The 53,722-nt window shown below is 54.9% G+C and carries 59 protein-coding genes, 3 pseudogenes and 1 riboswitch (1 of these 63 cut by a window edge); of the genes and pseudogenes, 39 read left to right on the forward strand and 23 right to left on the reverse strand.

Annotated elements, in window-relative coordinates; all coding sequences use genetic code 11:
* Positions 1–870: 870 nt before the first annotated feature.
* Both ALB80_RS22925 and ALB80_RS18780 read right to left on the reverse strand, forming a co-directional pair.
* Positions 871–1,140, reverse strand: a complete 270-nt coding sequence (locus ALB80_RS22925) for a helix-turn-helix transcriptional regulator (RefSeq protein WP_083445363.1) — start codon at positions 1,138–1,140, stop codon at positions 871–873.
* Entirely contained in the window at positions 1,077–1,892 is an 816-nt protein-coding gene (locus ALB80_RS18780) for an AraC family transcriptional regulator ligand-binding domain-containing protein (RefSeq protein WP_157054257.1), read from the reverse strand. Before ALB80_RS18780 ends, ALB80_RS22925 begins: the two co-directional genes overlap by 64 nt.
* A 96-nt stretch (positions 1,893–1,988) precedes the next feature.
* Here ALB80_RS18780 and ALB80_RS18785 point away from each other — a divergent pair, with 96 nt between their 5' ends.
* The 4 genes from ALB80_RS18785 (at position 1,989) to ALB80_RS22535 (ending at position 6,046) form a co-directional block, all read left to right on the forward strand.
* Entirely contained in the window at positions 1,989–3,500 is a 1,512-nt protein-coding gene (locus ALB80_RS18785) for a DUF1214 domain-containing protein (RefSeq protein ID WP_216597692.1), read from the forward strand.
* 34 nt (positions 3,501–3,534) lie between these two features.
* Entirely contained in the window at positions 3,535–5,028 is a 1,494-nt protein-coding gene (locus ALB80_RS18790) for a DUF1254 domain-containing protein (RefSeq protein ID WP_050605641.1), read from the forward strand.
* A 254-nt stretch (positions 5,029–5,282) separates the two neighbouring features.
* On the forward strand, positions 5,283–5,564 hold the full coding sequence (locus tag ALB80_RS18795; protein ID WP_050605642.1) for an HlyU family transcriptional regulator: 282 nt from the start codon (positions 5,283–5,285) through the stop codon (positions 5,562–5,564).
* 332 nt (positions 5,565–5,896) lie between these two features.
* Entirely contained in the window at positions 5,897–6,046 is a 150-nt protein-coding gene (locus ALB80_RS22535) for a WGR domain-containing protein (protein ID WP_216597693.1), read from the forward strand.
* Between the two features lie 154 nt (positions 6,047–6,200).
* Here the strand turns inward: ALB80_RS22535 and ALB80_RS18805 are convergent, their stop codons facing one another.
* Complete coding sequence (locus ALB80_RS18805; RefSeq protein ID WP_050605643.1) at positions 6,201–6,446, reverse strand: hypothetical protein; 246 nt, start codon at positions 6,444–6,446, stop codon at positions 6,201–6,203.
* 817 nt (positions 6,447–7,263) lie between these two features.
* Between ALB80_RS18805 and ALB80_RS22930 the strand changes: the two genes are divergently transcribed.
* The 4 genes from ALB80_RS22930 to ALB80_RS22265 all read left to right on the forward strand — a co-directional run bounded on the left by ALB80_RS22930 (position 7,264) and on the right by ALB80_RS22265 (position 9,685).
* Positions 7,264–7,515 (forward strand): helix-turn-helix transcriptional regulator, encoded by a 252-nt coding sequence (locus ALB80_RS22930; RefSeq protein ID WP_050605645.1) that lies wholly within the window; start codon positions 7,264–7,266, stop codon positions 7,513–7,515.
* A 36-nt stretch (positions 7,516–7,551) separates the two neighbouring features.
* A complete protein-coding gene (locus ALB80_RS18820) occupies positions 7,552–8,280 on the forward strand; it encodes an exonuclease domain-containing protein (RefSeq protein WP_050605646.1) in 729 nt (242 codons plus the stop codon).
* A 354-nt stretch (positions 8,281–8,634) separates the two neighbouring features.
* Positions 8,635–9,135 carry a hypothetical protein gene (locus ALB80_RS18825; RefSeq protein ID WP_157054258.1) on the forward strand — a complete coding sequence of 167 codons (501 nt, stop codon included), beginning with the start codon at positions 8,635–8,637 and terminating at the stop codon, positions 9,133–9,135.
* Between the two features lie 100 nt (positions 9,136–9,235).
* Complete coding sequence (locus tag ALB80_RS22265; RefSeq protein WP_157054259.1) at positions 9,236–9,685, forward strand: hypothetical protein; 450 nt, start codon at positions 9,236–9,238, stop codon at positions 9,683–9,685.
* Here ALB80_RS22265 and ALB80_RS18835 read toward each other — a convergent pair.
* A complete protein-coding gene (locus ALB80_RS18835; protein ID WP_050605649.1) occupies positions 9,624–10,439 on the reverse strand; it encodes a hypothetical protein in 816 nt (271 codons plus the stop codon). The two genes, ALB80_RS22265 and ALB80_RS18835, sit on opposite strands and share 62 nt — an antisense overlap.
* A 449-nt stretch (positions 10,440–10,888) precedes the next feature.
* Between ALB80_RS18835 and ALB80_RS18840 the strand changes: the two genes are divergently transcribed.
* A complete protein-coding gene (locus ALB80_RS18840) occupies positions 10,889–11,455 on the forward strand; it encodes a hypothetical protein (RefSeq protein WP_157054260.1) in 567 nt (188 codons plus the stop codon).
* A gap of 488 nt (positions 11,456–11,943) precedes the next feature.
* Here ALB80_RS18840 and ALB80_RS18845 read toward each other — a convergent pair whose 3' ends face one another.
* On the reverse strand, positions 11,944–12,258 hold the full coding sequence (locus ALB80_RS18845; RefSeq protein ID WP_050605651.1) for a hypothetical protein: 315 nt from the start codon (positions 12,256–12,258) through the stop codon (positions 11,944–11,946).
* Between the two features lie 491 nt (positions 12,259–12,749).
* On the opposite strand from ALB80_RS18845, the gene ALB80_RS18850 reads away from it, so the two are divergent.
* Both ALB80_RS18850 and trpS read left to right on the forward strand, forming a co-directional pair.
* A complete protein-coding gene (locus ALB80_RS18850) occupies positions 12,750–13,166 on the forward strand; it encodes a hypothetical protein (RefSeq protein ID WP_050605652.1) in 417 nt (138 codons plus the stop codon).
* A gap of 386 nt (positions 13,167–13,552) precedes the next feature.
* Positions 13,553–14,554 (forward strand): tryptophan--tRNA ligase, encoded by a 1,002-nt coding sequence (gene trpS / locus ALB80_RS18855; RefSeq protein WP_050605737.1) that lies wholly within the window; start codon positions 13,553–13,555, stop codon positions 14,552–14,554.
* Between the two features lie 310 nt (positions 14,555–14,864).
* Here trpS and ALB80_RS18860 read toward each other — a convergent pair whose 3' ends face one another.
* Entirely contained in the window at positions 14,865–15,221 is a 357-nt protein-coding gene (locus ALB80_RS18860; RefSeq protein ID WP_050605653.1) for a VOC family protein, read from the reverse strand.
* Positions 15,222–15,261: 40 nt separating this feature from the next.
* On the reverse strand, positions 15,262–15,699 hold the full coding sequence (locus ALB80_RS18865) for a VOC family protein (RefSeq protein ID WP_050605654.1): 438 nt from the start codon (positions 15,697–15,699) through the stop codon (positions 15,262–15,264).
* Between the two features lie 106 nt (positions 15,700–15,805).
* Between ALB80_RS18865 and ALB80_RS18870 the strand changes: the two genes are divergently transcribed.
* The 3 genes and pseudogenes from ALB80_RS18870 to ALB80_RS18875 form a co-directional block, all read left to right on the forward strand.
* Positions 15,806–16,510 carry a YafY family protein gene (locus ALB80_RS18870; protein ID WP_050605655.1) on the forward strand — a complete coding sequence of 235 codons (705 nt, stop codon included), beginning with the start codon at positions 15,806–15,808 and terminating at the stop codon, positions 16,508–16,510.
* Positions 16,511–17,026: 516 nt separating this feature from the next.
* Positions 17,027–17,092 (forward strand): annotated as a pseudogene (locus tag ALB80_RS22935) (hypothetical protein); the annotation flags it as partial.
* Between the two features lie 32 nt (positions 17,093–17,124).
* Positions 17,125–17,934, forward strand: a pseudogene (locus ALB80_RS18875) (transposase); the annotation flags it as partial.
* Positions 17,935–18,140: 206 nt separating this feature from the next.
* On the opposite strand, the gene ALB80_RS18880 reads toward ALB80_RS18875, so the two are convergent.
* Positions 18,141–18,713 (reverse strand): hypothetical protein, encoded by a 573-nt coding sequence (locus ALB80_RS18880; RefSeq protein WP_157054263.1) that lies wholly within the window; start codon positions 18,711–18,713, stop codon positions 18,141–18,143.
* 324 nt (positions 18,714–19,037) lie between these two features.
* A complete protein-coding gene (locus tag ALB80_RS18885; protein WP_050605658.1) occupies positions 19,038–21,257 on the reverse strand; it encodes a hypothetical protein in 2,220 nt (739 codons plus the stop codon).
* Positions 21,258–21,521: 264 nt separating this feature from the next.
* Between ALB80_RS18885 and ALB80_RS18890 the strand changes: the two genes are divergently transcribed.
* Genes ALB80_RS18890 through ALB80_RS18900 form a run of 3 tightly spaced genes read left to right on the forward strand, consistent with a single transcriptional unit; the run spans position 21,522 to position 25,212 of the window.
* Positions 21,522–21,749: a helix-turn-helix domain-containing protein gene (locus ALB80_RS18890; protein WP_050605659.1), complete on the forward strand. Its 228-nt coding sequence runs from the start codon at positions 21,522–21,524 to the stop codon at positions 21,747–21,749.
* A 32-nt stretch (positions 21,750–21,781) separates the two neighbouring features.
* The gene (locus ALB80_RS18895) at positions 21,782–23,887 is read left to right on the forward strand and encodes a tyrosine-type recombinase/integrase (RefSeq protein WP_050605738.1); all 2,106 of its coding nucleotides are present in this window, start codon (positions 21,782–21,784) and stop codon (positions 23,885–23,887) included.
* Positions 23,884–25,212 (forward strand): site-specific integrase, encoded by a 1,329-nt coding sequence (locus tag ALB80_RS18900; RefSeq protein WP_050605660.1) that lies wholly within the window; start codon positions 23,884–23,886, stop codon positions 25,210–25,212. The genes ALB80_RS18895 and ALB80_RS18900 overlap by 4 nt, the downstream gene beginning before the upstream one ends.
* A 265-nt stretch (positions 25,213–25,477) precedes the next feature.
* Here ALB80_RS18900 and ALB80_RS18905 read toward each other — a convergent pair whose 3' ends face one another.
* Positions 25,478–26,059 (reverse strand): TetR/AcrR family transcriptional regulator, encoded by a 582-nt coding sequence (locus ALB80_RS18905; protein ID WP_172677920.1) that lies wholly within the window; start codon positions 26,057–26,059, stop codon positions 25,478–25,480.
* Between the two features lie 87 nt (positions 26,060–26,146).
* Between ALB80_RS18905 and ALB80_RS18910 the strand changes: the two genes are divergently transcribed.
* Complete coding sequence (locus ALB80_RS18910) at positions 26,147–26,620, forward strand: cupin domain-containing protein (protein WP_050605739.1); 474 nt, start codon at positions 26,147–26,149, stop codon at positions 26,618–26,620.
* 105 nt (positions 26,621–26,725) lie between these two features.
* Entirely contained in the window at positions 26,726–27,556 is an 831-nt protein-coding gene (locus tag ALB80_RS18915; RefSeq protein ID WP_050605662.1) for a class I SAM-dependent methyltransferase, read from the forward strand.
* Between the two features lie 447 nt (positions 27,557–28,003).
* On the opposite strand, the gene ALB80_RS18925 is transcribed toward ALB80_RS18915, so the two are convergent.
* Genes ALB80_RS18925 through nthA form a run of 3 tightly spaced genes read right to left on the reverse strand, consistent with a single transcriptional unit; the run spans position 28,004 to position 29,620 of the window.
* On the reverse strand, positions 28,004–28,333 hold the full coding sequence (locus tag ALB80_RS18925; protein ID WP_083445368.1) for a nitrile hydratase accessory protein: 330 nt from the start codon (positions 28,331–28,333) through the stop codon (positions 28,004–28,006).
* The gene (gene nthB / locus ALB80_RS18930; RefSeq protein ID WP_050605665.1) at positions 28,320–28,979 is read right to left on the reverse strand and encodes a nitrile hydratase subunit beta; all 660 of its coding nucleotides are present in this window, start codon (positions 28,977–28,979) and stop codon (positions 28,320–28,322) included. Before nthB ends, ALB80_RS18925 begins: the two co-directional genes overlap by 14 nt.
* Complete coding sequence (gene nthA / locus ALB80_RS18935) at positions 28,979–29,620, reverse strand: nitrile hydratase subunit alpha (protein WP_050605666.1); 642 nt, start codon at positions 29,618–29,620, stop codon at positions 28,979–28,981. The genes nthB and nthA overlap by 1 nt, the downstream gene beginning before the upstream one ends.
* Before the next feature lie 366 nt (positions 29,621–29,986).
* Between nthA and ALB80_RS18940 the strand changes: the two genes are divergently transcribed.
* Together ALB80_RS18940 and ALB80_RS18945 are read left to right on the forward strand one after the other, a co-directional pair.
* On the forward strand, positions 29,987–30,472 hold the full coding sequence (locus tag ALB80_RS18940; protein ID WP_050605667.1) for a GNAT family N-acetyltransferase: 486 nt from the start codon (positions 29,987–29,989) through the stop codon (positions 30,470–30,472).
* Positions 30,473–30,491: 19 nt separating this feature from the next.
* Positions 30,492–31,073, forward strand: coding sequence for a GNAT family N-acetyltransferase (locus tag ALB80_RS18945; protein ID WP_050605668.1), 582 nt, complete (start codon positions 30,492–30,494; stop codon positions 31,071–31,073).
* Positions 31,074–31,901: 828 nt separating this feature from the next.
* Here the strand turns inward: ALB80_RS18945 and ALB80_RS22270 are convergent.
* Positions 31,902–32,051: a hypothetical protein gene (locus ALB80_RS22270; protein WP_157054264.1), complete on the reverse strand. Its 150-nt coding sequence runs from the start codon at positions 32,049–32,051 to the stop codon at positions 31,902–31,904.
* A gap of 331 nt (positions 32,052–32,382) precedes the next feature.
* Between ALB80_RS22270 and ALB80_RS18960 the strand changes: the two genes are divergently transcribed.
* The 3 genes from ALB80_RS18960 to ALB80_RS18975 all read left to right on the forward strand — a co-directional run bounded on the left by ALB80_RS18960 (position 32,383) and on the right by ALB80_RS18975 (position 34,217).
* Entirely contained in the window at positions 32,383–32,562 is a 180-nt protein-coding gene (locus ALB80_RS18960; RefSeq protein WP_050605671.1) for a hypothetical protein, read from the forward strand.
* A 528-nt stretch (positions 32,563–33,090) separates the two neighbouring features.
* Positions 33,091–33,285, forward strand: coding sequence for a hypothetical protein (locus ALB80_RS18970; protein WP_050605673.1), 195 nt, complete (start codon positions 33,091–33,093; stop codon positions 33,283–33,285).
* Positions 33,286–33,650: 365 nt separating this feature from the next.
* Positions 33,651–34,217 carry a hypothetical protein gene (locus ALB80_RS18975; protein ID WP_157054265.1) on the forward strand — a complete coding sequence of 189 codons (567 nt, stop codon included), beginning with the start codon at positions 33,651–33,653 and terminating at the stop codon, positions 34,215–34,217.
* Positions 34,218–34,576: 359 nt separating this feature from the next.
* Here the strand turns inward: ALB80_RS18975 and ALB80_RS18980 are convergent, their stop codons facing one another.
* The gene (locus tag ALB80_RS18980; RefSeq protein ID WP_050605675.1) at positions 34,577–34,846 is read right to left on the reverse strand and encodes a hypothetical protein; all 270 of its coding nucleotides are present in this window, start codon (positions 34,844–34,846) and stop codon (positions 34,577–34,579) included.
* Positions 34,847–35,003: 157 nt separating this feature from the next.
* Positions 35,004–35,501: a murein L,D-transpeptidase family protein gene (locus tag ALB80_RS18985; protein ID WP_050605676.1), complete on the reverse strand. Its 498-nt coding sequence runs from the start codon at positions 35,499–35,501 to the stop codon at positions 35,004–35,006.
* A 384-nt stretch (positions 35,502–35,885) separates the two neighbouring features.
* On the opposite strand from ALB80_RS18985, the pseudogene ALB80_RS22750 reads away from it, so the two are divergent.
* A pseudogene (locus ALB80_RS22750) lies at positions 35,886–36,118 on the forward strand (GDCCVxC domain-containing (seleno)protein).
* Positions 36,119–36,333: 215 nt separating this feature from the next.
* Here the strand turns inward: ALB80_RS22750 and mntR are convergent.
* Positions 36,334–36,786, reverse strand: a complete 453-nt coding sequence (gene mntR, locus ALB80_RS18995; RefSeq protein WP_050605678.1) for a manganese-binding transcriptional regulator MntR — start codon at positions 36,784–36,786, stop codon at positions 36,334–36,336.
* A gap of 116 nt (positions 36,787–36,902) precedes the next feature.
* On the opposite strand from mntR, the gene ALB80_RS19000 reads away from it, so the two are divergent.
* The 4 genes from ALB80_RS19000 to phnE are packed head-to-tail and all read left to right on the forward strand — an operon-like array spanning position 36,903 to position 41,126.
* Positions 36,903–38,756, forward strand: a complete 1,854-nt coding sequence (locus ALB80_RS19000; protein ID WP_050605679.1) for a cytochrome c peroxidase — start codon at positions 36,903–36,905, stop codon at positions 38,754–38,756.
* Positions 38,756–39,616 (forward strand): phosphate/phosphite/phosphonate ABC transporter substrate-binding protein, encoded by an 861-nt coding sequence (locus ALB80_RS19005; protein ID WP_050605680.1) that lies wholly within the window; start codon positions 38,756–38,758, stop codon positions 39,614–39,616. The genes ALB80_RS19000 and ALB80_RS19005 overlap by 1 nt, the downstream gene beginning before the upstream one ends.
* On the forward strand, positions 39,613–40,383 hold the full coding sequence (locus tag ALB80_RS19010) for a phosphonate ABC transporter ATP-binding protein (RefSeq protein WP_050605681.1): 771 nt from the start codon (positions 39,613–39,615) through the stop codon (positions 40,381–40,383). The genes ALB80_RS19005 and ALB80_RS19010 overlap by 4 nt, the downstream gene beginning before the upstream one ends.
* Complete coding sequence (phnE, locus tag ALB80_RS19015; protein ID WP_050605682.1) at positions 40,383–41,126, forward strand: phosphonate ABC transporter, permease protein PhnE; 744 nt, start codon at positions 40,383–40,385, stop codon at positions 41,124–41,126. Before ALB80_RS19010 ends, phnE begins: the two co-directional genes overlap by 1 nt.
* Positions 41,127–41,324: 198 nt before the next feature.
* Here the strand turns inward: phnE and ALB80_RS19020 are convergent, their stop codons facing one another.
* Both ALB80_RS19020 and ALB80_RS19025 read right to left on the reverse strand, forming a co-directional pair.
* Entirely contained in the window at positions 41,325–42,086 is a 762-nt protein-coding gene (locus tag ALB80_RS19020; protein WP_050605683.1) for a transglutaminase family protein, read from the reverse strand.
* A 97-nt stretch (positions 42,087–42,183) separates the two neighbouring features.
* Positions 42,184–42,612: a helix-turn-helix domain-containing protein gene (locus tag ALB80_RS19025; protein WP_050605684.1), complete on the reverse strand. Its 429-nt coding sequence runs from the start codon at positions 42,610–42,612 to the stop codon at positions 42,184–42,186.
* 177 nt (positions 42,613–42,789) lie between these two features.
* Here ALB80_RS19025 and ALB80_RS19030 point away from each other — a divergent pair, with 177 nt between their 5' ends.
* The 7 genes from ALB80_RS19030 (at position 42,790) to ALB80_RS22450 (ending at position 47,224) form a co-directional block, all read left to right on the forward strand.
* Positions 42,790–43,389: an SCO family protein gene (locus tag ALB80_RS19030; RefSeq protein ID WP_371256005.1), complete on the forward strand. Its 600-nt coding sequence runs from the start codon at positions 42,790–42,792 to the stop codon at positions 43,387–43,389.
* Positions 43,390–43,394: 5 nt separating this feature from the next.
* Positions 43,395–43,817 (forward strand): disulfide bond formation protein B, encoded by a 423-nt coding sequence (locus ALB80_RS19035; RefSeq protein WP_050605685.1) that lies wholly within the window; start codon positions 43,395–43,397, stop codon positions 43,815–43,817.
* On the forward strand, positions 43,814–44,473 hold the full coding sequence (locus ALB80_RS19040; RefSeq protein WP_050605686.1) for a DsbA family protein: 660 nt from the start codon (positions 43,814–43,816) through the stop codon (positions 44,471–44,473). Before ALB80_RS19035 ends, ALB80_RS19040 begins: the two co-directional genes overlap by 4 nt.
* An 18-nt stretch (positions 44,474–44,491) precedes the next feature.
* Positions 44,492–44,971, forward strand: coding sequence for a copper chaperone PCu(A)C (locus tag ALB80_RS19045; RefSeq protein ID WP_050605687.1), 480 nt, complete (start codon positions 44,492–44,494; stop codon positions 44,969–44,971).
* Positions 44,971–45,597, forward strand: a complete 627-nt coding sequence (locus ALB80_RS19050) for an SCO family protein (protein WP_050605688.1) — start codon at positions 44,971–44,973, stop codon at positions 45,595–45,597. The genes ALB80_RS19045 and ALB80_RS19050 overlap by 1 nt, the downstream gene beginning before the upstream one ends.
* Positions 45,594–46,961: a M23 family metallopeptidase gene (locus ALB80_RS19055; protein WP_050605689.1), complete on the forward strand. Its 1,368-nt coding sequence runs from the start codon at positions 45,594–45,596 to the stop codon at positions 46,959–46,961. Before ALB80_RS19050 ends, ALB80_RS19055 begins: the two co-directional genes overlap by 4 nt.
* A gap of 98 nt (positions 46,962–47,059) precedes the next feature.
* Positions 47,060–47,224: a hypothetical protein gene (locus ALB80_RS22450; RefSeq protein ID WP_050605690.1), complete on the forward strand. Its 165-nt coding sequence runs from the start codon at positions 47,060–47,062 to the stop codon at positions 47,222–47,224.
* A gap of 51 nt (positions 47,225–47,275) precedes the next feature.
* Here the strand turns inward: ALB80_RS22450 and ALB80_RS19065 are convergent, their stop codons facing one another.
* Positions 47,276–49,609 (reverse strand): cation-translocating P-type ATPase, encoded by a 2,334-nt coding sequence (locus ALB80_RS19065; RefSeq protein WP_083445369.1) that lies wholly within the window; start codon positions 49,607–49,609, stop codon positions 47,276–47,278.
* A 188-nt stretch (positions 49,610–49,797) separates the two neighbouring features.
* Here ALB80_RS19065 and ALB80_RS19070 point away from each other — a divergent pair, with 188 nt between their 5' ends.
* Entirely contained in the window at positions 49,798–50,070 is a 273-nt protein-coding gene (locus ALB80_RS19070; RefSeq protein ID WP_050605691.1) for a hypothetical protein, read from the forward strand.
* Between the two features lie 41 nt (positions 50,071–50,111).
* On the opposite strand, the gene ALB80_RS19075 is transcribed toward ALB80_RS19070, so the two are convergent.
* Positions 50,112–50,774, reverse strand: coding sequence for a L,D-transpeptidase (locus ALB80_RS19075; RefSeq protein ID WP_050605692.1), 663 nt, complete (start codon positions 50,772–50,774; stop codon positions 50,112–50,114).
* A 215-nt stretch (positions 50,775–50,989) separates the two neighbouring features.
* A riboswitch (cobalamin riboswitch) is annotated at positions 50,990–51,203 on the forward strand.
* Between the two features lie 75 nt (positions 51,204–51,278).
* On the opposite strand from ALB80_RS19075, the gene ALB80_RS19080 reads away from it, so the two are divergent.
* Positions 51,279–51,962, forward strand: coding sequence for an energy-coupling factor ABC transporter permease (locus tag ALB80_RS19080; RefSeq protein WP_050605693.1), 684 nt, complete (start codon positions 51,279–51,281; stop codon positions 51,960–51,962).
* Between the two features lie 104 nt (positions 51,963–52,066).
* Here the strand turns inward: ALB80_RS19080 and ALB80_RS19085 are convergent, their stop codons facing one another.
* Both ALB80_RS19085 and ALB80_RS19090 read right to left on the reverse strand, forming a co-directional pair.
* Entirely contained in the window at positions 52,067–52,690 is a 624-nt protein-coding gene (locus tag ALB80_RS19085; protein WP_253276925.1) for a transglutaminase-like cysteine peptidase, read from the reverse strand.
* 347 nt (positions 52,691–53,037) lie between these two features.
* Entirely contained in the window at positions 53,038–53,457 is a 420-nt protein-coding gene (locus tag ALB80_RS19090) for a MerR family transcriptional regulator (protein WP_050605695.1), read from the reverse strand.
* Between the two features lie 145 nt (positions 53,458–53,602).
* Here ALB80_RS19090 and ALB80_RS19095 point away from each other — a divergent pair, with 145 nt between their 5' ends.
* A protein-coding gene (locus tag ALB80_RS19095; RefSeq protein ID WP_050605741.1) for a hypothetical protein crosses the window boundary here: on the forward strand, positions 53,603–53,722 show its beginning. It continues 204 nt past the right edge of the window; only the first 120 of its 324 coding nucleotides appear in the window; the start codon lies at positions 53,603–53,605; the stop codon falls past the right edge of the window.

Here is a 53,722-nt window from a genome sequence, read left to right on the forward strand (position 1 = left end):
AACGCAGTCAAATATCGCGATGTGAATTCATTTCAAGTGTGAAAGCGTTTTCCGCAAACAGCTCCTCGAAAAGCACAGGGGAGCGTCAGTGAACGCCTATAGCCTGAAAAAACTCGTAAGCTCTTCTTTCAAAATACAAAGCTTTTGTGGGAGTTTTGATCCAAATTCATGATGGTTTCGTACACATCATACCCCTAACTGCTACCCACGGTCGTCTTCCATCCCTTTAACGACCGTGGGTTTTTTCGTTAATTTCTTTGGTTCGTGTCTGGAAAAGACTAAAGGCTGCGCCGAAAACAGAACTACATATGCTCGTCTATGCATGTACAGAAGTATTATTCATCACGTGGGTTCTTTTTAAGTAACTGCTTGGAATAGATCCAAAAAATGGACCAACAGATATAAGCCACTAACCAATTTTGAGAAGGTGCTCGGGAAACTCGCGATCAAAGCTCTCTACCTCGAGGGGTGTTCGCATTGCACGCTCTGACTTTTGAAGCAGTTGGAACTATCAAATATTCAAATTGGATACATAAATAAATCAAGCATCGAAATATCAGAATGCTTCCCGTAGTGAGTGCGGGCATCATTTTGATTACCTAGCACTTTCCTACAGCCCCGCGTTGATCCTATCCCAGGGTAATCGACGCGGGGCATCTGATAAAACCACCTCCGCAAGCAAATACTCTGTAACTTTGTCATTGTTCCAACGCACACTGTTTCTGGATCCTAAAAGAAAACGTAAAAAGTGATCGAACTAGGTTAGCTTCCCGCCCTACTCGGGCTGGACGCGGTTACTCGTCGCATCCAACCTTAACTTAAATTTGTGAGCAATGCAGACGCCAACGGCTTGCTTTTGCAGACGACCATTCAAGTATGACTGGAGTTCATCTTGCGATAGTCAGAGGGCGTCAGCCCCGTCACCTTCCTGAATGCGCGGCTGAAGTTGTTTGCGGTTTCATATCCTAGCATGGAGGAGATACCGGAGACTGTCTCGCGCGTATCTGTGAGGAGTTCCTCGGCCCTTGCTACCCTAACATCGTTGACGATTTCGCGAAAACGAACCCCTTCGCTTGCTAACTTCCGTTGTAGTGTGCGAACGCCAAGATCGAGCGAACGCGCGGTGGCATCAATCGACATTTCCTCCCGATGAAGTTGTTGCCAAACCACCTCTTCGACTTGTCCTCGAAGTGTTTGGGGGGGCCGCCCAATCGTTCACGAGAAATATCTCCGACAGTTGTCGAGCCGCCGCTAAGTTTTTTGGGCGTGGCTTCGGCTCGCAAAGTCGATGCATCAAACTCAACCCCAAGCCGGGTGGCGTTCCAGATTACAGGACAAGCGTAGGTGTCTTCTGCCTCGACAAATCCAGGAACCTTCGGGAAGTCCAAGAGCACGGCCGATGGCTTCCAGTCGTTTCCTAAATACGCGCGGAATATGCTCAGAAAAACCCCAACGGCCGAGAAACCGATGTCCGGATACGCGAAATGCCAGCGAAGTCCAAAACGATAACAGTAACGCGCGCTATTGCCCGAAGTTTCAAGCCACGCGCGATCCGTGGACGAATGAAATGGCATGACGGCAGAAGCTCGTTTTAGCGCCGCCCCCAGCGTTGGAGCAGAAAGAACGTAACTCCCCCAGGCGCCGTAATCAGCAACGGTAAGATACGGTGACCACAGCAATCCGATGTTTTGTTGTCCCGCGGATCGTGCGGCTTCGTGCACAAAGGTCGCCAAGGCATGCTCCGAGATGTAACCGCCTCTTTCCTCAAGGAAGTGAACAGGAAGATCGGCCGATTCAAAAGCACGCAACAGGCGCCTTTCCCCAGCGGCCTCAAGCACAAACTGGGGCATCGCGCCCAAGGCCTTGGCCGAAATCATCGGTGGTAAGTTCAATCCGTCAACCCGCTTGTTCGCCCGCGTGTCGTGAAATGATACGCATCGGCTGAACGGATGTGCAAGCTTTCCCTAAACAGCAGGGAGCATTACAATATGAAAATACTTCGGCCATTACACGGCGGTTTTTCGATGCATTTTTGGGGAATGGTGCTCGGCGCAGGTATTTCTGCTTCACCAGTTTTCTCCCAGTCCTTCAACGACACGGGCGACATCCTTGCTCGATCAGCCGAGGTCGAGGACATCGAGTACAAGATCATGGTGCAGCGCGCCACTCAGACGGCCATCTGGGGAATGCCCGCCGCTGGTATGATCGATTTTCTGAAGGGCATTCGCCGCGACCTCGGTGGCGACTACAACGACATCATTTATCTCAACAAGCCATTCGATTCCAAACATGGGTTTCTTACGGCTAACGATGTTACGGCCTATGCTTGGGCTTCAATGACCTCCGAACCCGGTCCCCTTGTCATTGAAGTGCCCGCAGCTACCGACAAGGTGAACTACTTCGGTACAATCGTGAATGCTTGGGATGTTCCTATCGTGGACGTTGGTCCCGATGGTTTCGATGAAGGTGCCGGCGGCAAGTACCTCATGCTACCCCCAGGCTACGAAGGGGATATGTCCCTAGAGGAATTAACTGAGGCGGGATACCTTCCCTTTGAAACAGATACCTACGAGTATGGTTTTTCGTTCCGGCCAAAACTGACGAATGGCGGAACGGACGCCGATGCGGCCGACTACGCTCAGACGATCAAAGTGTACTACCTGTCTGAGGCCGACAATCCACCGCCCAACAACTATCTCGAAGCGTCAGAAGTGCCGTACGACTCGCTTCCTTACTACAACGAGACCTTTTTTCAGGACTTGAACGATTACGTTCAAAACAACCCGATACGTCCACAAGACAAGGTTATGGTGAATTTTCTGAAAGATCTCGGGATCGAGAAGGGAAAGCCTTTCGAGCCAAGTGAACTTCAGATGCAGGCAATGAACGAGGGCTTGCTACTCGCATATGCCTCGATGCAGAATTACTTTGTGACGCCTGGGAAAGCCATGATCCCACTTTGGGTCGACGATAGCGGCGAGATGAGGAGCCAGTGGCTGATTTGGGACTTCGCCGAAGGTCAACCGGAGGCTGGTTTCCCGTATGAGACTGAGACCGAAGTCCTTGTGGATGCACGTGCGGGCGGCAGTTATTTCTGGATTACATACCTGCCGAAACAACTGGGCGGAGGTACATTTTATCTGACGGGCCTTCGCGACAGCGACGGAGAAATGTACGATCACAATCAGACCTATAGAATGAACGTCCCAGCGGACACACCTGCCGACGATTTCTGGTCCGTGATTGTTTATTCGATGGAGACCAAGAGCTTCATTCGGAATGTTGATCCTGTCGGTTTGTCCGAGCGCGACACCGATGCGATGCAGGCTAATGAAGACGGCTCCTACGACATTTATTTTGGCCCAGAGGCTCCGGACGGAAAGGAAAGCAACTGGATACCAACCACAGAGCCGTACTTCCTTTTGTTCCGTCTATATGGGCCGCAAGACGAATGGCTGGAGAGTGGCTGGATGCTGGGCGATCTAGAAAAAGTAAACTGATCAAAACAAACAGAAATTCCCAATGAAGCGAACAATGAAAACAAAGTCGTTAGCTGTGCTGACTGCCCTGGTACTCGCATCGCATTCTTCAGCCCAAGAATTCAAAGCCGACGTGCCTGAGAATGTTCTTACACCGGACAAGGTCGAGACCCAGACGCTTGGTGATCTGGAATTCTTCGATGGCATGCCATCACCTGAGACGGTGGCGAAAGTCTTCGACAACCTTGATCTGATCAGAGCAACGACGGCTTTCCTGGACGGCATGAAGATCGCTTCGCTTCGGGCTATGTTTCAGGGATACGAAGACTTGGGCGTCAATCCCAATGACGTCGTGATTGCAGAAGACCTGCTGGATGCGCGGTCCATCTGGCTGACGCCCAATACAACCACAATCTACATTGGTTCGAATGTCGATATCTCGGATGGCCCGATGGTGATTGAGGTTCCGGCAGGCCTGCTTGGGTTGCTTGATGACGCCGCGTTTGACTATGTGACGGATATCGGGGCGCTTGGCGCGGATAAAGGAGAAGGTGGCAAGTATCTACTTTTGCACAACGACGATGAAACGCCGGTGCCCGAGGGCTACTTCGAACTACGCACAAAGACATATGAGCACTGGTTGTTGCTAAGACGCTCGCCAGACGCAGACGAAGATACGGCTGGCCCTGTTGCCGAGATCAAGGCGGGTCTGAATATCTATCCGCTTAGTGAAGCGGACAATCCTCCCGCGGAAACTTTCCTGAATATCTCCGGTGTTCAACACAACACTGTTCACGCGAACAACGAAGACTTCTTTGAAGAGATCCACGTCGCGCTCGAAAACAATCCAATTGGTGCGTTCAGTCCGGAAATTGTAGGAACGTTTGCTTCCATAGGGATCAGGAAGGGCGAGCCCTTCGAACCCGATGCCCGTATGCAGACCATTTTCAAGGAGGCAGCAGCGATAGCAAACGCCACGGCACGAGCGATTACGTATGCCTCGCGCGATCCGGGAGTTTTCTTTTTTGAAGACCGGCAATGGAACTCACCGTTTCAACGTCAGAGCTATCTGTTTCTTGAGGACGGTGCACGCATACTCGATGACCGTTCATACTTTTTCTATATGGCGACGGGCATAACGCCTGCAATGACCTCGCCACCGGTCGGTACGGGGTCTGTCTATGCGATGACGGCGCGAGACAACAACGGACAGTACCTGGATGGCTCAAAAACCTACAAGGTAACTCTCCCGGCACCCGTTCCCGCGAAAAACTTTGCGTCGTTTATGTTGTATAGCGGACAGACACGGTCGATCCTTGAAACTGACCAGCAATCCGGTGGTATCGACTCTAATCGACCGGGGATAAAGCCGAATGAGGATGGGAGTACCAGCATCTATTTTGGCCCGGAAGCCCCAGAAGGTTGGGAGAACAACTGGGCGCAAACCATGCCCGGGCAAAGCTTCAACGTGATGATGCGCCTCTACGGACCGCTCGAGCCTTGGTTCGACAAGGCCTGGCGTCCTGGTGATCTGGAACTGGTAGAATAAAGCGACAGCTGCGACTATCGGGCGACGCTACTTTTTGGCGTCGTCTGGCATTTTCTTCGGTGTCCGTTTTGGGCCGTTCCGTACAAGGGAGAGTGGTGCGGAGGACCGGGCTTTCGCCGTGGATCGGGACCTTCAGTTCATGCGCGGAGCGCACTTTCGGGTCGACGGACGGTGATCTAATCTCACGACCCGCTTCACCCCAGTTCTTGGCGGCGTTAATCTCCGGTCCGAGCAACATTGAAAGGAGGCGCCCCATGTCCCTCTTCTCCAAACTCTTCGGTGGCGGCGAAGAGTCTGAACCGGAGCCAGTCTTGTACAAAGGGTTCGAGATTTTCCCTGACCTGATGCCCGAGGGCGGCAAATACCGTTTGCTGGCCCGTATCGAAAAGACCATCGACGGAGATCGTAAGACCCATTCGGTGGTCCGGGCGGATGTGTTTGAAAGCCGGGATCAGGCCGAAAGCTTCAGTATCGCCAAGGCGAAGCAGGTAATTGACGAACAGGGCGAACGCCTCTTCAGCTCCGGAATCCAGTAAGTTGATATCCGTTGGGCGATCGGTGGATGCCATGAGTGGCTTCTTGCGCGCCACCCCTGACTTGGTCCAAGCGTGCAAGTCTGACAAAACGGTTTGGATCCGATCCTGAGGATCGGACAGTTTTCCGATGAACGCATCGGTTAACCAAGTGGGAAGCTCGGCCGGCGAGTGTCGCGTATCTAATCGAATGTATTTATCGAAAATTTCAGAAGTGAATATGCGGTGGGTTGGTAAAGTCGACATCAAGGGGCATTCAGGTTCTGAATCCTTTTTGAGGAATTGATCTCTCAAAGTCATTGGGCAGAAGGACTGTAGCAAAGGATAGTAATGGCATGGAGCTGACTGCAGCCACACCTGTCCACCTGATCCACGTGGATCCTGACGTCAACATGGCACGGTTCTATGGAATTGAACTGCAACCGACGCTGTTTGGTGAAGTGTCTGTCCTTCGGACCTGGGGGCGTATTGGCACAAACGGGTAAGCTATGAGGGTGACGTATGATGACGAAGCTCAGGCTAGTGAAGCGCTCCGAGAACTTGAGACACAAAAGCTCCGTCGAGGGTAGGTTCCCGTCGGCGGTTAGTACCACCCGCCAGCGATCGTAGATCTTTCATCTCTCAACCCGGTTGAGAGATCTATTCTTTGGCCACCCGGCCAGAATGGACATGATCACCAAGATTTTCCAGCTCGTCCTGACAGGCTTCGGAAATTCCCTCTGGCAAATTGTATGCTTCAATATCCGCTTCGATCTTTCTCAAGTCAGATTCCAGTTCCATGGATTGGAAATCATCGACTTCTCGAAGGCGGTAAATCAATCGTTCAATGAGCAAACGATGGGCCAGCATCCGGCCCAGCAGTTCACGAATTACTGGTTCTTGCATGCATCAGTTCTCCTCAATCCGCACAGTAGGCACGATCGGAATTCCGGGGTCAATTGTGGAGCTTAGCTTGAGGGGAACCTGCGAAGATGGGCGCTTGACGTTCTGTTCGAAGCGAGAAAGCGCGATGCGACTTTACCCCCATGCAAATCCCGAGCCAGCCGACACGTGATCTGCATGGATGGCGAGGTGGACCCGGCTAGATACCGGGAACACCCCAGACTTCGTACACGTTATGCTCGGTATGCCGTGTAGACTAATCGGTCACCGACAATAAGGAATGGCAGCTCGCGGGAGCCGGTGGCGATTTCGCAAACAAGCGCCGCGCCGGCCAGGAAGGCGGTGCGTCTGTCAGGAAACGGCGTGCGCTCTGGTGTTCCGACGCAGTTGGGCATTCCTGGAGGTACATGCTTGAAGGTGATGTTTGCGACCCAGCCGTTGGGGCGCTCGTCGATGTATAATCCGAGTAGGTTATTGCGTGTGGCAAATGGCGGATCGCTCGCCTCAGGTTGGGGCCCTGTCAAGCGACCGGTGGCGTAGAGTGCCCGAAGAACAAAATTCATCACACCGAAATCGTCTCCGGGTTTTTCTGTGTATGGGATCATATCGAAGCCTTTGTCTTTTGTGTTTGATTGAGGGAATGTCTCCCGGTGTGAGAATGACCTGGGAACAAATTGAAAGCGTCAAAGCGGGTTTGTTGAACTTTTTTGAAAAAGTTCGATCAGCCGATCTTTGACTGTCTCATCCGGAGCAAACCTGTCCCGGAGATATTGCCGTAAGTCATTGACTTTGGTACATTCATTCTGCGGGAGGTTCACAAATGAGGCCTGATGAATTGATTGAGAAACTTACGGAACTCCGTCCCGGTCTGAAGGATCACCTCGACCGGAATGCACCCAAGAGAAACCTGGCGCTTACATGTCGCGCAGCGCGCAAGACAGCCGGGATGACACGAGAGCAGGTGGCGGAGCGCTCTGGTCTGTCGCTGGCTGACATTGATGGCCTGGAGGCACCATCAGGGAGCTTTCCGGAAAGGTCGACCGTGACGCGCTTTATGGCCGTGTGCCGATAGTGGTGATCATGTTCAAAGGTTACAGGGTTGTACCCCATGTCTGATTTGCACGCCGAAAAATTCATGGAAAAGATGGCGAAACCAGGGACGGAAGAGGAATCTTTCTTTGCAAGACGCCGGGCACTTGGCCTGGGTGTTGGGGTTGACGCAGAAGGGAAGCCTGCCGGGTCGAAAAGCCTCATCTTCATCGATTTTGAGGCCTCGTCCCTGAGCCCGGAGAGCTGGCCGATCGAAGTGGGTATCGCGCAACTCAAAGAGCGGCGCGTGGTGGTCGAGAGTAAACTGGTCCAGCCACACGGAACCTGGCCCCTCGACGATTGGTCGGACAAAAGCGCTGCTGTGCACAACATTCCCTTCTCCGAACTGGAGACTGCGATGCCCGCCGATGAGGTTGCGCACTGGCTGATTGAGCGTGTTGGAGACCACATTCTTGTGAGTGATTGCCCCGAGTTCGATCAGCGTTGGCTCGACCGGCTGTTAAGTACAGTCAACGAGCCCGTGAAACCGGAGATCCAGGCCTTCGACCGGATTGCGTGGATTGCGTTTTCGCGGGAAGAGGGCGTTCTCGCGCCTGGTCGAATTGGCCGGGTGTATAAGACCAAGACCAATCGAAGCACGACCCATCGCGCCGGTGCGGATGCAGCCGATTTAGCGTATGCCTTCCGATCCGGATTGCCGAAGACGGCATCGCCGGATTTTCTGGCCCCGATGTCCGACGAGGACTTGCACCTTTGGGAAGGTGGCGATGAGGAAACCGGAGTATGAGACGCGGTTCGTAGCTTACCATCTCCCGCCGCGTGGACAGGGTTTGTTGATCGCTTTCAAAGCGGACGCAATTCTCATGGGGCTTTGCCCGCTTGAATGAATGAGTTGCTGGAACATCGAAAGCTCAGAGAAACTGAAACCGCCCCGAGTGTCTAAGCGACGCCGATTTCTCACTAACTTTTTTTAAATTGAAACTGCGTCACTGACCTGTGCTTTCTGCACGAACTCAAACGGGTGATAAATTGTCCCTCGTCGCTCTCATTTGGTCCGCGTGTCTGCGATGGCACCCGGACAAAATGAGCCGATCGAGGTTCAATGAAATCTGGTTGCCTTCAACACAAGAAGGAAGCCATCATGCCCAACACTCCCGCCCGCGAACGTTTCTCCACTGGTGATCTTGTCGCGTTTGATTTTCCCTTTTGCGATGGCGGCGCGAAGACCCGCGTCTGCCTGATTGTCGCTGAAGATACCGATCTGAACGAGGTTGTTGTCGCTTATGGGACAACGAACCTGCATCTCAATCTTGATCGAAGACACGCTGTGATCCTGAATATGCAATCGGATTGGTCGGCGGCGGGCCTCCATCGGGCAACCCGGTTCCAGGTGGATCGCCGCATTCGCGTTTCGATGAATGATACGCGGTTCAAGCAGAACCGATCCCTGGGGACGGCCAAGGTTGGTCGGTTGCTACCAAGCAAGGTCCAGCAACTGATGACATGTTACAGCCGTTTGAAACCGGTGTCTCGTGTTCAGGAGCGACTGGGTATCCACCCGAAACCACAGGTGCACAATGGCCGCCGCTCGTTTCTCGGTCGTCGGCCCGTACGGCACAATGCGGGTTCTGCCGCCGCCTGATGTCAGGCTTCCCGGAACGTGGTGGGCACCAAGGGAGCCAACTCAAGTCCTCACTCGGGTGTTCCGGCTAACGCCTGCACACACTCAACAGGAACAAGAAATGAAGAAAAGCAAAGAGACTCAAACAGATGGGTGCGCGCCCAATAATCGTGCGGATGCTGGCGGAGATGAAAGCTACAGGAAAGGAGTAGAAGATCTGATCGAGCGCGACCGCCAAATGACCGAGGCGCGTGCAGAAAAACTTCGGATTCTGCACGATATAGTCAAAGACACGTTCGATGCCGTGGTCCTGTTCGGGCAGCACTATAGTGGAAGGCTCGATACGATTTGCTCATTCTCGGTGTTTCACGAGGACCTGGACGCCCGAGCCACCGTGAAGGCCTTCGTGAAGGACGCGCTGCCCCGAATTGGCGTTGCGATTATTTGGGAGGGCAGGGATGTCATGGACATTCCGCTCCGCAAGGATCGGGCGACGGCGCATGAGAAGGTCAGGATGTGGGAAATCCTGAAACCATGTGCGCACCCATTGAATTCTGGAGATAGCTGGTAACCTGCCTGTTCATCGACACAGCTTTGCGGTTTCGGACAAGGTCACAATAATCCCTGATGTCCTCCGCAGTTGGACGCGGGCGGTCAGGAAGATGGCTTTTGCAGTGGCTCTCGGACACCCGGCTGTATTGCTGCTCGGATGTCGTCCAATTCGGAATATCAAAGGCGCCGCCCGGAGCAATCGTCTCGGGGTCGCATTCGGAAATCTCATCCAACGTCCCGGTCATTAACACGGTGACCGCGTAAGGTAAGTTGGGCGTTAGTTCACGTTCCGATGTCATGGTTTTGCCGTTGATGTTCATCACGGTCAGGGTCTCTGACGTCAGGTAGGCTTGTCCCGTCAAGAGCTGGTGGTGGTAGAGCTGAGACATTCTCTGAACGGCGTCGCCCGTGCTGCACGACAACGCGCCTTGCATACAGTTTTCGAAGTCCTTCAGCATTGATCGAAAACTAATTGGCAGGTCGTCTGCCTCGATCCGCAGAAAGCGCGCGCCAGTCCAGACAACCACGGCGTCAAACACGAAGCGGCTCAGCTCAAATGGTGCATCCGTAAACACGTAGGAGACGGCCCGGATGGATGTGTTGGTGTCCGGCCACTCGGCAAAGAGCTGCATCAGCATGGTGCGCCATTGCAATTGTTGTGTCCGAGCAGATGATGATCTCGGGAGGCCGTCCCACGAATAGCAAAGCATGGCGTGGCCGTTTTGCGCCTGCTGGATGAGGTTGGTCAGTTCGGTGTCTTTGGAAGGGGTCATAGGGGTCTCTTGTGTTGATGCGTAAAACGAGCCTCCAAATCCAGGCAAAGCGGATCGGGCAAGGCTGCTGTGGAAGCAACGTGGGAACAAGTTCGCGAATTGTGAAATCGCTGACCCGAGAAATCTGGTGAAGAGGGCAGGGTAGACGGATCCGGGAAAATTGGCAGCGTCGGCTTCCACCCGTTTCACGATCTTCGATGTGTCACATCTGTGTTATTGGAACAGTGTTGAGTACTTGCCTCACGCTACTGCGCGCCGCATCCTGGAGAGGTGGGTCGGGGTTCAGAGGGTAGGATTCCTGACGCATGAAATCTTTTTCAAAAAAACCCGCCAAACCGGCTTTGCAAAACCCGAGACCGACCGAACCTTATGTTCGCACTGGGCGATCAAGGGGATCGGGCGGGTGCGGAAACCGGGCGGCGTCCCAAAAACAACAAAAGGGCAACCTGATGAGCGAGCACTATATAAACAAATCGATCCTGCTGGACGAAGCGGAACTGGCCGCGGGCTTCGCATGTGAGCCGGAAGACTTCGACGCGCTTGTAGACATGGCGGAATACGGGGTTCGTGTCGAGCTCGGAGACAGTGAATATCCGAGGTTGGAAGTTCTTGGCGTCTGCTCCGAGCGTTTCGACCGGGCGGATATTCAGAACCAGGACTATCGTGCAGAATGGGTGGAGACAGGCAAGGGCTGGAACAAGACATTGTCCTGCCTCTTCCGAAAGCTGGGTGGCATAAATGAAGATCTGAGTGCGCGCTTTCTCAGGTCAGAAGACACAGGGGTGTTGGTTTCCAGCATTATTGAAGACCTCAAGCGGGATGTAGAGCAGCAGGACTTTTTCAACGCGAGGCGGCGTATTTCTTCTCTGGAAAACCTGAAAGACGCCGGATTGCCCTGTTTCCGAAGCGGTGGGGGCCTGACATCAGGCGGGGGTGATGACGCCCACGATTGCCGTGGCCGCAATCGTGGTCCTGGAAAGCGTATCATTGTTGAAGTTGCCTATGTGTGGGGATAGCCGCGAGCGCGACGGCTCCAAGGGAGCGGCCGCTTGAGGGTATCGTGATCCCTCCGTGGACAGGGGCGGGGTGCAAACCCTTGGGTCAGGATTGGAATGGCCGCCAAGCTCTGCAGCCACCTGCCGTTGACGACTCATTTGGTCTGATGGCACGCTGGTGCAGCCTGAGTAGGGCGACCGGGTCGGTTGTCCGGGTGGCGAGAGGTCGTCGTCGCGTGCGTGGTTAGGTGAGTGGGCTACGCGCGGTGACCCCGGCTGGTGGAGGTGGATCTGCTCGAAACCACCTCCACTTTGCAACCGGCAAGGGTCACGCGGCTTGTGGCCATTTTACACCGCTATCCTCGTCTGTGTTTTGTCCCTTCTTTTTCTGACGGGCAGAGGGCCTTACGGACATTTTCCAACGTCTGGGCAAACACCCATCCCCGCCCGGGCGGGAGGCGGCAGGTCCTGTTGTCGCCTCCACCCCTTCACCGCCGCTGCGCCGAAACCTACTCCAGCCTGTCCGGGCATGCGAACGGGACAAACGTGCTTGCCATACCTTCGCTCATTGTCATCACCGTCAGCATGTTGGCCATTTCACGTTCAGCGGCGCTTCGGGGGCAGACGGCGATGTTCCCGGTGCAGCCTGATGAAACAAATGCGGTATTGTCCGCGATGAACTCTTCACCAATGCCATTGGGATCGACACTGGCATAAGCCCAATCCCAGGCACGTTGATAAAGGACGCATTTCTGCTCGGTCCATGTCAGGGCGTTCATGTCGTCGGCCAGGGCCGCACCGGAAAGCGGCCCCAACAGCGACATACACGTGAATACCCTTGTGAAGATCATCGGCGGAAGACCTGAACTAAAAAACGGCGGAAATGCCCGGGTACAAGAAAATCGGTGCGCGTGCGAGAACGAAACCCCTGTCGCGAAAATTTAACCCGATTTCAGCGATGATGTTACACCGCTCCGGATAGGATGCGGGTCGCACCTGCTGGCCTCTTGCAGGGCCTGTGAACCCAATGTGCGGGGGACGATCCCGCCGATCATAGACCGCTTCAATAATTGCCTGATCATGACCTGCCGAGCGTTCCCATGTGGCGTTGCAGCTCTTTTGGTTGAGAGCCGCAACGCCAAAGGCAACGGCTTTTTCAATTCGAAACCTACAACCCCAACCGCATTCGAGGAGCGGTTGCACTTGGACCTGTGGCATCCCGCCCCAGGCAATAAAGGGAGAACACTATGTTCTATTCCCCCAAGACCGAAACCGGTCTGCTCCAGTGCATCGCCAGCGCAGTGGAGGTCGGTCAATGAGCGTTTTCGAAGATCCCCTTCATAAGGCGCTTTATACAGCGCTAAACGCTACAGACACCGCCAAGAATGCTGTGTTTGATATAACTTCGGGTTCCGATTGTCCGGAGATGCTGCACGCGGTCGCGGAACGTTTCTTCGAATCCGAAGACAGCGAACTGATCGCTTTAAATGTGATAGAAGATGTCGGATTACTGATGAGGATGCTGCACGACGCTGCCGCAGCTGAGACACAGTCGGGATACGTAGCGGATGAGCATTGCATGTCCGGTGGTGGTTACGAGGTCACGCATCTTTCGGATCTGGGCCAGCAATTCGAAACCGCGCGGGAGGCAGTCGCGGCACTGTATGCCGCGCTTTATGAAGTGAACCTTCATTTGCGGGCCGACCGTCTGTCAGTATCGCTGCGCACGTGAACATAGAGGGGCGGCGGTGTCGCCCCTTCCTTGATCCGTCAGTGGTGTCGGTCGTCAGACGGATTTGGCCTTTGCGTCACAACACCGATCCTGCAGGGCACTGCTGAATTCTCCAGTTTTCACTGTCGAAAGTCAGATTCCTTCGGTCCAATGTCGTGCCAAGGAGAGAGGCAGCTATGAACCCTCTCCACCATTTGATTGACGAGTAATCTTGCAGACGATAACCAGTGTTCCATGGAAAACACTTCGATCATCGCAATGACTTGGTGGCTGGCCTCCTGACAGGGTGGCCGGATGACCAAACGTATTCCGAGGCCGCCGCATGGGCGGTCTTTTGTTTTCCGAGCTTCCCGATGCGCCGCCTCCCGTTTCATGAGAAGACGCAAATGAACAGACCAACCATTCTGACAGGTGACCGCACCACGGGGCCGCTTCACATCGGGCACTATGCAGGCTCGCTGGCAAACCGGCTGCGCTATCAGGACAGCCATGAACAATTTCTGCTGTTGGCGGATACCCAAGCCCTGACAGACAACGCCCATGACCCGCAGAAGGTACGGCGCAGCGTGATGGAGGTCGCGCTGGATTATTTGGCCGTGGGCATTGATCCCTGTCGCACCACCATTTGCCTCCAATCGCATCTGCCGGCGTTGGCGGAGCTGTCGATGCTCTACCTGAACTTCGTTACGGTCGCGCGGCTCGAACGGAACCCGACGATCAAGGACGAAATTCGTGTGCGCAGGTTCGGACGGGATATTCCCGCCGGATTTCTGTGCTATCCGGCGGCACAGGCGGCGGACATCACGGCCTTCAAGGCGACAGTCGTGCCGGTTGGCGAGGATCAGGCCCCACTGATCGAGCAAACGAACGAGATCGTGCGGCGCATCAACGCAACCGCAGGCTGCGCCGTGTTGCCCGAGGCGCGGGCGATCATCCCCAGGGAGGGCCGGTTGCCCGGTATCGACGGCAAGGCCAAGATGTCGAAATCCGGTGGCAACGCCATTGCTCTGTCCGCGTCGACCGAGGAGATCCGAAATGCTGTCAGGGCGATGTTCACCGATCCGAACCACCTGCGTGTCGAAGACCCGGGCTGCATCGAGGGCAATGTCGTCTTTACCTATCTCGACGCCTTCGATCCGGACCAGGACGGGCTTGCCGAGCTCAAGGCACAGTATCAGAGAGGCGGTCTTGGCGATAGCAAGATCAAGGCACGTCTGGAAGCTATCCTTCAGGAGCTCATCGCCCCAATTCGCAAGCGTAGGGCACAGCTCTCCGAGGACCGGGGATACATACTTGATGTGATCAAAGAAGGTACGGAACGGGCGCGAGAGCGCACCGAGGCGACAAGGCGGGATGTGGTTAGTGCCTTGGGTCTGTTCCAATTGTAGGTGAGCAAAGGCGGGCAAGCCGGATGCGGGCCCGTTTCGCCCGCGCTCCCGACCTTCGCCCGTCATCAATTCATGCAACTACAGCGAATTTCGGTTCTGTTGTACCGCATTGCAGAGCAGTGCAACTTCGGCCAATGGCCGGAATGGGCCGGATCAAGGGGCATTTGTTTTAAGGCGATACTTCCGGAACGGTGATCCATCGTATGTCATCTCGCCCGCAAACACAGCGCCCATGCGCTTCATTCCCGCCCCAAAAGGAAGAGTTTCAAAACCTTCTCCCTTCAATTCGAAAATGCGTTTGCGATCTGCCTCAAGCGGAGAGGCAAATCTTGTTGCTGTCCAGATCCCTGACGTAAGCCGAGAAGCGCGGTCCACGTTGGTTCGGTTCGCCTTCGCTCGTGCCACCAAGTTCGATGGCCAATGCGTGCAGCCTTTCGACCTCCTCAGCCGACCCGACGCTGAAGCCGACCATGGTTCCGTTTCCATTGGTGGCAGGGTTTTCGTCGAACGGGATGGCGACTGCAAAGGCAAAGCCAGGTCCAAGCCAGTATGTCATTCTGTCGGTGGGCGAGACGCGATCCACACCCGTTTGACCAAAAAGCTGGTCGTAAAAGTGTGTTGCGGCAGCCATGTCGTTGGTGCCGACGACGAAGTAGTTCATTTGCATGGTGCGATTTCCTTTTAGTTTGTGCTGAGTATTGTGAGCGTCACTGACCGGTCAGTCTGAAGAACTCGATTAGCTGACCGTTGGGGTCGGTGATCTTGAGCAGGTGGATACCCGGCTCTTCGATGATTTCCGGCGCGGTCACACCGGCAGAGGTGGCGCGGGCGTGCAAGACCTCCAGATCGGTGGATTGCAGGTAGGGAACTGCGCCCGAGCCTGCCTCGGACCCTGGGGCGTACTTGTCCCGTGAAACGATTGCGAACCAGCCACCTGCCACGTTAAACGCCACGAATTCAGGTAAACCGATTGTCGGGTCACTATCGAATAGGGCGCGGTAGAAGGCCTCCGATTCCTCCATGTCGTCGGTCGTTACGTAGGCGCCCATGGCCATGATCGGCGCAGTTCCCCGCTGCTGAGACGACTCCGCAACGAGTGCTGTTGGCAGAACCGCGGTGAGAGTTAGAGCAATGAAACGTCTCATATTCTGATCTCCTTTGTTGATGCCCTTCCTGCTTGTACCGCGCCTATGCTGACAGCGTGTTGTCAGCATGGTGTCAGTATGTTCTGTTTCGTAGAAAGGAGGTCACATGAGACGCGGCGACAGGCTATTTGAAGTCATAGAGATCCTGAGACGTGTCAAAGGCCCGATCTCAGCCCAGTCCATTGGTGAAGAACTGGGCGTGACGAAACGCACGGTGTATCGCGATATTGCTGCGTTGATCGCTCAGGGCGTGCCAATCAATGGCGAGGCCGGGGTCGGCTATGTATTGGAGCCCGGCTTTCATATGCCACCACTGATGCTGACCCCGGACGAGATCGAGGCCGTTACGCTTGGTGTGCTGTGGGTCCAGACCCGAGGCGAACCCGAGCTTGCGCTGGCGGCTGAGAAGCTGATCACCAAGCTGAAAGCTGTCGCACCTGACAAGTACCGGACGTCATTTCTGCAGCCAGCTGTCAGCGTCGCGCCCGTCGCTCAACCGGATGAAGTACTCGGCGCCGCGGTCATTCGTCTGGCCATTCGGTGCCGCAAGAAGATAGCCTTGAAGTATTCGGACAACTCGGGCCAAAAGACCCTTCGTGTGATCTGGCCGATACTGCTGGGTTATCGGGACACCAGCCGCATCATCGCCGCATGGTGCGAGATGCGAGAAGGCTTTCGTTACTTTCGGACAGAACGGATCATTGAGGCGGAGGTCCTCGAAGACAGTATTCCTCGGCGAATGGACCTGCTTCGCGCGGAGTGGCGTAATGCAATGGATGCAGAACGAAAGCGCTATGAAGAAGGGGCATAAGACAGGGCTTGCCGAAAGGCCGCTTTGGTGAAGCTGCAGATCAGAGGAGCGCTGCTTAAGTAACGGCAGGTTTGGGCCGCCCTTGCAGCTTCGAGGGTCAGAATTTTCGTGAATTCCACGCCGCCTCGGAGGTCAGGAGAGAGCCCGTTCGGCTCCTCAATGGCGTCTTCCGGGGAACGGTGCGGACAGTGGATGCTCGCCGCGCCATCTCTTGTTCCCCCGTCTCGGCCAAAGTAGTGGCCCAATTTTAGGGGGCAAAGACAGGGGAACAAACGTCAAATCACGCATGTTCGTCCATTGGACCTCTTAGTTTGCGACACATCCTGTCTTAGATAAGAGCGCCATCTGTCGCGAAATCCCTGATGAGGTGAATAGCGGCCAACATAGACATCTGAAGGAATCTGCTGCAAATTCCTGTTTTAGTCGAGCAAAGGTTTGCCGCTCGCAGTAAGGATGCGAACTATGGGTGCTGAGACCGAAAGCAATACTGCTGATGCCTGTCGCATTTTAAAGGCGATGTCCCTCGAGGGAAGGTTTGAGATACTTTGTCTCTTAACCCAGGGTGAAAAATCAGTACTTGAAATCCAAGAAGCACTCTTAATGCGCCAAGGGGCGGTATCACAACACCTTGGTCCCCCAAATACATCTCGCCGGTCGATCCCGCTGCTCGTTGGACAGGAGCGGATGGAGGTGCCGCATACTTTGCCTATTCTACCAACTACTTGGTGGATTTGGACAATGCGATCATCGTGGATGTCGAACCGACGGCCCCGATCAGGCCCGCTGAAGCGCGGGCCGCAAGGGACATGATTGACCGGGTGCAGGATCGGTTTGGGATCAAACCCGATAAGCTTGTGGGTGATACAGGCTATGGATCAGCCGAGATGTTGGGCTGGCTGGTGGAGGATCGTCAAATTGAACCCCACATTCCGGTCTGGGACAAATCCAAACGAACCGACGGAACATTCTCACGTGAGGATTTTGCATATGATCCAGCGACCGATAGCTACTCTTGCCCAGGAGGCCAATCGCTTCAGACGTACCGAAGGAAGTTCTCAAAGCCGCGTGTTGCGAACGGCGGAAAAGACGGGTTCATCAAATACCGCGCATCCAAACTGGATTGCGACGCATGCCCCTTGAAGCCGATGTGCTGCCCAACCCAACCCGCGCGAAATTTGCTCCGCTCGGTTCATGAAGCCGCGCGCGATGTCGCCCGCGATATCCGCAAGACAGACGCCTACATGACCTCGTTTATCCAGCGACGAAAGGTCGAGATGCTATTTGCGCACCTCAAAAGATACATCGGCCTGCGGATGATGCGGCTTCGCGGACCCAAAGGTGCAACAGAACAGTTCCAACTAGCAGCAACCGCCCAAAACCTCCGCAAACTGGCCAAATTGGTGCCAACACCAGCGCCTGCGTGAAGGGAAACGCGGCTGGCCTGCTTCATGATCAACATCAAGCCCGCCAAAACACCGACTTTTTCAACACTATCTCCGCAGTGTAGATGTTTGGTAGACTTCACTGAATGACAGCTGCCAACCCAAAGCACCACATGCGGCATTATGCGTGAATGCGCGCAATCGTCGGCTTTTTCATGGGTGCTTTGGGTGACCAAAAGCGATTTTGCTCAGAAACGGCCGTAATCTCGACCGGTTCCGATATAGGTATCGTCAAAATCCGGCAAGCTGATCTCTGGCCGGAGCGCTGAGAGACATTTTATTGCATTTTCAAAGGACAGCTCTGACCACTCAGCGACATGTGAACAATCATATTTAACCAATTTTATCTCGTAGCCTTTTTTGCGATGTGCAACAAAGATGTAGTCTATTTCATAATCCTCATCTACGAGCTGATCCGCAAGGCTTCGAACCTGTTCGTCTTCGTCCTTGTTGGGCGCTTCGGGTTCAAAAGCTTCAATCATCAACTCAATAGAGTGCACCATGTCATCGAAGGCGAGCGGTTTGGGAAAGACTTTGGGCCAGTCAGTGGACGACATCGTCGCATAGGCTGCGATCCAACCTTCCGGTTGGCGGGCGGTCACGAAAACCCGCTGCATATGATAGCCCAATCGGTCCGAAAGTCTCTTTAGCTTCGCCGTTTCCTTGGGATCAGTGGGTGGGCCAAAGACTTCTGGGGTCGCATTAGTTTTGTATTTGGAAAACATACTTTTCTCTCTACAACATCCATAGACCGGGTGCATTTATTGTGTCGCGATTGACCATCGTCACGTTTTCCATCATCCGTTTTGAAATTCGCCCGAAGCGCCTCGCGGGCAATCCGTTTTGCCTACTAAATCTATACACTTAAAGTGCCCCAATATGTTGACCAAAATACGACCGGTTATTGACCGCACGAAAGCCTGCACCAAAATGTGCGCTAGCTTTCCTTGACGTGCCCCCGCTTCTGAAAGCGATCCTTCACATAGCACTAATTCAACAGAAGCAATGGTCCGCTCTGCCGACATCTGAACATAGCGTCCCGCAGTTTCGAAGCGCGGACCAGCGACCCTTTTGCTGCGCATGCGTCAAAGGCCGTTTTTCGACATGCACCGGAAGTGTTTGAGTTCGCCCCAGATGCGTTCAGCTGTCTCCTTTGTTGGATTACCTTGGGCCAGAAAAACCACAACTTCCGTTCGCGCGTACCGGGCCGCGCGCTTTATCTTGGCAAAAACAAGGCTCGGGCAGGCCTGATTGGTTGCTGTCAAGAAACTACGCAATTTGGGCGTCTGATTGCCGCGTTTCAGGAATGTACGCGCGGCTTCCACACTCGAAAACACCCTCGGCGCACCATCGGTCAAACCTTGGGGTGACATCCGGATCGCGCCGTTCTCAAGCAAGCCATCTGTAATTGCTGCGTCGAGACGGTTTGGGGTCAGCGCCTGCCAGGGCACCAGTCTGTCCACCGGGATACCCGGGATCGGGATGTTGCAGCCGATGATTACCTTTTTCGTATGTTTCGCCCGCGCCAGACGCAGCCTTTCGATCAATTGGCGCGACGACAGCTCACGGCTTTGCAGCTGCAGGCGACGCACGCGGGGATCCGGGTGGCACGGCACCAGAACGGCTTTTGAGGTTCCGTCCGTCATTTCGTAGGGGGTCAGTTCTTCGGGCATGCGCGTCTGGCCCATTGTGTCCGGGGTCAGCAGGTCTAACGGGTTTCCGGGCGTATCTCCCCAGAGTGCGCGCGCCTGATCTTCGAGCGCAGAAACCGGGAGTTCTTCCCGCCCGATCACGATGACGGTTGAGCAATTCTGGTAACGATTGGACCCCAGGGCCCGGCCACCGAACCAGAGCCACTGCGCGCCGTGCAGCTTGGTACTCAGCATGAACTTCGAAACTTCAGCCTCGGACATGCCCTCGAATCCATGACCTGCATCCTCGAAGAAGGCCCGCACGACCTTTCGTGTAGCGCCAACAAGGACGCCAGCGTTTTTGTCCAGGCGATCCATCAGAACCTCCCGTGCGATGATCCGCCGCCAGCTCTCACGCAAGCCGGAATTCTTCAGCAGGCTGCCCTTTGTCATTCTGCGATCATGCAGCTGCGTCACAAGGGCATTTGGGCGCAGCGTGACGTCATGAAGCTTGCGGATATCACATGCAAGCGCGGACAGGATGGTGGTGTCAGCATCAGCATCGAGAACCAGCATGGGTTCCTTATGCCTGAGCGGTTTTCGACGCAGCACGCGGATGAAGAAAGCATCGCCCTCGACAATCAGCCTCAAACGCTCAGTCGTACGTAGGCCCGCGGCCTTTGCATCGGCCAGCACCCGCCAGAGTGCAGCGTACCCGGAAACATACCGGTGGTTCTGTTCCGCTTTTCCAAGCAACCTGGCCTGCTGCACCTCATTCTGGTCGGGAGACAGGTCGGGGCAGGGGGCTTGCCCCATCCATTCCAAGTCACTCAAGCGCAGATAGTCCTCGCTGGAGAAGGGCAAAGTCAACGGCGACGCATTGTCCATCAAAGCCGCAACAACCTGTTTCGCGGCCTCCAGCAAGCTGGCGTGCTGCGCGGCCATTGCGGCGGGGAAATGCATGCGTGGATTTGTGAACGCGGCCGCTGATACATCCTGGATCATCAGGAATTGCGGCCAGAAGGTTTCATCGACGATCCGCAGATCGCACTTTTCAGCCGGATCGGGCAGGGACAGATAAGCGGTTGCGAGAAAACGGTATCTGGCTCCAACGCGAAACTGCTTGAGATAGGCACATTCCTTAAAATGCGGGCAGAGCTTTGCGGTCCCATCAGTCTCTTCGCGTCGGCAGAAACTCTGCTGTGCCGAGAGACCAAGGCGGCCCGCCCGCTCCACCAGCTCAGCTCGCGCGCACATGTTTCCGCGCCCATCCGGGTGCGGTGCCGAACGCCCCCGGATCGCTTTGGCATCCAAACCTAACGCGCGGGCGTCGGACGCGGCCTCTTCGGCCAACGCGAGGGTTGGCAGGTGAAAGGACACATGCTGGTCCGTGCTGCGTTTTTCCTTTTCAGCCAGAAGCAGTCTTGCAAGCCGGCTTTTGCCTGCGCCGGGACTGGCACGGCAGACGACTGTCGGGACTTTTGCGTTGTCCTGACCCGATGACGCCAAGACCTCGTCTGCCGCTTCCAGGGCAACACGCAGATCTCGATCTGCGTCTGCCAAAGAGGTGAAATTCGTCACTGGCGCCGGTGTTTCACTGTCGAACGCGCCTTGCCCGGTGAAACGCCCTGTTGCGTCTCTCGGACTGTCCCCTTTGGTATCTGTGATGGTCATCGCCGCTCTCCGTGTTGTCGTCGCTGGCGATGACCTGGGTCTGCACCGGAAATCCGGGAAATTGAGATCTGGTTTGGAAGATTTGGGGCGGACCGGAAATAAGACATCTATTACCGGCGTGACCCAAAAGGTGTTGAACTGGCGGTGGTTCGACCCCGGGTCGATGGCATCGAAATCCGGGTGATCAACGGCAAAAACTTTCCTTCGAAATTTCCGTGAGGCGCCGTTTGGACCCAATTCCTCCTCATAAACAGGAGGTAAAGGATGCAGGCTCCAAAATACTACTCGGTGAATGAAATCGCCGAAATCTTCCGGCGCGATCCCCACACGATCCGGGACTGGATCAATCATGGCTGCCCGACGCCACACGGGGTGATCAAGTTGCAAGCGGCAAAACTGGGGAAATCCTGGACCATCAAAGACGAATGGCTCGCGATTTTCGAGCTTCGCGTCCGGCCTGACCAGGGAAGGCCGGATCTCGAACTCGAATGACCGGTCACCAACCAAATGACGGAGCCAGGATCATGACCCTTGCACAGGAACTAAAAGCATATCTCAAAACCAGCGGAGAGTCCCAACGCGCGCTTTCGCTGCGCGCAGGGCTGAACGCGAAAGCTGTCTCTGACATCCTGAACATCCCCGGACTCACGCCGCGCCACACCACGCTTGTGGCGCTGTCCGAGGCAACCGGTCGTGATTTTCTGAGCCTTGGGAAAGAACCGCCGCGAACCTATGCCGACCTTATCGCCGATGGTCAGACCAAAGGCGACACCAGCCGCGTCTCAAAGCTGAAATGGCTCTGCCGCAACGCGAGCTGGACACCAGAATTGAAAGTGGCCTGCAAGCAGGATGTCATCGACTTTTTCGATCGCAACGGTCCTGCAAGCGTCAAACTGACAAAAGGCAGTTTCGCAACCTATCGATCCGCGTTGGTGAAAGCCGTGGCGGGTGGTCAATCGCGCCAGCGACAACGGCGGATCGATGATATCGGGGGGATCTATGGGGATGTGTATAAAGCCATCCAGGCCAGCGACTTGCCCGCGTCGTCCAAAGTCGCGTCGGGACCGTTCCTGGTCTTCCTGCATGACGCGAATATCGACCCAAGCTCGATTTCCACTGACACCCTGGCAGACTATTACCGTTACCGGGTTGACGTGTCGTCCAAAGGAGAGGTGAGTTGCAAAAAGCATGTGTGCGAGATCGCAACCTTGCTGGACAAGCTGTCAGGCCATGCAGATCTTTCGGGCTTCGGTTTCGTCGCGGCGGACCATCCGTTTGAGGATGGTCGCGACAAGTTTGGTGTCAGTGCAGCGCTGATCGCGCCATTGCTGGCGGAATTTGAAACCCGCGTCGCACCCTGGGTGACAGGGATAGTGTCACGCGATGGGTTGTCCCGGTCAGACTTCATTGCATCCCTTGATGCGCTGGAAGCGCCGGTTTCCGACAAGAAAGCCCGGCTGCGCAATGCAAAGACAGATCGCCTGAAGAGATCGGGAACAACAGTCCGGGATACAGCGCCTGTCGTGGCTGCGGATGCCGGGTTTCTGATTGGAAGGGACTGCTGGAGCGCGTCGACGCTGGATCGGCGCCGTGGCTATGTCAAATCCATGGCCAAGGCCATCATCGCGGCGACGGATGTGGTTCCTGAAACACTCGAAGAACTGACCGATCCGGAGTTTCTCGAAGTAGGTGCTGAGGCGCTCGCGGAGAGCAACAAGGGCGATTATCCCAGCGGTTATGTCGCCAGTGTTCTAAAATCCATGCACAAGATCGCGGCCGGATATATCTGCCGGTCTCCAGAAGACCTGAAACACATCACAGATCTCATCAAACTGCATGATACTGGCATTTCCGGGATCGCACCGCGCAACAAGGCGAAACTCCAGCAGTTTACCGAGACCCGGGTCACCGGGACGATCCGGCTGTCGGGATCGATCATCGCCGCGGTAAACGATGAAGTTGATCGCCGCCGGAAGGCGCACAAGGCAAGGTCGGGTACCTTACCGGCAAAGATCGAAATCATGGATGCGGAGTTGATCCGCGACGTGATGGTCGCGCTGGCGCATGACATCCTGATGAGCCGGGCGCCGCGCAGCGACAATGTCCTGCGCGCAAGGCTGGACTGGATGTCCTGGCATGGCGATGTGGCCCGCCTGACAGTGCCTGCCGCCGAGGTTAAAATGCGCGGGAAAGGGGATGCGGATCTCCCGATCCTGCTCAGCGAAAGCACGAGCCGATTGCTTCGGACGTATCTGGAGGACCTTCGTCCCCGCATTCTGAAATCAGGCGACAAACAGAATCCGTATCTGTTTCCAAGCCAGGGGAAAGAGGCAAACGGCGCACATTACGGTGTTTTGCTCAAGCGCGTGACCCGGCTCCTCGCAAAGCATGTCGGTGTTCAGATCCACCCCCATCTCTATCGCCATCTGATTGGATGGATCTGGCTGAAAGATTGCCCGGATCATCTGCCGAAAGTTCAGCGCCTGCTGGGGCACAAGACCCTGCAAACTACGCTCGATTACTATGCCGAGCTGGATGAAGACCTGCTGCTGGATGAATGGCAGGAAAAACTGAACGAGAAATCCGCGGGGAACTCATCAAAACGCAACATCAAAAGGAGGTTTGCATGACCCTCAACGCTCATCTGCGATTGCTCGCTGACATCCGCAGGGCATCTCCCAGCGACCCAGTCCCCGGACGGGCTGAACTTTCGGAACATCTGTCGCAACGGCAAGCTGAAACAGGCGCCACGGCCCTGTCCGAGTTTGCCTATGTTCAGCAGATGGCCAATGCCAAATGGGGGCGGGGGCGGACCGCGCATTTTGCGCAGGTCCTGCGCCAACATAGAGTGTCGCAGAAACCACCCCGGAGGACCGCATGGGGTGAGGCCGAAGCGTTGCTTCAAGAGCTTCCCAAACATTGGCATTCCCCGATCGCCGGGCAGATATCGCTGTCCAAACAGGGAAAGCGCGTGTTGGGTCAGACGCTTTGGAGCGCGGCCCACACTCTGAACGTCATCCGGGCTTTGAAGAGATGGGCCGCTTATTGTTCGGTGCATGGGTGTTCAATGGTGCCGACGGGCTCTTCTCTGGACGCATTTGGACGCCACCTGTTTGCTGATCGGGAAGATGGGCAAACTGTGGGGGCACGGACGGTTGCTGATTACCAGTCGCGCATTCTGAGCGGGATTGGCCTGGTTCAGCCCGGATTTGCTTCCACCGCCTGTAACTTCGTTGTTGCCGACTGGCGCAACAGGGCAGATCAGGAAGGTGCGGTGACCAAAACTGGCGCGCAACTCGTTGGCGCCACGGCAATCTGGGATCTTGGTTTCCGACATATCGACAACGCGCGGTCAGCCCCGATGCGGGGATTGGATGCCGCAAGGCAGTACCGGAATGGATTGATCCTGGCCATCGGAACGGCCTTGCCGCAGCGGGCCCGGGCTTTGTCCTGCCTGTCCTTCGGCAGCAGTCTCTCCCTTCGCGATGACGACACCGTCGGCATCCGCATTCCGGCGTCGATGCTGAAACTGCCGGAAGAGCGAAAACAGGGTGCCCCGTATGAACGCAGCCTGCATAATCGGCGTTTGGCGCAAGCTCTGCAGGAGTATCGTCAGTTGTTTCGCCCAATATTCGATGACGGATGCGCGGTGTTTCCATCCATCAAATCCCGGAACACCGGGATCAGTGAAAAACAGATCGGCCGATTGACCGGCAACATGACCGAAAAGGCATTCGGAACCCGCATATCCATCCATCGGTTGCGCGACAACGTAGCGACGCAGGCCAGCGAAACCATGACAGCAACAGGCCGCGCCGCCGCCGCGCTGCTCGGTCACAAGTCCCAGTCAACCGTGGCCCGTCACTATGATCATTCGGAGGGCATTCAGGCGGCAGAGGAGTTTGGTGCGCTATTGTCTTCCTACCAAGGAGCGGGCGTTGATCTTGACCTTTGATACGGCATTCAAAAAAATTCGACGCCCCGCGGTGACCTGTTTTGCTCCGGGATACTGACCTTTTTTGTATCGGGCGTGACGCAAGAGCAGGGAGACAGACGCGGGGTGGTTGAAACCAGAATAGCCAATCCGGGCGGTCGCGGGGGCGTGAGCGAACTGGAATAATGCGGACATCGCTGTCGTTCGCTGCATTGCAACACGTTCAGCTGAGCATCTGCACAGCTGAAAAGCGCCCATCTAACCGAAATTGCGTTGCTGGTGCGTTTCACACTTTCGGCAGGTACTGGTTAAGCAGAGCGTCCACGAGACCTTCTTGTAGCCGGCAGCCCTTTTGCTGATCTACGCGCAGTATATCTTCCAATATCACAAACTGCTCTATGCCTGTTGTCATGGCCAAACGTAGTGTCAGATCTTCGTAATCGCTCAGTTTCATCGAGCTGCAAACGGGTTCAAGGGCCTCTCCAAATGCCGCGACCCTTCTCGCTCCACGCATTTTGACAGTGCCGTCTTGCAGTGATGCCTTAAGCGATTCAGCCAGAAACTGGCGAAAGAAAGCCTCATGTTTGCGGGAGAAATCCAGATAGTAGCGCGCAACCGCGTGCACACGGTTGCGTACATCCTCAAGTCCTTCCAGCAATTCTGCGGTCGGCATCACCTCTATGTCGAGGGTCGCGTCGAGGGCCAACACGCCGGGATCGGAGAAGTACCGGTATACCGTTGCCCGACCGGTTTTCGCGCGCTCTGCGACTTTGGCAAGCGTCACATTTTCCCCCTCTGCCATAAGCTCACGTGCCGCCGCCAGCAACGCCTCTCTAGTCCTGTTCTTTTGATTGGTTCGAGGGGCCACATCGATGTTCCTTAATGGTACACTTGTCTCATGAATAGATATGTGTATCATAAAGCTACATTCATCGAAGTAAAGGGAGTCGTTGAAATGGCGCAATCTCGCCCTCGCACATATCACCTTCTTGGGAACCTGCTGAAATTCCACGCATTTCCAGCCGAAACCGGAGATCGCTGTACAATCGTTGAAATCAAGACCGCCCCGGGTGCCGGCGCGCCCCCCAATCATCACGCTGGCGAAGATGAGAGTTTCTATGTGCTCGAAGGCGAGTTTGAGTTCTTCCTAAACGGCGAGACAAAAAAGGTAAGCAGCGGCGATTTCGTGAAAGTCCCCGATGGCGCGGTGCACGCGTTTACTTGTATTGGGCAAACTCCAGGTCGCTTGCTATGCATCAACGCTCCGGGAGCTATGCATGATACATTCTTCACCGAAGCGGGCGAAGCAATGCCGGACGGCACAACGGATATTCCTGCACCCGATGGGCCACCCGACATTCCGGCGATCATGGCGGTGGCGGAAAAGGCCGGCATGACGATCCTGGCCCCTGAAGACGCGCCCGCTTGAAGCAACCTAAGCCACGCGCTCAAGCGCGCTCAAGTCTGGGCGGTAAGCTGACATATTATCCCTGCTGATATATCCTGCCATCATCACTATTGGGGAGGCTATGTCATGACGAACCTGCAAGAGGTCGCCCAACACTATCATTCAGGACATCTGCTTAAACGCATCTCTGACGGCTGCGCGGCGCTGGGTCTGACACCACCGATTGCGCACGACGCACTCGCTCCGGTGGACGAATTTCATATTGGTGGCCGTCGTGCAACCGAACAGTTTGTTAAGTCGTTACAGCTTTCCAAGTGTAGTCGCGTTCTGGACCTCGGCTGTGGTCTGGGAGGCCCAGCCCGCTTTGTCGCTGCAACGACAGGAGCTCAGGTCACCGGCATCGACCTGACGCCCGAATTTGTAGAAACCGGGCGCGCTTTGACCGAGTGGACGGGATTGAATGACAAGATTGAATTGGTTGTAGGCAGCGTGCTCGAATTGCCTTTTGAGGACGCATCAATGGACGCGGCCTACATGATCCACGTCGGCATGAATATCGCCGATAAAACTGGGATCGCGCGAGAAGCAGCGCGGGTTCTCAAGCCTGGCGGCATCTTTGCGATCTACGATGTGATGCAGGTCGGAAGCGGACAAATGGATTACCCGGCGCCGTGGGCATCATCTCGTGAACTAAGCGCGTTGGACCCGCCCGAAACCTATGAGGCGGCCTTAAAATCGGTGGGGTTTGAGGTTGGGGAACGCATTGACCGTACAGCGTTTGCTAAACAGTTCTTCGCTGATCTTGCTGCCGCACAAAGCCTGGCCGACGGTCCCCCGCCACTCGGGCTACATCTCATCATGGGCGATGACACCGCGCTGAAAGTGCGTCACATGGTGCAAAACATTGAGAGTGGTTTGATCGCGCCGATTGAGTTGCACGCACGGCTGCATAGCTAGCAGCGGCCCTCGAGCAGTTCGTGTCTTTTTGAAGTGGCCACTCTGGGCTCTTCCGACACCTTCGCCGCTCGATGCACGAATGCGTGCTGTCGGCAATCACTACCATCCACACAATCGTCCGCGAACAGGGAAGACGCGCAACACAGCCGCCTTTTGCTCACGCCGCCTTTGCTGATGCAGCAATTGCTCGCAGGTGCGGCGACCTGATCGCTACGTCGCAGCAGGTATCGCCAGACCGGCCATTCAAGGCCAGCATGGTGCCAGAAAATCAAACCACCCTTTCGCTGCGGCCAGCGCTGACTATCGAGGAGCGGGCCGAAGCGGCCGTCGCTCTATGTCGCGCCAATGTCTGCTTTCGCGAATCTTACTGAAAAACTGTCTTCGTGACCGATGTCAGGAAGACAAAACGTTCAGGTCACGTGATTTGGGTCAAAATGCCTCCACTTCTCATAGCTCAACTGGACTTCCATGTGGTGTGTTGCGATATGCCGCTTCCCAGTCGGCGCGGCGTTGCTGGCGAGACTCAGCGGAAATACCTGCGTAATTCTCTAAAAGAGTTTCCAGTGCGTTCAGTACCGCGCCATAATATGTGTCCAGAGTGTCTGGTGCGTTATCGCGCTCTGCGACTTTCAATGCGGCACCTAATGCCTCCGCCCAATCCGTGTTTGTCAAATGTCCCGACTGCACCATGGAATTTGCCAGCGCCAATGCCTGTGCCTGCCATGCTTCGTCAAAGACCGGCTCTGGTGGGGAAAATGGATCATCAGGTTGGAACAAGATAACTTTCCCATAAATCAAGTGTGACTTCATCACGAGGATTGGCCTCATCGCCCCAAAAATCGGTTGCGCGAAACACAACGGAGTAAAGGTGTTCGCAGGCTTCAATTCCTTGCGCACCCTTTGCAGGAAGCGCATGTGCCCCGTGGTGACTGATCACGCGTCCCTGCGCGCCGCGTGCATATCGCGGAAGTCGGGTGTGATTTTCATTGATGCGCTGCCGCGTAAGGACGGTTTGGCCAACCGTAAATTTCGGCACCTGCGTTGTCTGTCGTTCAAAGCTGAAGTCGCTTTCCGCTTCCTCCGCCAGCACATCCGCGACAGATTTGGCCTTTGGGGGTGCCGTCGCGACTTTCATATGCCCGCGTTTGATGTCCTCGATCGTGATCGCACCATCGTCGAGCATGAACATGAAGTAATTGGCGCACCATTTATTGAAGTAGGCAAAAGACAGGTAATCCTCCGGCACCATGCGTTCGATTCCGTGGCGAAACCAGTCGATCGTGATGCCCGGCGCAATCGGACTGCTTGAAAGGCCCCACATCCGCTTTTCCCAATCCTTCAGATCGCGGAAGTCAGAATCCACTTTATCCAAGGGTATCGGCCCAAAACCCTGCACCCCACCAAGATCGTGTATTCCATCCATTACAGTGCTTCAGTGTTCAGATCGCGTTCGGTTCCAATCATGGAGTTCCGGGTCACGATTGATGCTAGCTGTTCTTCGTCCCATCCTTCTGTTCCACTTGGACGTTGCGGAATGACGATGTACCGCAACTCTGCCGTACTGTCCCAAACACGGACCGCCACATTTTCAGGGATGACCGCACCGAATTCCTTTAGGACAGCGCGTGGTTCCCGCACAGTCCGGGCACGGTACTCACTGGACTTATACCAAGCCGGGGACATGCCCAATATCGCGAACGGATAACAGGAACAAAGCGTGCAAACGATAACGTGATGTTGATCGTCTGTATTCTCAATCGCTTTCAGGTGACCCGTGGCAGCGCCCTGAAAGCCGAAGTCCTTGATCGCCTCGGCCGCGTTATCCAGCAGCCTTTCCCGAAATGCTGGATCAAGCCATGACCGCGCCACAACTCGCGCGCCGCGCTTTGGGCCTATGTGCTCGGAGTAGGCCTCGACCCATGCGTCGATACTTTCCGGTGCGACGAGACCGCGCTCGACAGCAAGGCTTTCGAGTGTCTTGACGCGCAAAGCGGGATCAGATGGCAGGTGAGAATGCAACTCACGGTGCAACTTTGCGGCCCTATCGCTGTCGAATGTCGGCATAGCATTCTCCTTGAGAGCTATCGTCACATAACTACTTTCTGTCGGTCAACGGATTTTGTGGCGTCATCGCCGAGGTCACGAAAGCCGCCATTCGCACGAAACGCAGCATCGGTCAAAGTGGGCTCGGAGCCAGATTTCGCCGCCACCCTTGCGAACATCAGCTCTTGAGGTTCCAACTGCCGCGCGCTTGGAGAAACGCCTCAAGATCAAAGATTTGGCCAGCCGCGTCGAGGGCTGGCCTCGTTCCACCGAAACTCTTGTCCTCGCTGCTATGGCATTCGGCGGCAGAGAGTCCATACCTCCGGAATGCTGCGAGGATACGAACGGCAGCTTTGCAACTCAATGCATCACGAATAGTGTAGGCGCATGAACGAATTCCGAAACGCCAAACCTTCCGACGCAGCTCGGTGCTTTGAGATCGAAACTGCTGCCTATGAAGGCGACGAAGCAGCAACCTTCGAAAAGATTTTCAGGAGGATCGAGGTCTATCCCGATGGTTTCCTCGTTCTTGAGGAAAAAGGCGAGATTGTTGGCTTTATAAATTGCGGATGTGCCCATGAAGTCGAAATGTCTGATGAGGAATTTAAGGAGCTTGTCGGACATGACCCCGACGCACCAAACGTCGTAATAATGTCCGTTGTTGTTGATCCCGCGCATCAGGGCAAGGGTCTGTCACGGTCATTGATGGTCGAATTCGTGGAGCGCATGAAAAGGATGGGTAAGTCGACAATCCACCTCATGTGCAAAGAGCATTACATCCCACTCTACGAGGGGTTTGGATACAGTTATTTTCAGCCATCGACTTCCGACCATGGAGGAATGACTTGGCATGAGATGTCTATGACACTTTAAACTCATTGGAGTGAGAGAAGTGATACCACTTGAAAAGCCTTTGCGATTAGCCGTTGAAGCTGATGCCCATGCACTTGCGGACTTGGTGAACTTTGCAGGCGAAGGCCTGCCGCTCCATGTCTGGACCGGGTTGGCACAAGATGGCGAGGATGCCTGGGCGGTCGGTCGCGCGCGACAGGCTGAAAAGGCACGAGAGGGGCAAGTGGTCGTAGTTGACTTTGGCAACGGGGCGGTTGCCGGTCTTACAGGCTATGGGATCGGATCTGAACCAGAAGTAATTGGAGATGACTTCCCAGCCTTGTTCCGTCCCTTGCAGGAGCTGGAAAACAAAGCGTTGGACAGCTGGTATGTCAATGTTCTGGCTTGCTACCCAGAGACCCGTGGTCAGGGACTTGGTTCAAAATTACTTGAAGTCGCCGACGAGATAGCCCGCGACGCAGGATACAACACAATGAGTGTTATTGTCGCCGATGAAAACGTGGGAGCCAGACGTTTATACGAGCGAAAGGGATACTCTGAGTTGGACAAAGCCCCATGCGTCAAAGACGGCTGGGCGACCGAAACAAAAAACTGGGTTCTCCTCGTCAAGTCGCTGTCCTGATATCGGGCGTAACCGGTCTTTCTGAGCGGAGGCCGCTCTCGCTTTTCGGCTGAAGGGGTGTTGGCGCTCACAATCAATCATATTTGCTGTGCCCCTCGAGAGCTGCAGTTGGTCTGAGAGCAACGAAGGTCGGGAATGTCCGCATCTTGTGAATTCATGATTTCAAATTTGCTGCGCGATGCATGAACGGCGGTAGTTTTATTTGCAAGGCAGCATGAAATCTAACGCCATTGCAGAAAAACCTCCGCTGCGTGCGCTCGCAGCGAGAAATCCGAATCCACAGGTTGGGCTCTTCCAATACTTTCGTTGCGAGCTGCGCCAACGGCTGCTAGGCCGCCGATATGGGTTTCACATGTTGGCAAGAGACCTCTGACGGGACAACGTTTTGCCGCCCCGCCGGTCGCCCCAAATCGCCGGTATTTCCGCAAATTCCGCACACTGTCGAAAACGGGGGGACATCACCCGCACGGGGTGATCGGTGCCCTTTATCAACAAAATCCGTTGACCGCCGCAACTTCCTCAACGCGCCAGGCCAAGTCGGGGCAAGGTTCAACACCAGAGTTTTTGCGAAGTAAACGATCGGCGGTTTGAAGACGCAGGACAACTCCACCTGCGGCGGCATTCTAACGATCAAAGGCACTCACGAGATGGCGAACTTTGCTGCGAGTGACACAGGCGAGATTGTATTCGAAGCATTTCCAAACTTGCCTGATGAGATGCTTGGGGCTGAGATCGAGTATCTCTGTAGCGTCCTTGCCGACGGCGCCGCCAAGGGTGAAGAGGGTGGCTCAAGTGATAAAAGCACGAACGCTGAGCAACGCTCTCGAACTACAAAGATCCGTTTTTCTGATCTGTGGCAGAAAACTCGGCAACCGGACGTCGATGCCGCTCCAGTGAGGGCCCATCTTTTTCCAGACGTCGGCGCTCAGCCTCTACACCGGCCCGCGCTTCTGAGACCCATTTCGCTCGATCGTTCATTTATCTAACCCGTGTTTGAACTTTCTGTCGCCGTCCATCCCGACTTCGATCCCGCGATGCCGAGGATCGGCGTAGAACACTATAGCTTCTGAACTCGGACATGCCATCTTTTCCATGAACTCGCCCGCCCATATTTCGTGTTCCTCTTCGGTGAGGCCATCTGGTGACAGTTTGCCCTTGAGCGCTGCTTTCAAGCACTTACTGACAACGCTGTTCTCTTTGTGCTCCCATGTCATGCCGCTATAATAAATAGAAATATCTTGGTGACGCCTTACGGGCGTGGTGCAACAAGGGAATTATGCGCACGTGCATTTTTGAAGAATAGAGTCAGATGACGGCATTAGAAATCGCACTGAACATCGCAGGCGCCGGCATTACCATCGCCGGGTTCGTCTATGTGCGTCATCTGCTCGAGACCGCTGGACGGGGTCGCATCAAAGACCCTGATCTCGTATCCGAGTTCCGCGAAACAGCACCGTATCATTTGCTGAATGAACTGGTGTCTTGCTAATGAACCTCTTCATTGTTTTTGCACCTTCGAGCTCGAGCCTCTCCGGTCTTGGCCGACTGAAGTCGGTCTGGCTTGGCTTGAGCGGCGTTAGGTTTTTGTAAAGACCTGACTGGCTTACACGCCTGCGAATTGGGATCCATCTGACAGGGGTTCTAGATCTGAAGAGATCCATGATCTACTCGGCTCTACCATACCTATTGCCTGGTTGGCGTGCCGATGTCGTTAGAGAGTGGTTGCTGGACATCGCTCAGGAAAATACACTGATTTCAGACTTGCCGGAGTTCGATCAACGTTGGCTTGATCGACTCCTCGGGCGACCGGTCCCACGGATCCAGGATTTCGAACAAACCTGAACAGAAATGCGCGGCCTGCTTATCTGCTAAGGAAGCATCATCAGATACTCTTGTCTCAAGGAGGTAAGGGGGAGGATTTTTTGAACCTCACCCGCGACGGTTCAAAAAATCCTCCCCCTTACCCCTAATTGATTTCTCTCAGGCGAAAGCACAAGGGATAACTTAAGGAAAAGAAATGAAAAAAATTGAATGGATATCCGATCTGCAACAGTCGCCTACGATGCCCACCCCCAATCACGAGTTACCAGATGAACCGTCTGAGATGACCAATCTAATCGATTCCGCGTTGGACGCGCTACTCAAGATCGGTGAGGCCTTTTCAGAAAGCGAACTCGCCCAAGTGGGTGAAAATGGAAGTTTCCCAGTCTAATGCTGAGCGTTGACGCATTTCGGGTCAATCGCATTAGGACAACCCCACTGATGATCTGATGTGTCTGTGATCCAGGTTCGAGGTTACACCCGATGCTCGGATCGCGGGGATAGAGACGCGCAAACTGATTATTCATCGGACCCCGTTTTGTGAGGTCCTGTGATTTGTCAGTTAGTTTTCCTTTTTCTTGCAATCTTCCAGTTGCGCCATCTGTGCGATGTGGCCGCCAACAAGACCACGTTCAAAAAAGTTGGAATTCTTTCCGAAATCGATTTCCGGAAAATCAAAACACACCAACTTTCTTCCTGTAGCAAAGAGCATGTCTTTGCATTCACCCTAACCACTTGTATACACGGAGTAAATCGATGGGTAACCCAAGCACGTCAAAGTTCGTTTTGTTCGATGAGGCACAACTGAACATCCAATCGGGCGCAACGCTCGATGAAATTACAAGCGCCCTGTATGATCTAATCTATGATGAGATCGCTCCCTATGACGATTTGGGCGATGAATCGATCGGCCTCGAATGGATCGCGTCGGAACGTCTCGATACGTCAAAGCATCTGGGCTGGGGTTCGCATCCTGAATCGTCCGAAGACAACGATGATTGGACAGCTTCGTTCACCAAAATTCTTGCCGATTGCACCAGTCTGCCAGCACCCCTCATAGACGCTTATGTGAAATCAGGCAAAAAAGCCGAAATCGGATATTGGCTGCGACATAACCTGGAGACTGGCGCAAGTTTCCGCCAGGGCCTCAGCAGACCTCACGAAGACACTTTGATGTCACTTGAGCGCGCCCGTGTTCCGGGGTTTGTTCCCAGCAGTTGTTACTATGATAGCAGGTCCGAAGATCCATGTGACGCACGTCCGAAGGATTTCGGCGATGGGCGACGTATCCTCGTCGAAATGAAAGTGAATTGGAGTTGGTGAATCCTGACCTCAAAGCATCGCCGTAAGTGCAGTATCAGTGGCGCTCCTGAAACCGCCGGCGAGAATGTACTCGGCTAGTTCTTCCTACGCCTCAATACTATGGAGCTGGGGTCATTCGACCCCGGTTTTAGGAGGCCGCCTGAGATAGAAACTTGCGCCGAAACATTGGGCGACCTACATGGGGAATATACTCTTTATATTTAACATAAATTCACTTATCTGTTGTCGCTCACACCATGTTGCAACCAAGTAGAATTGTCCTTCGGTCCGCAAAGAAATGTCCCAGTTGTCGCGAAAAGGCGGTGCAGCCTGGCCGGGTGGAGACCTCAAACATCGCAGCCTTGGCTGGCTGCACGCTCCTATTTCGCCGCTTTCGCGAGCATTGAATTCCAGCCGCTATTGCGCCGACCTGTTGGAGTGTAGCGGGTGGCCTGAGTGCCGAGGCGCCGCTTCTTCGGTGGTGCTTTATCCTGCTCTTGCTTGATGTGTTCCAGCACTGCGCTCAGTCGCTTGTTCCCTGTGATCGAAGCGTGGCTCACACGTTGATCCTTGTCGTAGGTAGAGAAGGGCAGTGGAACACTCTTTGACCGGAATTCCAGCGTTCCATCCTGGAATTCGTAGCCGTCCATATGTTAACCGGCGAGGCCGCGGGTGTGGTCGTTTTCTTCAAGCGTGATCCGGTTGCCGTCAAAACGCAATATGGTGATAACCAATTATGCCATCAACGTGGGGCTAAGTCAGTTTGCGTAATCCCCCTCAAGCGTTGTCCATTTGGAACCTGTCTTGTTAGGCATATATATCGATTGGCGTACCGTCTTTAACCATTGCGTAGATCTCTTCAATTTCCTGATCTGCGACTGCGATGCACCCTGCCGTCCAGTCGCGCTTGTCCGTGGGATCAATCCCAGGGCGCGGGCCACCATGAATGAAGATATCACCGCCCGGAGAACGGCCCCGAGCTCGGGCAAAGGCGGAATCCGCCTCGTTCGGATAAGAGATTCCGATTGAAAGATGGAAAAGGCTTTCGGGATTGCGACGGTCAATCATATAGGAGCCTTCCGGTGTTCGCCCGTCTCCTTCGAATTGCTTGTGACCTTCGGGGGCAAACCCGAGTCCAATCGGAAAAGTTCGCAAAACACGCTCATCACCATCGAGGACAAGTATGCGCTGTCCCTTGTATAGCCGCAGTCGCGTCACTTCCGGCCCATTGTAAGTACGGAACTTGCTTGCACAGCCAGACAAAAAGGCGGCTATTAAGCCAGAGAGAAATAGACGTCGTTTCATAGGAACTGCTCGGCTTGTTTTTTGTTGTTAGTCAACAGAATACCACCAAAAGTCAGTTGAGCAAAGATGTACCGAACCCGCTAGGATGAGTGCCGGAAGCCAAGTGATCAGTTTTGGCAACCACGCCAGCAGTGCGATGAGTAACATTTCGATTTCAATAAGTGGTGCGGCACCCCCTTAAATGTACGCGATATTTACACTCGGTAGCGCCGCCATCTTGATAAAAAACAGGGCAAAGCCGAAGGGAAGTGTCAGAAATGACGTTCGCGGCGCTAGAGCAATTAGGCTAGCCCACCATATCTGCGAAGAATACTTGGATCCAACGTGATCGGAGAATTCCAACTGTCCGAAGATCGGCGGCAAAATCGGTAGAAAGACAAGGAAGTGCTCGATGGCACTTTGATCTGCCCTGAATACGGACGTGTCGAAATTGAAGTAATGCAAACAGACCTTTATCAGTGGTTTTTTAATGCAAATCATGCAAGGCACTTTTGAAGCCGTTAGAAGGCGATTGCTGTGTTTTCTGTTCCTACGCAACCGTTCCGTGTCCGCCTGTTCAGTTGGGGGATAGCTGCTGTAGTCAGGTTTTCGCCGCTAGAAATCTCGATTCCCAATAGTAGTAGATGAGCTAGATCGGTTACTAACTTGGCTACTTGGGTAAAGGGTTTATTCGCAATGTCCGCACCAGTATCAGATTTCAGGTACGACCTAATTTCGCGCCGGGCTGCCCACCCTCCGATAGTGTCACGGTCTAGCTGCAGATTAAGGTAAACTCTATGTATCTGAAATTGGCTCTACTAAATTTCACGAACATAATTGAAGTTTTTAGTTTCTATTTTGTTTCATCAGTGCGCCTAACGAACCCTTTGAAAACCTCGAGAGTTTCTTCGCTTACATGATGTTCAATACCTTCAGCGTCATGTTCTGCGACTTCCGGTGAAACACCCAAAGCGATCAGGAATTCCACGACAATACGGTGACGCCTTCTACAAGCATCCGCCAATTGACGCCCGGCATCGGTCAGTTGAAGTGACCGATAGGGTACTTGCTCAATGAAACCCTCACGTTTCAAACGAGCCAGGTTCTTAGAGACCGTAGGTTGGGTTACGCCAAGTCGCTCTGCTATTTCGACCGGGCGCGCCGAGCCATTCTGGTGGATTAACTCCGCGATAAGTTCAACGTAGTCTTCAACCATTTCGCTCTGATGAGCCTGTCGCACAGCCTCAAATCCACTCGCCTGAGTGTCAATGCTACGATCTGAATTTTGCGGTGATGTTTCGGTCATCGGCTCACGATTACCTCGCTGATCTTGTCTCCAGTTTATGCACCTGAAAGCCGAGCTTGACAATGAGCATGCCTTCATCGATAAATTAGACAAGGCTAACTTTAATAGATAGAGCTATGAAACACCTGATTGCGTCCACACTTCTTTGCGCAATGCCAGTAATCGCGGATGCCACGGCGATTGAAGAATCTCCATGGGCACCACGCGCTGCCGCGTATCGACTGACCTTGTTTATGGGAAATCTGACCCCGGTTCCCTGGGATGAAATTGAGAGAAGTTGGACTTTGCCTGCATTTGGCAGTGACTTTCAGGTCGCTCCATTGTCACGATTAACCGTCAATGAGGCGCATGCGATCAGCCAAGCCATGCAGGCCGAAGACCGCCAGGCACTGTTTGAAGCAAGCACAATTGCGATAGCTGAGGGAATTCTGCGCCATCTGGATTCCGCAAAGATCGCGCTTGGTCAGCCTGAAGCGGCACGCGAGGTCGCGCAAGCGGCTGCGCTGTTCCGCGCATTCGAGGATGGTATCAAGGCAGCAGATGCGCCAGCCGCACGCGATCTGGGCCGAGCATGGCTGGTTCTAAACTCTACCCTTGGCAACGCAGGAGTACTGGGCAATGCGGAACAGGATGTGGATACCGACCGGTTTGCCGAAGCGCAGGCAATTGTCGTCAACTATATTGCGGCAAACTACCTGCCCTCCTCGTATGCAAAACGGGACAGGTTGACCCCGGTCCCCGAAACGGTTGTGCTCACGGGGGCAGATGTTGCCCTGCCGTCCACTTTGCCGCCAGGATCCAACATCGCTGATCAGCGTGAATTGCCGCGTCTGGTGCTACAGTTCGAAGAGGCTGGCGAGGATGAAGCCAATCTACCGCTGGTGGCTTATGGCGACATGCTGTTCGACAGCCCCGAAATCTTCGGCGGCCCGGCGCGCGAGTTGGGCATCGCCTGCTCGACCTGCCACAACCGCTCCGACGTGAACCGCGATTTCTTCATTCCGGGCCTGTCATCTCATCCGGGCGGGATGGATGTGGACGGTTCGTTCTTCAATCCAATGTTCAATGACCGCACCGATGATCATCTGGACACGCCTTCCATGCGCGGCATCCGCTTTACCGCACCCTATGGCCGCGACGGGCGCGAACCCAGCCTGCGCCGGTTCATCCGAAATGTGATTGTGACCGAATTCGCGGGAAAGGAACCAACGCCGTTCCAACTGGATGCGCTGGAAGCCTATGTCAAACAGTTCGACTTTCTTCCCAACCCAAAGATAGATCGGGCCGGCAAGCTGACCGATCTGGCGTCAGACGCCGCCAAGCGCGGGGAGGTGCTGTTCAACTCAAAGTTTGCCGGACTTGGTGACAAATCCTGCGCTTCGTGTCACACGCCTGACCGTCAGTTCCGCGATGGTCTGACCTACGACATCGGCAGCGCTGAACCACCATTCCCCGGCGGCACGGCTACCGCGTTCGAAACCCCGACGCTGCGCAACGTCAATTTCACTGCACCTTACATGCATGACGGATCGCTGCCGACGCTGGCCAGCGTTGTTGACTGGTTCAATGACACCAAAAATTTGGGGTTGGACGAAGCACAGCGCGCAGATCTGACGGCCTATGTCGAAGCTGTTGGAGACGGTGAAGACCCCTATCAAGTATTCGAGGGTCGCAACAGCGTATTCCGCTTGTCCTGGGAGGAGCTGACGACATTCGCCAGCACGCTCGATACCCTGCTGCCGATGCAGGATGCCGAAAACATAGCGGTTCTGATCGACACGGTAGCTCCTGATCTGGCCGCTGATGCCAGTGTCATGGTCAATCAGAACGCCAAGCCCGAAATCTACGAATTCGCCGCGATCCTGCTTGCGGTTGGCGATGCCAGCGCCGAAGGAAACTGGACCGAAGCCACCCGCCAGTGGGAACTGTTCAAGGCCATGCAGGCCGAAATTGACGAGAGGATGTTCTGATGTTGTCGCGCCGCAATTTTCTGGTCGCTGCAGCCGCATCTGCAGCCCTGCCCGTAATGGCTGCAACTGATCAGGGGCTGAAACTGGCCTTCATCCCTCAGGAGAACCCCGAAAAGCTGTTGGGTGACATCAACGTCATCACCAGCTGGCTTTCAGAGCAGATGGGCGTTCCGGTCACGGGGTTTGTCACGTTCGACCACGCTGCTGCCGTCGAGGCGTTGCGCAACGGTGATGCCGATATCTCGTTCATGGGAGCATTGCCCTTTGTGTTAGCCGAGGACCAGATCGGCGCCGTACCGCTCTTATCCGAGGTTTATCGCGGGCAACCCAGCTATTCGGGCCGTGTCTTCGTGCGACGTGACAGCGGTATCGAAACGTTGGCCGATCTCCGGGGACGTGACATTGCCTTTTCCGATCCGGTCTCGGAATCCGGTTACATCTATCCGCTTGATCTGTTTGTGCGCGCCGGGCTGTTCTCGGGCACGGGCGATGCTGACAGTTTTTTCGGGCAGAAATTTTTTGCCGGTGGTTATCAGCAAGCGATGCAGGCCATGGCCAATGGGCTGGTCGATGCGGCGGGCGCGAGCCAGTATGCAGATCTCTATCTGACCCCGGATCAGCAGGCTGAGGTCAAGGTGCTGGCGGAATCAGAACAAATTCCCAGCCACGCAATCATTGCCCGCCCTGACCTGGACGCCGGCCTGCAGGCAAAGTTCATTGAGACCATGCTGCGCCTCAACGAGAGTGAGAACCGTCACCTACTGGCTTACCTCTACGGCCCGGACGGCTATCTCCCTGCAGATCCATCGGTTTACGAAGGCGTGCGCGAGACTGCGCGGCGGTATGGGTTTCTGAAATGAACCCTGTGATTTCACTAAACGCGGTATCGCAGCACTTTGCCAGTGCGGCGGCTCTTACAGATGTTTCACTATCGGTGCAGCCCGGTGAAAGCGTCGCGCTTCTCGGTCCTTCGGGTGCGGGCAAATCAACGATGCTGGCGTTGCTGGACGGTCGTTTGAGTGGTTGGCAGGGCGAGGCTCAGGTGCTGGGCAAGCCACTTTTGGCAACTGGGATTCCATCCCGCGAGGACCGTGCCAATACTGGCTTTGTCTTCCAGGAATTCGCACTGGTTGATCGGCAGAGTGTTTATCAGAACGTGATGAACGGTCGTATGGGCCGGATGAATATCTGGTCCTCGCTCTGGGGTCGGTTCCGGGAAGAGGACCACATGTGCGTGACACGGGCGCTTCAGGATACGGGGCTGTCCGACCTGGCAAGTCGCCGTGCCGATCAGTTGTCGGGTGGACAACGGCAGCGCGTTGCGATTGCCAGATGTCTGGCACAAGAACCCGAATTGATCCTTGCGGATGAGCCCGTCAGCAATTTGGACCCTGCTCACGCCGAACGAATTCTGAGCCTGATCACCAGCTCTGCACGTAGCCGCGGAATCGGCGTCATTTTCAGCTCGCATCAGCCAGACCTGTCGCGCCGCTTTGCTGAGCGCATCATAGGCCTGCGAGATGGCGTGGTATTGTTCGACAAACCGTCGGCTCAATTGACCAGCGGGGACATCGACGAGCTGTATCACGGTGCCAGTGTCACATCGGGGCTGCGTGTAGTCAGTTGATGGGCCGATCTGTCATTTGGGTCATGCTGGGGCTGGCGATCCTGTGGTCGCTGACCATCGGAGATATGGGTTTGGGCAAGCTGCCAGGCGCAGGCCCCCGTCTGGCAGAGTTTCTGGGGCGCATGATCCCACCTGACCTGTCCGTTTGGCGCGAGGTTCTAACAGGGCTGGCGGAGACGCTGAGGATCGCCATTCTGGGAACATTGTTCGCTGTAATCCTGTCCACGGGACTGGCCGTTCTGGCCTCTGAAACTATGGTGTCACCAACGATCTGGCGTCCCGTCCGCGCCTTGCTGGCGGTTATCCGGTCGATCCCGCTGATCCTGGTGGCAATGCTTATGGTCGGTGCTGTTGGGTTGGGTCCACTTCCCGGTATTCTGGCGATCACATTTCACGCGACCGGCATGTTGGCAAAGTTCTATGCGGAAGCCATCGACAACGTTGCTATCGCTCCTGTGGCGGCGCTTGAAAGCGCGGGAGCCAACAGAATTCAACAGTTGCGTTGGGCAATCTGGCCGCAGATGGCGCCTGTGATCATGCGCGATACCGTATTTCGGTTTGAGCTAAATCTGCGCGAAAGCCTGATACTGGGCATTGTCGGTGCAGGTGGCATCGGGTTGTATGTACAAACCTATGTACGGTCGTTTCAGTATGAAAAGGCTGCGACCGTGACGTTAGCAATCATTATTCTGGTGTTATTGTCGGAGGCGCTGAATACGGCCTTGCAAAAACGGTTCAACTAAGTCGGAAATTCCCAATTCTCCAACAAAAAGGCTCGTGTCTTTCTTTTTCATCCATCGCGGTTGAAGGTTGGATGCTTTGCTTGAAACCGGGCCGGTGTAGTCTGCTGCACACTCCCTCACGCGGGTTTGTTAAGACCGTAAGCTTGCTCGATTGAAAATCACCTGCGTTGAGGAAAATTCTTGGTGCCAATCTAGTGTTCAAACGGATTCACCGGAGTTGCCATGGGAATGTGTTGCCGAAACATTTGCCACCAGCCTGCCAGTGCGTAGTGCTCTTACACGTGCGTTCATCCAATGCCTCACGACGACTCGGTACATCAGTTCACGGAAAAAGCCAAAGTTCTGCCTGTGACGGACATAGAAAGAGTCAGGTGAGTCAAAGACCCCAAAATCCTGCACGATGCCGTTTCTTTGAATGTATGTGTCACGGCCTTCCCATTCGACCTGGGGATCGCTCAGGCAATCTGTACCCACACCGTACCCACACAAGTTTTCTGTTTTGTGGAACGTCCGTTGCAACACGCGTAAGAAAAGCTCATCCAGAATAAAGCCTTCCAGCTTTAGCCACGTACCCTCTGCTTCGACTTCAACCCATGAATGCACAATCTCCGTCGGCGCCATCGGATAGAAAAGCTCGGGAACCACACCCCTCTGCAACTCTTTGTGGATCGTAAAGCCATGCAAACGGCATCGGATACCGCTGCCGCGAAACAGTGCCATCAAAAGAGTACCCTTGGTATTGCATTGCCCATAGCCATTGGCGAGTACCTCTGATGCCGGGATATCGTCTGCACGGTTGTAACCAAAGGCAATCTCGTTACGCACGAAATCATAGATAGCGCCAATTCGATCCAAGACAGGCAGATCGGGCCAGCGCCGTTCCGTTATGAGCCCAGAAATCGCGGGCGTTTCAAAATCAAGCAGAGGTGTGGCGGCAAGCAGTGGGTCGCGGTTCAGCATTTGGTCTCTCGTCGAATCAACTCTGAAAGACTTGTAATTGCTATAGTAACTATAGCTTCAAGAGACTAATTCTTGTCCGCAACAACACTGCCCGAAGTTACGCGCCGATGTCTTCGTGATCGGTAAGGCATTCGGAGTGATCGCGCAGAACTTCAAGGACAAGACAATCCGAGGTATTGCCGCCGCTGCATTCATGTACCATGCGCTTCAGCTCGGTCCGCAGCGCTTCGAGCCGCGCTATTCTCTGCTCAATCTGTTTGAGTTGCCGACGCGCGATACTGTCGGCTTCATGACATGGGCGGTCCGGATCGTCGGACAAATCAAGCAGCTCACGTATCGCCTCGAGCGAAAAACCCAACTGACGGGCATGGCGGATGAATGCAAGGCGATCCAGTTCGGCATGGCCGTAACGCCTCTGGCCACCTTCGGTGCGCCCCGGTTCCGGCATAAGTCCGATTTGCTCGTAATAGCGGATCGTCTGAACCTTGGTTCCGGTCTTTTTTCCGAGCGTTCCGATCGTCAGCATCTGGATCTCCTTACAAAGTTACAGCTTATGTAGGTTCGCGTCGGCACCGTACAATAGTACCTTCCAGCGGGTGGACCTGTGACACCCAGCCGCAGGCTCAAAATCCCCTTTGAACCTCTAGCAGGTAGAGGGTGTACATGCCGTTCTGAACCAAGAATCACAGGCGGACGGCTAACTTTGAAACTGACCGTATTTCAAAAAATCTTATGGGTACTGGCTGGTGTCGCAACGGCGGCATTTGCCTATCTGATGCTGTGGTCAGAATACAGATCTGCGCGGATTGAGGAGGGGTCTGTTCCGTTCGAAGCCAGGTTCGAACTGACAGATCACTCTGGTGTTGTCCGTACTCAGAACGACTTTGCGGGTAAGTGGATGTTGGTGTTTTTCGGTTTCACCAACTGCCCCGACGTATGCCCTACAACTCTGTCCGAGGTGGCAGTAGTGCAGGAAGGTCTGGGAAATCAATCAACCCAAGTGCAACCTATTTTCATATCCATCGACCCCGAGCGCGACACTCCGGCCGTGCTGGCCGAGTATGTGCCACTTTTTGATGCGGGGATCATTGGGCTTACAGGCACACCGGAACAGATTGCGGAGACGTCCAAGACCTTTCCGATTTTCTACGAACGGATCGAACAAGCCACTGCGCCGGACGGATATACGATGGGGCATACCTCTCATCTGTTTCTGTTCGACAAGGACGCTGGATTCGTCCAGTCCTGGTCATATGGCACGCCTGCCGAAGAAATTCTTGCGGATCTGAAACAGAGACTCTGAGCACCATGTCCCGGTTTTCCAAAGATACACTTCTCGGCCTGGCCTGGGCGATTGCCTTGGTTGCTTCTCTTTCTGTTCTGTTCATTGGAGAGATCCTGGGGCAGATGCCCTGTGTGCTGTGCTGGTTCCAGCGCGCGTTCATGTTCCCATTGGCGATCGTACTGGGGCTTGGCCTGTGGTGGCAGGACCAGAACGTGGGCCGTTACGGGATAGCACTGGCATTGGGGGGCGCTGCTGTCGCCTTGTGGCACATGGGCCTGTATGCCGGTCTGATCCCCGAAAAAATCCAACCATGCTCGGCAAATGGTCCGTCCTGCACCGACGCAAATCAATCTGTTTTGGGCATCCCGATTCCGCTGATGGCGCTCGTTTCGTTTGCGCTGATCGGCGCTCTATGTGCTCTTTCACTCAAGGAGAAACAAGTATGAACAGACGAGGCCTGATTTTGTCCGTTCTCGCATTTGGTGGCGCTGGTTTTGGAGCCGCCTCCTGGTACGTGAACCGTCCGGCTGCATCAGGCAACACCGAGCCTGTCGCACCCGAAATCGCTGAAACACTTATCCGTTCTTACTCGCCTGTTCTCGGCCCTAAAGACGCACCGGTTACAATTGTCGAATTTTTCGATCCGGCTTGTGAAGCCTGCCGTGCCTTTCATCCGGTCGTGAAGGACATCATGGCACAGCATGGAGACGCCGTGCGCGTTGTGATCCGGTACACCCCTTTCCATGGCGAAGGCTCAGAGGAGGCGATCCGCGTGCTTGAAGCGGCACGCATGCAGGGGGTCTTTGAACCGGTCCTGGAAGCCGTGCTGCGAGAGCAGCCCAAATGGGCCGCGCATGGTGCGCCTGAGCCTGGTCTTATTATTCGAATTGCAGCAGCTGCGGGACTGGATGCCGATGCAGCGCAGGCACAAATGCTCGCGCCCCAGACAGTCGGTGTTCTTAATCAGGATCGCGCTGATGTCGAAGCGGTCGGTATACGGCAAACTCCGACATTCTTCGTCAATGGCAAATCTCTGGATCCGTTTGGTGAGGCTGAATTGAGACGTCTGGTCGCTGCAGAAGTTGCAGCACTGCAAAGCTGAGCAGTAGCGAGAGGTACTATGAGACTCACTACAAAAAATACACTTCTGGCAGGTGTGCTTGCCGCATTCGGCACCACTGCCATTCTATCGGCACCGGTTCTGGCGGGGGGCGACGATGTTGTCGTTGAAGATGCTTGGTCGCGCGCCTCTATTGGCACCAACCGACCGGGGGTCGCTTACATGACGATCCGCAACACCGGCAATGAGGCCGTCACGCTGACGTCTATCCGCACCGATCTTGCGATGATGCCCGAGATCCATCAGACATCGACCAATGCAGAGGGCGTCAGTTCCATGGCACCAGCTGGCGAGCTGGAAATTGCGCCCGGTGGTTCCGTCGCGCTTGAGCCCGGCGGGCTGCATGCAATGCTTATGCGGCTGCAACGCCCGATGACTGAAGGCGAGAGTTTTGCGCTGACCCTGATCTTTGCCGATGGAGCAGAAAAGACCGTCAACATACCGATATTCGGTATTGCTGCACGAGGCCCAGAGAACTGATGCAGCGGCGACGTGTTCTCACATTTGGGGCTGCTGGAATTGGCGCAATCGGCCTGACACTCTTTGTCGGATGGTGGCAAGTGGATGGGCCGGGAGCGGCTCAATCAGATCGCCTTCGTCCCCTTGCGTTGTCGGGCATGAACTTTCGCATGGTTGATCACGAAGGGACCCCCGTCACCCCGCAATCGCTGGTCGGACGTGCAACAATGGTGTTCTTCGGCTTTACCTACTGCCCGGATGTTTGCCCGACGACTCTTTCGGATATTTCCCTCTGGCTGGATGATCTGGGCAATGACGCGGACGAATTGAACGTCGTGTTCATAACCGTAGACCCTGAAAGGGACACGGTCGATGCCATGACCGATTATGTCAGCTACTTTCATCCAGCTATTCGCGGTTGGGTCGGCGTTTCGGACCAAATTGCGCAAGCCGCAGACGACTTTCGCGCCACTTATGAAAAAGTTCCTATGGAAGATGGCGACTACACAATGAACCACACCGCAAGTGTTTTTCTGTTTAACCCCACAGGCGAATTTGTCAGCACCATCGACTATCATGAGCAGAGAGAGTTTGCTGTACCCAAGATCCGCCGCGCTTTGAAAAGTGGAGCGGATACAACATCATGAGCGCACGGTTTCTAGCAACCTCGGCGATCGCGATCAGCAGCGTCTCGATTGCTGCGATCATGTTCATTGCCTCGAACAGGTCTGAAATGACGGTGCCTGCGCCCACGGTCTTTCAGGTGCCCAAACTTCCTGCGGAACCGCAGATCACATCGGCTCCGTTGCTGAACGTACCATCAACAGAACTCGCTCCAAGCCCCGTTTCGTTTCGACCTGTTCAGCCGGAACCCATTCAGGCAGAGGAACCTTTGCCTCCTGTTGAACCACCTTCACGAACATGGACGCGCGAGCTTGCGGTGGGTGACACACTCGACAGTATGCTGTCTGACGCGGGGATTGACGCAACCGATCGCGCTGAAATCGCACTTGCACTTGGCGCTGAATACGACTTGCGGCGCTTGCGGCCGGGTCACTCGATAACAGTCGTTGCAACGGCAGCGGATCAACTGCGGAGTGTGGAGCTCGCCGTGGAAGATGGCGTGAGAATTGAAGTGACACTTAGCGAGACATTGTCCACGCGCGTGGTCTCGCCAGAACCCGACACTGTCATTCTGGCCCGCAAAACAGAGATCGAAACTTCGATCTCAAATGCTCTGAGCAGCGCAAAGATCCCGGTTCGTTTTGCGGTGGATCTCGCTCAGATGCTGAGCGGCACAGTGGATTTTCGACGCGATCTGACCGGTGGCGAAACGCTTCGGCTTCTCTGGCGCGAAAAGAGCATCGATGGCGAGAGGGTGGGCCAGTCCGAGCTCATTTTTGCGGCGCTGGAAGTTGATGATCGGGTTTACGAAATAGCATGGCCAGACGACGACAACGGTCGCGCCACGATCTATGTTGATGGTGAACTTCTTCGCGTCTTTGCCCAACCCGTCGAAGGCGCGCGCCTGAGTTCAGTCTTTGGTCGGCGGAAACATCCGGTCTACGGCAATGTGCGGATGCACACCGGTGTCGATTTTGCTGCCGCACGTGGTACTCCGGTACATGCGACGGCCCCGGGTCGCGTGTCTTATGTAGGTTGGCGCGGGGGGTATGGGCGTGTGGTGGAAATCGCTCATGGATCGGACACGGTCACGCGATATACGCATCTTAGCGCAACCGCCGATGGTCTGGCCAAAGGTCAGCGCGTGGAGGCTAGCGAGATGGTTGGCCGTGTCGGGTCGAGCGGCACCGCGACCGGCCCCAATCTTCATTATGAAGTATTGGTTGACGGGCGCCCAACGGACCCGCTTTCTGACAACCGACTTGCTGCCGCTGCGAACAACGAGGTTGAAAGCGAAGCAGCGCGAAAACGCTTAAGAAATGCTCGAGCACAGCTTGAGAAACAGCTGGGCAATCCCGTCGCCAAAAAAAGCGAATCTAGTTCGTGAGAGTTTCCTAAACGGCTTCAAGTGCGCGGCTATCAGTTTGCGGGTATGCGCGCCTGAAGCGGACTGCACTGCAGAAGAACCAAATCAGAGGATGTAAGATGATTGCAATCGCGGGGGCCTTGGTTGGCGCCGTTTGGGGTGGGGTCCTGGCAAAGCGCCGGAATGGCAACAGCCTTGATATTCTTCAATACGCTACAGGATATGCCATCGCTTTTGGCCTGGTGGCGTTTTTTCTTTCAATCGCAGTTGTGCGCCTGATGTAACGCGCCAGTAAGCAAGGCGAAAGCCGGACACCTGGAGTCCGGCTTTCGCTCTTATGTGGTCGCAGCGCCTATTCCCTGCGAGCCAAGGGTATTTGCCTTAGTCTGGGCGGTATGATCTTCCGGAGCTTTCAGAAGCCGTAAGGCATTGGCCACGACCAGCAAGGACACTCCGACATCAGCAGCGATTGCACCCCACATGGATGCCAAACCAAAACCCGTGAGAGTGACAAACAATGCTTTGGTCGCAAGTGAGAAGCCGATGTTCTGACGGATGATCGACATGGTTCGACGTGAATGGTCGATCAGCCAGGGTACTTTACCGATGTCGTCGGTCATCAGAGCAATGTCTGCGGTCTCAATCGCAGCATCGGACCCAACTGCACCCATCGCAACTGCATAATGTGCCCGAGCCATCGCAGGCGCGTCGTTGACGCCATCGCCGATCATCGCAACCATCTCGTGCTGTTCTGCCAGTTCCTCAATCGCAGCGACTTTGTCCTCCGGCAGAAGTTGGGCCCGGACTTCGTCGATACCGACTTCGGCTGCTACCGCTCTCGCGGTTTGTTCGTTGTCACCAGTCAGCATGATGATTGACTTCACGCCCTGCGCGTGAAGCCGGGCAACGATGCTTCGGGCTTCGGGGCGAATGCGGTCCCGCAGCTCAAGCAAACCGGTGACTCCGTTCTCATCCCCGACAACCACAAGTGTGCTTCCCGCGCTCTCGATTTGGTTGCGCAATTCGGCAGGGATGGACGCGCCAAAGCCTTTCTCTACAGCGAAGCGGTCAGAGCCAAGCCAGATATCTCCGCGCTCGGTGCGACCTTCAAGACCCCGACCGGGAACGGTTCGGATGTCTTCAGCCGCAGATATCGAAATGTCGGTCTGTTCTGCCTTGGTCAAAATGGCGCGGGCCAGCGGGTGTGAAGACCGAACCTCGAGGCTGGCACCGCTCGCCAACAGCTCCTGCTCGGATGCGTCGCCCAGCGGATACACATTGGCAACTTCAGGCTCTCCCATGGTGATCGTGCCGGTCTTGTCCATGGCCAGTGCGGTGGTACGCCCGGGGGCCTCGATATATGCGCCGCCCTTAATCAGAACCCCAGCCCGGGCCGAAGCGGTCAAAGCCGCAACGATGGAAACCGGTGTGGAAATGACGAGCGCACAGGGGCAGGCGATAACCAGAAGAACAAGTGCATTGTAAAACCAGAAGCCCCACGATGCGCCAAATGCAAGCGGTGGGATCAGGGCGATGGCCACTGCAACGACCATAACGATGGGCGTATAGATCCGCGCAAATTTTGTAACCCACTGCTCAACCGGCGCACGGCGAGCATGAGCATCACCGACCATCCGGATGATCTTGGCAAGCACGGTATCGGACGCTGTTTTCGTCGCACGAATTTTGAGGGTGCCTTCACCATTGATTGTGCCGGCATAGACCTCATCACCCAGCTCTTTGGGAACCAGCGCGCTTTCACCTGTGATTGGAGCCTGGTCAACGGCACCGGCCCCTTCGATGACTTCGCCGTCAAGTGGAATGCGATCCCCACCCCGAACGATGAAGCTGTCACCGACAAAGACATCCGCCGCCGGGACCGTTGCCTCGGAACCGTCAGCACGAACCAGCCGAACCGTCGGGGGGGCCAGATCAAGCAGCGCGGATACTGCGTTGCGAGCCCGTCCGACACTCCAGCTTTCCAGATAAAGAGAAAGCGAAAAGAAAAATGCTACAGTTGCCGCTTCAAAAAATTCGCCCAGAGCGATGGCACCAGCGACGGCAACAACCATCAGAAGGTTCATATCCGGCGAAAGTCGACGCGCCGAATACCAGGCCTTAGGGGCCACCAGCCAGACGCCAAACAAGATCGCGACTGCGAACAAAGCTGCCTCGGCTAAAGGCATCGGAACCTCACCATGTCCCGAGAACAGCCCAAGCGCACCGCCCATGCCGGTTTCGAAAATGTGCCAGCCAAAACCCGCTGCCCAAAACCCTCCGCTGAGCGCGGTGAACCGCCGCTGACGTGCAATATGCGCCGCCTGATCCTGCGCGGCATTTCCGTCATCCCAAGAATTGGCGGTCATACCGGTGCTGGCAACCAGCAGCATGACATCTTCGTCAGAAAGCTTGGCAGCACTTTCAAGAAGCGTCATTCGACCGTTGATGACATCAAAAGCGAGATGCTCTTCACCACCAACTTTCGGGCCGATAACCCGGTTCAGGATCGCAACCTCTTCGGCGCAATCGAGGCCAGAGACCTGAAAGCTTCTGCCACCTTCGGGAATCGGACCGGCGGGCGCGATGTCACCACACCCGCTACTGCCGCACGCGTTGTGACCTTGTCTATTTTCGTGGTCATGGTCGTGGTTGTGGGTATCGGATGACATAGTTAGACCTCAAGAATCTCTGCGGTCCTTTGCAAATAGTTCCTACAGCAACTAGAGCTTCAATACCTTTTTCAATTTTTTTCAATCCGGTTCGTTGCCCGCGATATTGATGCTTCATTCCTTCTTGCGGGCCGGTCGCGTGGATGCAATTTAGTCGCAGAAGACGTAATAAATTTTGGAACAAGTCAATGCAGAAACGGATCGCAATTACCATCACGTTAGTCTCGATTACTGCCGGTTGCTCAGCCCAGTTCACAGGGGGCAAAAGCAAAGCATTCGAACCAGGTAACCTGCCGGATTCAGTTGTTGCGCTGGCAGAACCGGGGCAAGATCTGGCCACAGCGCGCCTTATGCCAGAAGATAACTGCTTTTGGTATGAGCACAGCGGACCTGTCGAGACGACGCTGGTTCCACTGCGCGCAACGAATGGCGCCCCGATCTGCGCTGCGCGTGACGCCTGATAAAAAAGAGGGCAGCGACATCCACCTGCGCTGCCCAAAATTTATGAGCGGGCTGTGACGCTATCTTCGGCCGAGTATAAGTATGCGGTCGAGCCGATTTTTACATGTGGGTAGAGATCATTGATATGGGCCATGATCATTCTAACACATCCAGAACTTGCGCGACCACCGATGCTTCTGGGCTGAGGTGTACCGTGGATTCTGAGATAAGTATCTCGATCCCCAACGTATAGATAAAGGGCTCGAGAGCCGAGAGCATTACTTGGCCCGGGTTCCATGCCATCCCGGAATTCCGCGTATTCGGGGTTGCGCTCGATCATTGAAGCCGTTGGCGTCCAATGTGGCCATTCGACCTTGCGCCGGATAGCATAGGTACCGGGCTCGTAAAGGTTCCCACGCGCGATCGCTACGCCATAGCGCATTGCTGTGCCGCCTTCCTCGATATGGTAAAGATAGCGCGCGACGGCATCGACATGGATGTCACCGGGAACCAAACCATCATTTGCTACGACACGTCGTGGTAAAAAACGGTCATGAACGCCCCATGGATTTGAGGTCGCTGGATCGTAGTCAAATGGCGTGACCTGGCTGTCCCAATAGGTCTTTTGCGACGAGGTTGGCCATGTTTTGGCGATCAATGGACTGGCCGCAGACGCCGAGAATAGCGCTGTGGTTGATTGAATGAAATGGCGCCGTGTCAGCATAAGTCTCGTCCTGGTTCACAAGTGTAATGTGGTTGCATCGCATTTTTGCGATCAAATTCGAGTCTTAAAGCCTCTAGCAGCTAGAGCTTCAAGAGGTTTCAGGTAACGCTTGGTTTACCCAATGGACCATGTCGCCGGTTGCGTGAATCCTGCATCGGTCGAGTCTACTTCGGACTAGGTCGCAAAGACATTTGACAGAAACGAAGCCGCCATTGTAGCGGTGAATTGTTTTCGGTTCCTGATGGCGGAAGCCAAAAGGATTAAAAGGGAATACGGTTCGGTGTTTTCAATGGCGCCAATTCCGTAACTGCCCCCGCAACTGTGAGCGGAGAGCGATGCCAAGACACCACTGGTTCGTAATGGAACCGGGAAGGTTGGCGGAGCGAGCACCCGCGAGTCAGGAGACCTGCCGTAAAGCGCCGGGCTATGCCCAGACTGAACCTGTCGGCCTTACGGTCGATTCAACCTGACAAGCCGCCGGGTGAGGCGGTAGGGAGAAAGAACATGCATATCGAACCGGGCATCGTGAATGGTGCCAAAATCGCGCTTTCCTATGTTACCGCCGCAGGTGCGGCTACTTACGCAGCGAAAGAAACGTTTTCCACATTGCGTGCGAATGGACCTGCATCTTTTGCTATGCGCTCGGTGCTCGCCACCGTTGGGGTTTTCCTTTTCTTCGAAGTCCTGCCGCATTTCCCGGTTGGTGTCTCTGAAGTCCACTTCATCCTGGGGTCGACGCTGTTTCTGCTTCTCGGTGCTGCACCCGCGGCTTTTGGATTGGCAGCTGGTCTCCTGATTCAGGGTGTGTTTTTTGCCCCGTTCGATCTTCCGCAGTACTTCATCAACCTGACCACTCTGCTGGTGCCGCTATTTGCGCTACAAGCACTGGCCAGCCGCATCATCGCTCCCGGCACAGCATATGTTGACCTCAAATATGGCCAAGCTCTTGCGCTGAGTGCGACGTATCAGGGAGGAGTAGTCGCATGGGTTGGGTTCTGGGCCTTCTACGGCCAGGGTTTCGGCGCAGAAACCATGGCTTCGGTTCTATCCTTTGGCGGTGCTTATATGCTGGTAATCGTCATTGAGCCGATTGCTGATCTGGCAGTGCTTGCGGCAGCCAAGGCGATGCGCGGTTTGAACAGTACAGGTCTGGTGACTCCGCGTTTGTACAACGCTGCGAAAGCTTGACCAAAGTTTGAAGCGGTGTCCTAAAATTGGGTTGCCGCGAAAAAACCGGTAGTCGCAGCTCCAAAGATTATTGTGGCGCGTCTCGAGGGCGCGCCACATTGTTTTTAGCCACTAAAAACCTGTACCCAACGATCAGGGTGAATCGGGTCCTGTATTCGTAGGAAAAGATACCTCGTTTCCTTCCACGTTTTGATCCTGTTGGTAACATTGTCCAGAACCAAATCGCCTTCACTCGAGCGATAGACTAGAACAGCATGGCCATTGCGATTGGTGTCCAAGACAGTCGCAATTAGTAGCTTCGTAGGATCCAAACCATTCTGCACAAGTTCAAACTTCTTTTGCAAAGCGAAGTCTTCGCAATCTCCTGACCCTTGCGTCGGCAGTGTCCAGTATTCTTTTGTCCCATATTGGCTTTGATCCGAAACTGCTCGGATTCTCCGATTGACGCGCGTGTTGATCGTTTTAACGATCTGATTTTCTTTTGCCACGGACAGACCAGAGCTACGAGCGCTCGCGCACGCCCACGAGTAGTCTTTGCACAGTGATTTGGCACCGGATGGCGCTCCAATCTTTTTGTCAAGACCGATCGAGGGAAGCTCAGAGGCTTGCAATGTAGCGGCAGACACAAAAAAGCTGCATATAAAACAGACCATTGGGAGATAACCCAGCAGGTTTTTCGATAACACTCCCTGAACTAAAGTGGGATTTGTCATATCTGCCTTCTCCATGCTCGTTCCTCTAAAGTATCCAAACTTCCCCGGCCAATGTGTTTTATTCCAAGCCTTCATGTGCTTAGGGGAATTGCAACAGCTTCTTAGCCTCTAGGGGTAAAGCGGCAAAAATTTGCAGATTCTTTGGTATTTCTTCCTTAGTTGACAGCATCAGAGCATCCACGCCATCACCAGCCCGGCATAGCTAACAGAGCGAATTAGAGGGTAAGCTGATCGCAATTCTCTCATTCAACAAAAATACAACAGAGATCGGCCGTCATCGCTGAGGGTTACGGAATACCGGGACAATGAAGCCGCTCCTCCGCAAGCTGAGATAGCCAGTTTCGGTTTTCCAGGCGCTGCAATTAGTGGCCGCTAATGACATCTTTGACGAAAGGCTCGTTGAGCAACGCCGTTAGCAGAGGGCATGAGGCCGCACCCTCGGTGCAGGTCTGCACAAGTTCTGCCAGTGCTTGCTCCAACCGTTGGAGGGCGGCGATTTTTGACCTGACGTTGTCGAGATGTCTTGTTGCAACGTCTTCGACGTCACGACAAGCTTGCTCGGGCGCTTTGGACAATTCGCGAAGTGCGCATGCATCCTGAATGGTAAAGCCAAGATCGCGGCAGCGTTTGATGAATCTGAGCTCGGAGATTTCCCGTTCCGTGTATGCGCGGCGTCCCGAGGCGGTTCGACCGGCTTTCTCGACTATGCCTTCCCGTTCGTAATAGCGGATCGTCTCGACCGACAGACCGGTCAATCTCGCCGCTTCGCCAATCGCAATCATGTGATGACCTTTCCCTTGAACCTGTAGCTACTACAGGATGCATGTTGTCGGTCATGATGTCGAATTTCACAAACCGCGCGAAGCAAGAATCGAGGAAGTCGAACCGGCTTCCGTTCGAGTTCGTCAAAGCCGGAGAAAGCTGACCATGAGCAAGTTTGTTGGCGCGAGCTTTCTTGGATCGTTTACCGCACTTGGCGTTGCGACCTGCTGCATCTTGCCGATGGCCTTGATTTTACTTGGCTTGGGAGGGAGCTGGCTGGCCGTA

It is taken from the genome of Ruegeria sp. 6PALISEP08, from assembly GCF_001238295.1.
Lineage (GTDB): Bacteria > Pseudomonadota > Alphaproteobacteria > Rhodobacterales > Rhodobacteraceae > Ruegeria.

What these genes read in the sequence shown, in the direction of transcription:
- ALB80_RS19025 (WP_050605684.1), bottom strand. Translation starts at nt 42,612, where the DNA reads ATGCTGACGATCGGAACGCTCGGAAAAAAGACCGGAACCAAGGTTCAG.
- ALB80_RS18890 (WP_050605659.1), top strand. Translation starts at nt 21,522, where the DNA reads ATGCAGGCTCCAAAATACTACTCGGTGAATGAAATCGCCGAAATCTTC.
- ALB80_RS18960 (WP_050605671.1), top strand. Translation starts at nt 32,383, where the DNA reads ATGACGGCATTAGAAATCGCACTGAACATCGCAGGCGCCGGCATTACC.
- ALB80_RS18805 (WP_050605643.1), bottom strand. Translation starts at nt 6,446, where the DNA reads ATGCAAGAACCAGTAATTCGTGAACTGCTGGGCCGGATGCTGGCCCAT.
- ALB80_RS18895 (WP_050605738.1), top strand. Translation starts at nt 21,782, where the DNA reads ATGACCCTTGCACAGGAACTAAAAGCATATCTCAAAACCAGCGGAGAG.
- ALB80_RS19065 (WP_083445369.1), bottom strand. Translation starts at nt 49,609, where the DNA reads ATGTCATCCGATACCCACAACCACGACCATGACCACGAAAATAGACAA.
- ALB80_RS19085 (WP_253276925.1), bottom strand. Translation starts at nt 52,690, where the DNA reads ATGGAGAAGGCAGATATGACAAATCCCACTTTAGTTCAGGGAGTGTTA.
- ALB80_RS18785 (WP_216597692.1), top strand. Translation starts at nt 1,989, where the DNA reads ATGAAAATACTTCGGCCATTACACGGCGGTTTTTCGATGCATTTTTGG.
- ALB80_RS22930 (WP_050605645.1), top strand. Translation starts at nt 7,264, where the DNA reads ATGAGGCCTGATGAATTGATTGAGAAACTTACGGAACTCCGTCCCGGT.
- ALB80_RS18795 (WP_050605642.1), top strand. Translation starts at nt 5,283, where the DNA reads ATGTCCCTCTTCTCCAAACTCTTCGGTGGCGGCGAAGAGTCTGAACCG.
- nthA (WP_050605666.1), bottom strand. Translation starts at nt 29,620, where the DNA reads ATGCCGACATTCGACAGCGATAGGGCCGCAAAGTTGCACCGTGAGTTG.
- ALB80_RS18865 (WP_050605654.1), bottom strand. Translation starts at nt 15,699, where the DNA reads ATGAGACGTTTCATTGCTCTAACTCTCACCGCGGTTCTGCCAACAGCA.
- ALB80_RS18885 (WP_050605658.1), bottom strand. Translation starts at nt 21,257, where the DNA reads ATGACCATCACAGATACCAAAGGGGACAGTCCGAGAGACGCAACAGGG.
- ALB80_RS18980 (WP_050605675.1), bottom strand. Translation starts at nt 34,846, where the DNA reads ATGGACGGCTACGAATTCCAGGATGGAACGCTGGAATTCCGGTCAAAG.
- ALB80_RS22450 (WP_050605690.1), top strand. Translation starts at nt 47,060, where the DNA reads ATGATTGCAATCGCGGGGGCCTTGGTTGGCGCCGTTTGGGGTGGGGTC.
- ALB80_RS18915 (WP_050605662.1), top strand. Translation starts at nt 26,726, where the DNA reads ATGACGAACCTGCAAGAGGTCGCCCAACACTATCATTCAGGACATCTG.
- ALB80_RS18825 (WP_157054258.1), top strand. Translation starts at nt 8,635, where the DNA reads ATGCCCAACACTCCCGCCCGCGAACGTTTCTCCACTGGTGATCTTGTC.
- ALB80_RS18940 (WP_050605667.1), top strand. Translation starts at nt 29,987, where the DNA reads ATGAACGAATTCCGAAACGCCAAACCTTCCGACGCAGCTCGGTGCTTT.
- ALB80_RS19020 (WP_050605683.1), bottom strand. Translation starts at nt 42,086, where the DNA reads ATGCTGAACCGCGACCCACTGCTTGCCGCCACACCTCTGCTTGATTTT.
- ALB80_RS18840 (WP_157054260.1), top strand. Translation starts at nt 10,889, where the DNA reads ATGAGCGAGCACTATATAAACAAATCGATCCTGCTGGACGAAGCGGAA.
- ALB80_RS18790 (WP_050605641.1), top strand. Translation starts at nt 3,535, where the DNA reads ATGAAAACAAAGTCGTTAGCTGTGCTGACTGCCCTGGTACTCGCATCG.
- ALB80_RS18845 (WP_050605651.1), bottom strand. Translation starts at nt 12,258, where the DNA reads ATGTCGCTGTTGGGGCCGCTTTCCGGTGCGGCCCTGGCCGACGACATG.
- ALB80_RS18985 (WP_050605676.1), bottom strand. Translation starts at nt 35,501, where the DNA reads ATGAAACGACGTCTATTTCTCTCTGGCTTAATAGCCGCCTTTTTGTCT.
- ALB80_RS19045 (WP_050605687.1), top strand. Translation starts at nt 44,492, where the DNA reads ATGAGACTCACTACAAAAAATACACTTCTGGCAGGTGTGCTTGCCGCA.
- ALB80_RS19000 (WP_050605679.1), top strand. Translation starts at nt 36,903, where the DNA reads ATGAAACACCTGATTGCGTCCACACTTCTTTGCGCAATGCCAGTAATC.
- ALB80_RS22535 (WP_216597693.1), top strand. Translation starts at nt 5,897, where the DNA reads ATGGAGCTGACTGCAGCCACACCTGTCCACCTGATCCACGTGGATCCT.
- ALB80_RS18900 (WP_050605660.1), top strand. Translation starts at nt 23,884, where the DNA reads ATGACCCTCAACGCTCATCTGCGATTGCTCGCTGACATCCGCAGGGCA.
- ALB80_RS22925 (WP_083445363.1), bottom strand. Translation starts at nt 1,140, where the DNA reads ATGTCGATTGATGCCACCGCGCGTTCGCTCGATCTTGGCGTTCGCACA.
- ALB80_RS19080 (WP_050605693.1), top strand. Translation starts at nt 51,279, where the DNA reads ATGCATATCGAACCGGGCATCGTGAATGGTGCCAAAATCGCGCTTTCC.
- trpS (WP_050605737.1), top strand. Translation starts at nt 13,553, where the DNA reads ATGAACAGACCAACCATTCTGACAGGTGACCGCACCACGGGGCCGCTT.
- ALB80_RS22265 (WP_157054259.1), top strand. Translation starts at nt 9,236, where the DNA reads ATGAAGAAAAGCAAAGAGACTCAAACAGATGGGTGCGCGCCCAATAAT.
- ALB80_RS19050 (WP_050605688.1), top strand. Translation starts at nt 44,971, where the DNA reads ATGCAGCGGCGACGTGTTCTCACATTTGGGGCTGCTGGAATTGGCGCA.
- ALB80_RS19040 (WP_050605686.1), top strand. Translation starts at nt 43,814, where the DNA reads ATGAACAGACGAGGCCTGATTTTGTCCGTTCTCGCATTTGGTGGCGCT.
- phnE (WP_050605682.1), top strand. Translation starts at nt 40,383, where the DNA reads ATGGGCCGATCTGTCATTTGGGTCATGCTGGGGCTGGCGATCCTGTGG.
- ALB80_RS19055 (WP_050605689.1), top strand. Translation starts at nt 45,594, where the DNA reads ATGAGCGCACGGTTTCTAGCAACCTCGGCGATCGCGATCAGCAGCGTC.
- ALB80_RS19010 (WP_050605681.1), top strand. Translation starts at nt 39,613, where the DNA reads ATGAACCCTGTGATTTCACTAAACGCGGTATCGCAGCACTTTGCCAGT.
- ALB80_RS18870 (WP_050605655.1), top strand. Translation starts at nt 15,806, where the DNA reads ATGAGACGCGGCGACAGGCTATTTGAAGTCATAGAGATCCTGAGACGT.
- ALB80_RS18975 (WP_157054265.1), top strand. Translation starts at nt 33,651, where the DNA reads ATGGGTAACCCAAGCACGTCAAAGTTCGTTTTGTTCGATGAGGCACAA.
- ALB80_RS18910 (WP_050605739.1), top strand. Translation starts at nt 26,147, where the DNA reads ATGGCGCAATCTCGCCCTCGCACATATCACCTTCTTGGGAACCTGCTG.
- ALB80_RS18835 (WP_050605649.1), bottom strand. Translation starts at nt 10,439, where the DNA reads ATGACCCCTTCCAAAGACACCGAACTGACCAACCTCATCCAGCAGGCG.
- ALB80_RS19035 (WP_050605685.1), top strand. Translation starts at nt 43,395, where the DNA reads ATGTCCCGGTTTTCCAAAGATACACTTCTCGGCCTGGCCTGGGCGATT.
- ALB80_RS19075 (WP_050605692.1), bottom strand. Translation starts at nt 50,774, where the DNA reads ATGCTGACACGGCGCCATTTCATTCAATCAACCACAGCGCTATTCTCG.
- ALB80_RS19070 (WP_050605691.1), top strand. Translation starts at nt 49,798, where the DNA reads ATGCAGAAACGGATCGCAATTACCATCACGTTAGTCTCGATTACTGCC.
- nthB (WP_050605665.1), bottom strand. Translation starts at nt 28,979, where the DNA reads ATGGATGGAATACACGATCTTGGTGGGGTGCAGGGTTTTGGGCCGATA.
- ALB80_RS18850 (WP_050605652.1), top strand. Translation starts at nt 12,750, where the DNA reads ATGAGCGTTTTCGAAGATCCCCTTCATAAGGCGCTTTATACAGCGCTA.
- ALB80_RS22270 (WP_157054264.1), bottom strand. Translation starts at nt 32,051, where the DNA reads ATGAACGATCGAGCGAAATGGGTCTCAGAAGCGCGGGCCGGTGTAGAG.
- ALB80_RS18860 (WP_050605653.1), bottom strand. Translation starts at nt 15,221, where the DNA reads ATGCAAATGAACTACTTCGTCGTCGGCACCAACGACATGGCTGCCGCA.
- ALB80_RS18970 (WP_050605673.1), top strand. Translation starts at nt 33,091, where the DNA reads ATGAAAAAAATTGAATGGATATCCGATCTGCAACAGTCGCCTACGATG.
- mntR (WP_050605678.1), bottom strand. Translation starts at nt 36,786, where the DNA reads ATGACCGAAACATCACCGCAAAATTCAGATCGTAGCATTGACACTCAG.
- ALB80_RS18880 (WP_157054263.1), bottom strand. Translation starts at nt 18,713, where the DNA reads ATGCACCCGGTCTATGGATGTTGTAGAGAGAAAAGTATGTTTTCCAAA.
- ALB80_RS19005 (WP_050605680.1), top strand. Translation starts at nt 38,756, where the DNA reads ATGTTGTCGCGCCGCAATTTTCTGGTCGCTGCAGCCGCATCTGCAGCC.
- ALB80_RS18820 (WP_050605646.1), top strand. Translation starts at nt 7,552, where the DNA reads ATGTCTGATTTGCACGCCGAAAAATTCATGGAAAAGATGGCGAAACCA.
- ALB80_RS19090 (WP_050605695.1), bottom strand. Translation starts at nt 53,457, where the DNA reads ATGATTGCGATTGGCGAAGCGGCGAGATTGACCGGTCTGTCGGTCGAG.